This window comes from Streptomyces sp. NPDC091209 (assembly GCF_044757755.1).
In the GTDB taxonomy this organism is placed as follows: Bacteria; Actinomycetota; Actinomycetes; order Streptomycetales; family Streptomycetaceae; genus Streptomyces.
In genome coordinates this window covers 145,649-191,032 of sequence record NZ_JBIVVR010000015.1, presented here as the reverse complement: position 1 = coordinate 191,032, position 45,384 = coordinate 145,649, and the positions used below count along the sequence as shown (strand labels likewise).

Annotated in this window: 39 protein-coding genes and 1 tRNA gene; 15 read left to right on the top strand and 25 right to left on the bottom strand. The window is 70.0% G+C overall.

The genetic code is table 11. The annotated features are described in order from the left end of the window. Positions 1-1,153: 1,153 nt before the first annotated feature. Positions 1,154-1,831, top strand: coding sequence for a CDP-alcohol phosphatidyltransferase family protein (locus ACIQRL_RS34600; protein WP_401339018.1), 678 nt, complete (start codon positions 1,154-1,156; stop codon positions 1,829-1,831). A gap of 941 nt (positions 1,832-2,772) precedes the next feature. On the opposite strand, the gene ACIQRL_RS34595 is transcribed toward ACIQRL_RS34600, so the two are convergent. The 3 genes from ACIQRL_RS34595 to ACIQRL_RS34585 all read right to left on the bottom strand — a co-directional run bounded on the left by ACIQRL_RS34595 (position 2,773) and on the right by ACIQRL_RS34585 (position 4,623). Beyond that, positions 2,773-3,498: a hypothetical protein gene (locus ACIQRL_RS34595; protein WP_401339016.1), complete on the bottom strand. Its 726-nt coding sequence runs from the start codon at positions 3,496-3,498 to the stop codon at positions 2,773-2,775. An 83-nt stretch (positions 3,499-3,581) separates the two neighbouring features. Beyond that, complete coding sequence (locus ACIQRL_RS34590; RefSeq protein ID WP_401339014.1) at positions 3,582-3,947, bottom strand: hypothetical protein; 366 nt, start codon at positions 3,945-3,947, stop codon at positions 3,582-3,584. A gap of 594 nt (positions 3,948-4,541) precedes the next feature. Beyond that, positions 4,542-4,623 (bottom strand) — tRNA-Tyr (locus ACIQRL_RS34585). Between the two features lie 202 nt (positions 4,624-4,825). On the opposite strand from ACIQRL_RS34585, the gene ACIQRL_RS34580 reads away from it, so the two are divergent. Continuing rightward, the gene (locus ACIQRL_RS34580) at positions 4,826-5,314 is read left to right on the top strand and encodes a YajQ family cyclic di-GMP-binding protein (protein ID WP_401339012.1); all 489 of its coding nucleotides are present in this window, start codon (positions 4,826-4,828) and stop codon (positions 5,312-5,314) included. A 300-nt stretch (positions 5,315-5,614) separates the two neighbouring features. On the opposite strand, the gene ACIQRL_RS34575 is transcribed toward ACIQRL_RS34580, so the two are convergent. Continuing rightward, on the bottom strand, positions 5,615-5,881 hold the full coding sequence (locus ACIQRL_RS34575; protein WP_401339010.1) for a GlsB/YeaQ/YmgE family stress response membrane protein: 267 nt from the start codon (positions 5,879-5,881) through the stop codon (positions 5,615-5,617). Positions 5,882-6,070: 189 nt separating this feature from the next. Here ACIQRL_RS34575 and ACIQRL_RS34570 point away from each other — a divergent pair, with 189 nt between their 5' ends. Beyond that, positions 6,071-7,315, top strand: coding sequence for an APC family permease (locus ACIQRL_RS34570; RefSeq protein ID WP_401339008.1), 1,245 nt, complete (start codon positions 6,071-6,073; stop codon positions 7,313-7,315). A 4-nt stretch (positions 7,316-7,319) separates the two neighbouring features. On the opposite strand, the gene ACIQRL_RS34565 is transcribed toward ACIQRL_RS34570, so the two are convergent. The 13 genes from ACIQRL_RS34565 to ACIQRL_RS34505 all read right to left on the bottom strand — a co-directional run bounded on the left by ACIQRL_RS34565 (position 7,320) and on the right by ACIQRL_RS34505 (position 20,194). Then, positions 7,320-7,886, bottom strand: coding sequence for an SMI1/KNR4 family protein (locus ACIQRL_RS34565; protein WP_401339006.1), 567 nt, complete (start codon positions 7,884-7,886; stop codon positions 7,320-7,322). A gap of 206 nt (positions 7,887-8,092) precedes the next feature. Beyond that, a complete protein-coding gene (locus ACIQRL_RS34560) occupies positions 8,093-8,485 on the bottom strand; it encodes a YccF domain-containing protein (protein WP_401339003.1) in 393 nt (130 codons plus the stop codon). Then, complete coding sequence (htpX, locus tag ACIQRL_RS34555) at positions 8,482-9,345, bottom strand: zinc metalloprotease HtpX (protein WP_401339000.1); 864 nt, start codon at positions 9,343-9,345, stop codon at positions 8,482-8,484. The genes ACIQRL_RS34560 and htpX overlap by 4 nt, the downstream gene beginning before the upstream one ends. Before the next feature lie 300 nt (positions 9,346-9,645). Continuing rightward, positions 9,646-11,145 (bottom strand): NADH-quinone oxidoreductase subunit N, encoded by a 1,500-nt coding sequence (locus tag ACIQRL_RS34550; RefSeq protein ID WP_401338998.1) that lies wholly within the window; start codon positions 11,143-11,145, stop codon positions 9,646-9,648. Beyond that, positions 11,142-12,716, bottom strand: a complete 1,575-nt coding sequence (locus tag ACIQRL_RS34545) for a NuoM family protein (RefSeq protein ID WP_401338996.1) — start codon at positions 12,714-12,716, stop codon at positions 11,142-11,144. The genes ACIQRL_RS34550 and ACIQRL_RS34545 overlap by 4 nt, the downstream gene beginning before the upstream one ends. A gap of 6 nt (positions 12,717-12,722) precedes the next feature. Continuing rightward, a complete protein-coding gene (locus ACIQRL_RS34540; RefSeq protein WP_401338994.1) occupies positions 12,723-14,714 on the bottom strand; it encodes an NADH-quinone oxidoreductase subunit L in 1,992 nt (663 codons plus the stop codon). Beyond that, positions 14,711-15,091 (bottom strand): NADH-quinone oxidoreductase subunit NuoK, encoded by a 381-nt coding sequence (gene nuoK / locus ACIQRL_RS34535; RefSeq protein WP_401338992.1) that lies wholly within the window; start codon positions 15,089-15,091, stop codon positions 14,711-14,713. The genes ACIQRL_RS34540 and nuoK overlap by 4 nt, the downstream gene beginning before the upstream one ends. Further along, positions 15,091-15,768 (bottom strand): NADH-quinone oxidoreductase subunit J, encoded by a 678-nt coding sequence (locus ACIQRL_RS34530; RefSeq protein ID WP_401338990.1) that lies wholly within the window; start codon positions 15,766-15,768, stop codon positions 15,091-15,093. Before ACIQRL_RS34530 ends, nuoK begins: the two co-directional genes overlap by 1 nt. After that, positions 15,765-16,454, bottom strand: coding sequence for a NuoI/complex I 23 kDa subunit family protein (locus ACIQRL_RS34525; protein ID WP_401338988.1), 690 nt, complete (start codon positions 16,452-16,454; stop codon positions 15,765-15,767). The genes ACIQRL_RS34530 and ACIQRL_RS34525 overlap by 4 nt, the downstream gene beginning before the upstream one ends. Before the next feature lie 2 nt (positions 16,455-16,456). Further along, positions 16,457-17,425 (bottom strand): NADH-quinone oxidoreductase subunit H, encoded by a 969-nt coding sequence (locus ACIQRL_RS34520; protein ID WP_401338987.1) that lies wholly within the window; start codon positions 17,423-17,425, stop codon positions 16,457-16,459. After that, entirely contained in the window at positions 17,422-19,008 is a 1,587-nt protein-coding gene (locus ACIQRL_RS34515; RefSeq protein ID WP_401338984.1) for an NADH-quinone oxidoreductase subunit C, read from the bottom strand. The genes ACIQRL_RS34520 and ACIQRL_RS34515 overlap by 4 nt, the downstream gene beginning before the upstream one ends. Continuing rightward, on the bottom strand, positions 19,005-19,790 hold the full coding sequence (locus ACIQRL_RS34510) for an NADH-quinone oxidoreductase subunit B (RefSeq protein ID WP_401338981.1): 786 nt from the start codon (positions 19,788-19,790) through the stop codon (positions 19,005-19,007). Before ACIQRL_RS34510 ends, ACIQRL_RS34515 begins: the two co-directional genes overlap by 4 nt. After that, positions 19,781-20,194 carry an NADH-quinone oxidoreductase subunit A gene (locus tag ACIQRL_RS34505; protein WP_401338979.1) on the bottom strand — a complete coding sequence of 138 codons (414 nt, stop codon included), beginning with the start codon at positions 20,192-20,194 and terminating at the stop codon, positions 19,781-19,783. The genes ACIQRL_RS34510 and ACIQRL_RS34505 overlap by 10 nt, the downstream gene beginning before the upstream one ends. 327 nt (positions 20,195-20,521) lie before the next feature. On the opposite strand from ACIQRL_RS34505, the gene ACIQRL_RS34500 reads away from it, so the two are divergent. From ACIQRL_RS34500 to ACIQRL_RS34480, 5 genes are all read left to right on the top strand, one after another. Beyond that, the gene (locus ACIQRL_RS34500) at positions 20,522-21,721 is read left to right on the top strand and encodes a sensor histidine kinase (RefSeq protein ID WP_401338976.1); all 1,200 of its coding nucleotides are present in this window, start codon (positions 20,522-20,524) and stop codon (positions 21,719-21,721) included. Between the two features lie 327 nt (positions 21,722-22,048). Then, on the top strand, positions 22,049-23,404 hold the full coding sequence (locus tag ACIQRL_RS34495) for a sensor histidine kinase (protein WP_401338975.1): 1,356 nt from the start codon (positions 22,049-22,051) through the stop codon (positions 23,402-23,404). 328 nt (positions 23,405-23,732) lie between these two features. After that, complete coding sequence (locus tag ACIQRL_RS34490) at positions 23,733-24,392, top strand: LuxR C-terminal-related transcriptional regulator (RefSeq protein WP_401339043.1); 660 nt, start codon at positions 23,733-23,735, stop codon at positions 24,390-24,392. A 235-nt stretch (positions 24,393-24,627) separates the two neighbouring features. Further along, positions 24,628-26,571 (top strand): 2-oxoacid:acceptor oxidoreductase subunit alpha, encoded by a 1,944-nt coding sequence (locus ACIQRL_RS34485; protein WP_401338973.1) that lies wholly within the window; start codon positions 24,628-24,630, stop codon positions 26,569-26,571. Beyond that, positions 26,564-27,643, top strand: coding sequence for a 2-oxoacid:ferredoxin oxidoreductase subunit beta (locus tag ACIQRL_RS34480; protein WP_401338970.1), 1,080 nt, complete (start codon positions 26,564-26,566; stop codon positions 27,641-27,643). Before ACIQRL_RS34485 ends, ACIQRL_RS34480 begins: the two co-directional genes overlap by 8 nt. A 126-nt stretch (positions 27,644-27,769) precedes the next feature. Here ACIQRL_RS34480 and ACIQRL_RS34475 read toward each other — a convergent pair whose 3' ends face one another. After that, positions 27,770-28,186 carry a winged helix-turn-helix transcriptional regulator gene (locus tag ACIQRL_RS34475; protein WP_401338968.1) on the bottom strand — a complete coding sequence of 139 codons (417 nt, stop codon included), beginning with the start codon at positions 28,184-28,186 and terminating at the stop codon, positions 27,770-27,772. Positions 28,187-28,277: 91 nt separating this feature from the next. On the opposite strand from ACIQRL_RS34475, the gene ACIQRL_RS34470 reads away from it, so the two are divergent. From ACIQRL_RS34470 to ACIQRL_RS34460, 3 genes are all read left to right on the top strand, one after another. Further along, positions 28,278-29,132: an SDR family oxidoreductase gene (locus tag ACIQRL_RS34470; RefSeq protein ID WP_401338966.1), complete on the top strand. Its 855-nt coding sequence runs from the start codon at positions 28,278-28,280 to the stop codon at positions 29,130-29,132. Between the two features lie 308 nt (positions 29,133-29,440). After that, positions 29,441-30,532, top strand: a complete 1,092-nt coding sequence (gene rarD, locus ACIQRL_RS34465; protein WP_401339040.1) for an EamA family transporter RarD — start codon at positions 29,441-29,443, stop codon at positions 30,530-30,532. 113 nt (positions 30,533-30,645) lie between these two features. Beyond that, positions 30,646-31,131, top strand: coding sequence for a VOC family protein (locus ACIQRL_RS34460; RefSeq protein WP_401338963.1), 486 nt, complete (start codon positions 30,646-30,648; stop codon positions 31,129-31,131). Between the two features lie 103 nt (positions 31,132-31,234). Here ACIQRL_RS34460 and ACIQRL_RS34455 read toward each other — a convergent pair whose 3' ends face one another. Together ACIQRL_RS34455 and ACIQRL_RS34450 are read right to left on the bottom strand one after the other, a co-directional pair. Further along, on the bottom strand, positions 31,235-33,031 hold the full coding sequence (locus ACIQRL_RS34455; RefSeq protein WP_401338961.1) for a hypothetical protein: 1,797 nt from the start codon (positions 33,029-33,031) through the stop codon (positions 31,235-31,237). 8 nt (positions 33,032-33,039) lie between these two features. Further along, positions 33,040-33,405, bottom strand: coding sequence for a hypothetical protein (locus ACIQRL_RS34450; protein WP_401338960.1), 366 nt, complete (start codon positions 33,403-33,405; stop codon positions 33,040-33,042). 468 nt (positions 33,406-33,873) lie between these two features. Between ACIQRL_RS34450 and ACIQRL_RS34445 the strand changes: the two genes are divergently transcribed. Continuing rightward, the gene (locus ACIQRL_RS34445; RefSeq protein ID WP_401338958.1) at positions 33,874-34,503 is read left to right on the top strand and encodes a DUF6668 family protein; all 630 of its coding nucleotides are present in this window, start codon (positions 33,874-33,876) and stop codon (positions 34,501-34,503) included. A gap of 328 nt (positions 34,504-34,831) precedes the next feature. Continuing rightward, on the top strand, positions 34,832-35,416 hold the full coding sequence (locus tag ACIQRL_RS34440; protein WP_401338956.1) for a flavodoxin family protein: 585 nt from the start codon (positions 34,832-34,834) through the stop codon (positions 35,414-35,416). Between the two features lie 59 nt (positions 35,417-35,475). On the opposite strand, the gene ACIQRL_RS34435 is transcribed toward ACIQRL_RS34440, so the two are convergent. The 4 genes from ACIQRL_RS34435 to ACIQRL_RS34420 all read right to left on the bottom strand — a co-directional run bounded on the left by ACIQRL_RS34435 (position 35,476) and on the right by ACIQRL_RS34420 (position 40,310). After that, a complete protein-coding gene (locus tag ACIQRL_RS34435; RefSeq protein ID WP_401338953.1) occupies positions 35,476-36,537 on the bottom strand; it encodes an ABC transporter permease in 1,062 nt (353 codons plus the stop codon). Further along, a complete protein-coding gene (locus ACIQRL_RS34430; RefSeq protein WP_401338952.1) occupies positions 36,524-37,702 on the bottom strand; it encodes an ABC transporter ATP-binding protein in 1,179 nt (392 codons plus the stop codon). Before ACIQRL_RS34430 ends, ACIQRL_RS34435 begins: the two co-directional genes overlap by 14 nt. A 29-nt stretch (positions 37,703-37,731) precedes the next feature. Further along, positions 37,732-38,997 (bottom strand): outer membrane lipoprotein carrier protein LolA, encoded by a 1,266-nt coding sequence (locus ACIQRL_RS34425; protein ID WP_401338950.1) that lies wholly within the window; start codon positions 38,995-38,997, stop codon positions 37,732-37,734. Positions 38,998-39,266: 269 nt separating this feature from the next. Further along, a complete protein-coding gene (locus ACIQRL_RS34420) occupies positions 39,267-40,310 on the bottom strand; it encodes a CHRD domain-containing protein (RefSeq protein WP_401338947.1) in 1,044 nt (347 codons plus the stop codon). Positions 40,311-40,551: 241 nt separating this feature from the next. Here ACIQRL_RS34420 and ACIQRL_RS34415 point away from each other — a divergent pair, with 241 nt between their 5' ends. Then, the gene (locus ACIQRL_RS34415; protein ID WP_401338945.1) at positions 40,552-41,145 is read left to right on the top strand and encodes a hypothetical protein; all 594 of its coding nucleotides are present in this window, start codon (positions 40,552-40,554) and stop codon (positions 41,143-41,145) included. A gap of 448 nt (positions 41,146-41,593) precedes the next feature. Here ACIQRL_RS34415 and ACIQRL_RS34410 read toward each other — a convergent pair whose 3' ends face one another. Then, on the bottom strand, positions 41,594-42,604 hold the full coding sequence (locus ACIQRL_RS34410) for a polyprenyl synthetase family protein (RefSeq protein ID WP_401338942.1): 1,011 nt from the start codon (positions 42,602-42,604) through the stop codon (positions 41,594-41,596). A gap of 432 nt (positions 42,605-43,036) precedes the next feature. Here ACIQRL_RS34410 and ACIQRL_RS34405 point away from each other — a divergent pair, with 432 nt between their 5' ends. Further along, on the top strand, positions 43,037-45,034 hold the full coding sequence (locus ACIQRL_RS34405; RefSeq protein WP_401338941.1) for a CocE/NonD family hydrolase: 1,998 nt from the start codon (positions 43,037-43,039) through the stop codon (positions 45,032-45,034). Positions 45,035-45,384: the final 350 nt, after the last annotated feature.

Below are 45,384 nucleotides of genomic sequence, written 5' to 3'. Positions count from 1 at the left end.
AATACGCCCAGTATGAGGACGACCCTCCGCCTTGCGATGCACCGCATCTGACGCCGCGCGCTGATCCACCGGGGATTACGGGACAGCCCTTAGGCAGCAGCTTTACAGCGGGCGCCGTCCAGTTCCTGTGACCTGCGGATTCACCCGTTCTCGCCGTCCCTGGGGCACACCTGGGGGAAACAGGGTCCTGACCACCTTGCCTACAGGCTGCACCAGCGACCGGCCACCGCCGAGGCCAGTGGACAGCGGGAACGGAAGCATGGAGTAAGGCGGCTAAGCCCCCACCAGCACCGCGGCATCAGCAGCGGACGCGGCTTGGGCCGGTAGACGCTGCCACCAATCAAGCTTCGCAAGCAGCTCCTCACCCGGAGGAGGCCGACCCAACGCGGCGCCTAAAAACATGAACCGCCAACCATGGAGGCACTGCGTTCCCGATCTGCTACCCAATGCGGCGACAGGACCATGGCTAGTCAGCAGGCCTGAAGACGTCTGACCTCGGAGTAACTGAACAGATCCAGTTTAGAACCTTCGAGGGAAACGACAAGATTGCTGATTGGCCGCCAGCCAGAGCAAACGGCCAATCAAAAAAATAGAGCCTCAAAAACAAACCCCTAGGGGTTTAGCTCCAACGCTGATTCTTACCACCATTATCGGGCAGCGTATAGACAGATCCAGACGAATTGCTATCCAGAATACGCCCAGTCTCCTTATTCTTCAGCCGCCATCCGGTGGAAGTCTTCGTTTCGTACCACTTCTGATGGTCGTTGCTGTTGCAGGAAATCGCGTACACGGACCCCGTGGATTTACTGTCCAGGCAGTGAGATCCCGTACTGAATCCGGTCCATTCAAGAGTAAACGAACCGTCGGAGTTCTTGGTTTCGTCCCATCCGCCGACGTTTCGTTCATCCGTGGACACCCGCTTTACCGTATGGCACAAATTGACCCGTTCTGCGTAAGTTGTCTCTACGGCGCATAAAAAGTGTCTGCTCGCGTATCGTCATCCAGCAGCTCCCCATGCGGGTATTCGGCGCCCCCTCTACCCTCCGGTCGCTAGCCGCTCCCCAAACAACATCGAGCCTCTGGTAGGATCAAATAACGTCTATTTTAAGACTCGAAAAATCCGGGCATTAGGGCCCGAGCTGGAGGCGGGGAAATGGAAGAAAGCCACCTCGACAGGGTGCTGACAATTCCTAACGCGTTGAGCGCCCTACGTGTCGCCGGAGTTCCGATATTCCTGTGGCTCGTCCTTCAACCCTACTTTGGCAATACAAGTCTTGATGGTTGGGCTATCGCTCTTCTGGTAGTAAGTGGTGCCACCGATTACCTTGACGGAAAGCTGGCTCGTCGCTGGAATCAGGTAACCCGCCTTGGTCAAATCCTGGATCCGGCAGCCGACCGGCTTTATACGATCTCTACGCTGCTTGCGCTACTGCTGCGAGACATCATCCCTTGGTGGTTTCTGGTACTGCTTCTCGCGCGTGACGTATTCATGGCTCTCAATATCACATCTTTGCGCAAGATCGGGTATGGACCGCTCAAGGTCAACTTTATCGGGAAAGCCGCCACCTTTAACTTGATGTACGCATTTCCACTGCTTCTTTTGGCCGACGGTGGGGACTCGTTGGCCAACTTTGCGCGGATAGTTGGATGGGCGCTGGCGATTTGGGGGGCTGGACTGTACTGGTGGTCCGCGGGGCTTTACACGACTCAAGTACGCAGACTGAAGTCGACCGCGCTTGGCACAGGCGGAACCTCTAGTGCGGTTGGGGGCCCAGCAAAAGACCCCGTCTCTCTGCCCCTCCGCGGCAGTCGCGAATCGCGGGAGTCTTGAAGTCTCTATTACTCCCACTCCGGGCCTACGAAACAGCTGAAATCCACGAACTGATCCGTCGTGAGATCGTGCGTCGAATTACGTCTCCAGGCTCGCAGGCAATTCAACCAAATCCCGTCGAGCAGCACGATCGGGCTCTGAAGGCTGTCAACGATCTGGCGTCTTGGCTGGGAGTGACGCAGACCAAAGCAGCTGACTCGGCAGGGGGATATCGCCGCTCGTATTACAACTGACTCAAAGGGGCCATTCCGTACAGGGCGACGACACTGAACCTATTTGAAGCGCACGCTTTCGTGGCGTCTCTTGTCGACGCCATCAAGGGTAGAGGCGCGAGGGAATGGTTCCTCATGCCATACACCGATGGCACGAGGCTAGACCTCTTGGGCAGCTTTGAAGGCAGAGCCACTCTGAGTCGAATCGTCAGCTCGGTGACCTTTACGGCACCTGACACGGGCCCAGAGTGGAGCCCTGACGATGAGCTAACTCACACTCCGCCGCCTAGCGCCAACAAAGAACCCCTTAAGCCTCGTTTGGTGCAGCGGCCAAAGAGAGGCTACAAGCAGTGAAGGACCAGGCAGCGAAGGACGTTTCTCGGCATGTTGGAGGGCACTAGTTTTTATCAGGGTGCGTCTTCAGCCGAGCACTGGAACAACGCTCCCGAGCTGCGGTGCGGCAGATCTACGATCCGTACGAGCTTGAAGCCCGCAGCCGGGTAGTACCGGTGCAGCCCTGCGTTGCCCTTCCGCGCGTCCGGTCGGAGCCATTTCTTGCCCTGAGTCGCCGTGCGGTCTGCCGCTGGCCTGTAGGGGGTGTCTTGCTAGTTGTGGCGGCGACAGCCGATCATCAACCCATGAGACCCGAAGTGCAGGCAACGGAGGTCTCATCTCCGGAATCTGAGGGCCCCGGCTCGTAAGGCCAGGGCTTTTCTCTACAAGCGGCGATCACCAGTGACAAAAGGCGACGGACGCGTCGTCGCCCGACTTGTAGCGTGGCCACCGTCTCCCCGTGGGGTCCGTGGCCTCGGCCTTCCGGACGGTGTCGATCAGCTCCTGCGGCCCCCCAGACCGAAGCGTCGTGAAGACTTCGGACCACGTCGCAAGGGCGTACTCGGTGACGAGACGCGACACGCCGTCAGACAGGACCGCTGCGGCGCGTACGGCATCGGCGGGGGTGGTGCCCACAGTCGCGTGATCTGCCGCTTCCGGGCGCGCTGCCGCCACCCAGTAGCCAGTTGGCGTGTTGCGGGTTTGCCTCTGCGCGGTAATGAAACGCCGCAGAGCCTCTTTGTGCTCTGCCGTATGGGTCTCGTACTGCTCGACCTCGGCCCGCAGCTCGGGAAGGACTTCGTCCACCTGTAGGTCAGTGATCACGCTGAAGCCCTGGTGCCCTTCGAGCACGACAGGCGAGTCCGCCAAGACGAGGTGATCCAGAACCCCGCTGCGTTGCCGAAGGACTGCGACCGTTGCCGAGGGCGTCCCCGGGTGGCCCAAGTCGCATTCAGGGTGCAGCGCTGCCACCCGTTCGAGCGCACCCGCCAAGCCGGCCGCGAGCGAGGAACCCGGGTCCGCCAAAGCCGCGACGAGCTGACTGCCGAGGTGGGCCACGTACCACGGGACGCCGTGGCGGCATCCCGTGTCCAGGCCCGCCGTGCTGAGTCCGTCCAGCACGACGGCGAGACTTGGCGTAGCTGCCACCCAGTCCTCATTGGGAGCGGCTCCACCGGGTTGGGTGTCAATGGCGACGCGCATCCTCAGCCTTCGTGTCTGTACAGCGGGGTGACGCGTCGACTCTCCAGCACTTCGAGCGTCTTCGGGTCGTAACGGCACGAAATCAAGGTGGAGAAGCGGCGCGTGCGGACCTCTCGATATAGCTCTGCCAGGTTGTTTTCCAGGAAGTGAACGACTCCACTCGCCCCGATGGCATGGACGCCGGCGATGTAGAGGAACGTCCCCTTACCGTCCAGGCGAGGGAGTCGCCCCAGGTAGCCAACGTCGCCGTCCGACCCGTCCACGTCGAAGGCTGACCGGTACGTCTTCCCGTCCACCTGGTCGACCACGTGCCACGCTCTGTCCTTCTCAAACCGAAGGCTGTCATCCCCTTCGAGTACCTGGGCCACGATCGGGGAGCGGCGCGGACCGCAGATGACGACGTGGTTGTCCTGGTTGAGATTGACGATTCCCGTTGGGGGATCACCTCGTACTGCGCGTCAAGCTTCATGCCGATGACCAGCTTGCGCAGGAGTTCGAAGTTGTTCAGGTCCTCCCGGGTGACTACCTCGCTGGGGTGCTGATCGGGCCCCTTGCCCCCTTCGTACATGCCGGCGACCGACACGGTGACCAGGTCTGTGCCGAAGCTTCGATCGCTTCCCGGCGGATGCGCGACAGCTCGTTCACGTGGCTCTGATACCGCGCCATCAGGTCGATTGCAGCTTTGGCGCGGTCAGCGGGGTCCGTGACCCCAGAGACCTTCTCCATGTCGTCCTGAACGAACAGCCGGATCGACGCGGCCCTTCGGGAGTGGAACGAGCCGGAGTGATCAAGCTCTCCCCCGGGGGACACCTGGGGGACACGCACTGATCAGAGGTGGGATACGGGCCGGTACGAGGTGAGGCACGTCCACTCCCCGTCCACACCGAATCGAACGGAAGCAGGAACGAAGAAACCCCCTCCGACCAGCCATTGAGGCTGGTCGGAGGGGGTTTTCCCTACTGTGGCGGCGCCAGGGTTCGAACCTGGGTAGGCTAAGCCGGCAGATTTACAGTCTGCTCCCTTTGGCCACTCGGGCACACCGCCGGGGTTGCTGCCCCTGAGCCCCACTCTTCGGCGGTGCTCCTTGGCAACGACGTAAACGATACCTGATGCCCAGGGATGCTTCGCCACCCAATTGATCGACGTTTGGAGGGAGGGGGGTGGCTAGGCTTATGCGGATGCGGCCGGAGGCCTACGCCGGGCTCGACCGCCGCCCCTACGCACCCGATACAAGGAGCCACAGGACATGGCCGACTCCAGTTTCGACATCGTCTCGAAGGTCGAGCGGCAGGAGGTCGACAACGCCCTCAACCAGACCGCCAAGGAGATCTCGCAGCGCTACGACTTCAAGAACGTCGGCGCTTCCATCTCCTGGTCCGGCGAGAAGATCCTCATGGAGGCGAACTCCGAGGAGCGGGTGAAGGCCATCCTCGACGTGTTCGAGACCAAGCTGATCAAGCGGGGCATCTCGCTGAAGTCGCTGGACGCCGGTGAGCCCCAGCTCTCCGGCAAGGAGTACAAGATCTTCGCGACGATCGAGGAGGGCATCTCCCAGGACAACGCGAAGAAGGTGGCGAAGATCATTCGCGACGAGGGCCCCAAGGGCGTGAAGCCCCAGGTGCAGGGCGACGAGCTGCGCGTCAGCTCGAAGAGCCGTGACGACCTCCAGGCCGTCCAGGCTCTCCTCAAGGGCAAGGACTTCGACTTCGCCCTGCAGTTCGTGAACTACCGGTAGAACGCCGGGCACGCCGGGGACGCCCCGGTACGCCTGGCATGCCCTGGTACGCCGGCTGCGACGAGCGCACACCGGCACCGGGGTGACAGCGGCCGCGGCCGCGCTTCGCCAACCTCACTTCAGAGGCGGGTCGTTGCGGCCGTTCCGTCGCGTGACGGGTCTTGTTCTGGCCGCTTCGTGCGCGTACCCGAGACGTGGCCGAAGCGGTGGTTGAAGCAGTGGCCGAAGCTTCGAGGAAGGGTGGGCACCCACGCGTGCCCGCCCTTCTCGGCTGTGGACCGACGTCTCTGGGACGGGTGCTCAGCGGCGCGAGTCGCCGAACAGGACGCGGTAGAGGATGAGCAGCACGAGCGAGCCGCCGATGGCCGCGGCCCAGGTGGCGCCGTCGTAGAAGTGCTTGGTGATGGGATGGTCCAGCCAACGGGCCGATATCCAGCCGCCGATGAACGCGCCCACGACACCGATGACGGTCGTTCCGATGAAGCCTCCCGGGTCGCGCCCCGGGAGCAGGAACTTGGCTATGGCGCCTGCCAGCAACCCCAGAATGATCCAGCTGATGATGCCCATGTCCTGAGCCTGCCCCTCCGTGCTCTCTCCACGCTGTCCCGGCCCTGTGAGTTCGGTCCGGGCGGGCCGTGCCCGGGCTGTCCGTGTCCGGTGCGGTCACGCGTGTACCGATGTTGAGTTGATGCCCTGTTGATGAACAGGACGTCGCCGCGGCTCCCGCCGGTTGCAGTGATCAGTAGGGTGCGGCCCATGACTCAGTCCAGTCCCGAATTGCGCCGCACCCTGGGTGTCGGGGATGCCGTGCTCATCGGGCTCGGCTCGATGATCGGTGCCGGGATCTTCGCCGCGCTCGGCCCCGCCGCGCGTGCGGCCGGATCCGGGCTCCTGCTCGGACTCGCTGTCGCCGCCGTCGTCGCCTACTGCAACGCGATGTCCTCGGCACGGCTCGCCGCCCTGTACCCGGCTTCCGGCGGTACGTACGTCTACGGGCGTGAGCGGCTCGGCGTCTTCTGGGGATATCTGGCGGGCTGGTCGTTCGTCGTCGGCAAGACAGCCTCCTGCGCGGCGATGGCGCTCACCGTGGGCGCGTACGTCTGGCCGGCGCACGCCCACGCAGTGGCGGTCGCCGCCGTGGTCGCGCTGACCGCCGTGAACTACGGCGGCATGCGGAAGTCGGCCTGGCTGACGCGGGCGATCGTGGCAGTGGTCCTAGCGGTCCTCGCTTCCGTGGTCGTCGGGTGTCTCGGCTCGGACGTCTCCGACGCCGGGCGGCTGGGCGTCGGACTGTCGTCCGGAGTGAGCGGAGTGCTTCAGGCGGCGGGGCTGTTGTTCTTCGCGTTCGCCGGGTACGCGAGGATCGCGACGCTCGGTGAGGAGGTGCGGGATCCGGCGCGCACCATCCCGCGCGCGATCCCGTTGGCTCTGGGCATCGCGCTCGTGGTGTACGCGGCGGTCGCCGTCGCTGTCCTTTCGGTGCTCGGATCGGCCGGGTTGGGGCTCGCCCCGGCGCCGTTGGCGGACGCCGTCCGGGCGGCCGGGCTGCCAGGGCTCGTGCCGGTGGTACGGGTGGGGGCCGCCGTGGCCGCGCTCGGTTCTCTCCTCGCCCTGATCCTGGGTGTCTCGCGGACCACGCTGGCCATGGCCCGCGACCGTCATCTGCCGGGCGCCCTGGCCGCCGTGCACCCGCGCTTCCAGGTGCCGCACCGGGCGGAACTGGCCGTGGGCGCGGTGGTTGCGGTGCTGGCCGCGACAGTGGATGTGCGTGGCGCGATCGGCTTCTCCTCCTTCGGTGTGCTGGCGTACTACGCGATCGCCAACGTCTCCGCCTGGAACTTGAGTTCGGCTCCGGCGTCTCGGGTCGTGCCGGCGCTCGGACTGCTCGGATGCGTGACGCTGGCGTTCGCCCTGCCCGGGGTTTCGGTGGTCTTGGGCGCGGCCGTCCTCGCGGTTGGGGCGGCGGCATACGGCGCACGGCGGTGGGCGGGTCCGCGCTAGCGGGTCAGGAAGCCTGCGTCACCGTCGTACGTATGTGGAGGTCGGGCCACAGAGGGAGGTCGGCTCCGTCGCTGGACTCCTCGTACCAGCCCGTTCCCTCGATCCAGGCGAGCAGCCAGGTCGCGAGACTCGGTGCGTCCACATACCAGGCGTGGTCGGGCTCGTCGGCGTTCGGCTCGTAGAGCAGGACCGTGCCGTCGGGGCTCTGGCAGTCCACGCACGCGTACATTCCACAGCCCCAGTGGGATATCGGCAGAACCCCCGCGGGCCACGGCCACTCGGGGTCCTTGCGGCCGCTCTCGCGGCTGGCCAGATACTGCTGAACGACCGCGGGCTCGCCGGAGGGCGGGCCGTCGAGCAGGGGCAACAGACCGTATTCCGGACCGAATCCGCCGTCCCCTATCCGCAGGTAGAGCGCGGCGAGCAGAGCGGGCAGCGGGAAGCCGAGGACGGCCTCGGCGCGGGCGACCTCAGCCGGGCCCACGGGCGCGGGGAGCGAAGGCCAGCCCCACGGGCGGGTGTTACGGGCCTCCACAGCGACCCGTTCCAGCAATTGCTCGATTTCGGTCATGGGTTCATCATGCAGCGCGCCACTGACAATCGGGGAGCCTATGGACAACCCTCACGCGAGACGGACGTCCCCGGCGTTTTCGGCACCGCGAGCGAGGAGGGCGGGGAAGCCGAGAGAGTCCGGGAAGGCCCTCCGGGTCGGCGGTGGCGCCGACCGGACGTGGGCCCGCCGGGGGACCTGGCCCGTGCCCCGGCGGGCCCGTACGGCTAGCGCGACGCGAACGGCTGGTCCGTGCGCACGATTTCGCGCCCCAGCGGGAACAGCGAGACCGGGATGAGCTTGAAGTTGGCGATACCGAACGGGATGCCGATGATCGTCAGGCACATCGCGATGCCCGTGACGATATGGGCCAGGGCGAGCCACCAGCCCGCGAGGACCAGCCACAGGACGTTGCCGATGCAGGACGGCGCACCGGCGTCGTGGCGCTCCACCGTCGTATAGCCGAACGGCCACAGCGCGTAGACGCCGATGCGGAACGCGGCGATGCCGAACGGGATTCCGATAATGGTGATGCAGAGGATGACGCCTGCGGCCAGGTATCCGAGGAACAGCCAGAAGCCGCTCAGGATGAGCCAAATGACGTTCAGAATTGTCTTCACGGCTGACGACCTGCCATCTGCTCGAGCCGGGAGATGCGCTCCGCCATCGGCGGATGCGTAGAGAACATCTTCGACATTCCCTGTCCCGGGCGGAAGGGGTTCGCGATCATCATGTGGCTCGCGGTCTCGATGCGCGGCTCGGGGGGCAGCGGCAGCTGCTTCGTGCCGGCGTCGAGCTTGCGCAGTGCGCTCGCGAGGGCGAGGGGGTCACCGGTGAGCTGGGCACCGGACGCGTCCGCCTCGTACTCCCTGGAGCGGCTGATGGCGAGCTGGATGAGGGAAGCGGCGAGCGGGCCCAGGATCATGACCAGGAGCATCCCGAGAATGCCGGGACCGTCGTCGTCGTTGGAGCGGCCGACCGGGATCAGCCAGGCGAAATTGACCAGGAACATGATCACGGAGGCGAGGGCGCCGGCCACGGACGAGATCAGGATGTCGCGGTTGTAGACGTGACTGAGCTCGTGGCCGATGACACCGCGCAACTCGCGCTCGTCCAGGATGCGCAGGATCCCCTCGGTGCAGCACACGGCCGCGTTGCGCGGGTTGCGGCCCGTCGCGAACGCGTTGGGCGCCTCCGTCGGTGAGATGTACAGGCGCGGCATGGGCTGGCGGGCCTGGGTCGAGAGATCGCGGACCATGCGGTACAGGGCCGGGGCCTCGAACTCACTCACCGGGCGGGCGCGCATCGCGCGTAGAGCCAGTTTGTCGCTGTTCCAGTACGCGTACGCGTTCGTCCCTATCGCGATGAACAGCGCGACGATCAGGCCAGTACGCCCGAAGAAGCTGCCGATGACGATGATGAGTGCGGACAGTCCCCCGAGGAGTACGGCTGTCCTGAGCCCATTGTGCCGGCGGTGCACGGTACGCCCTCCAAGTCGTGCGGCAGGGGAACCCATTGCCTGCTGATGCTCTGCTTCCACTCTTCAGTGGACCCTCCCGTACTGGTCAACGCCAGACGGAGAGCACTAGTTCCCTTGTGCGCACTGCCTGGCGCGTGGGCCGTCCGGGTGATTCGAAGGGCGGTGCGCACGCGCGCGTGCCACTTGAACGGGGCGGGGAAACCGGTTGGATCCGGCGGCCGAACTCCGTTGGGACCGGGACGGGAACCGGTCATGGCTTCGGGAAAGAGCCATCCGCGGAGGCGCTTCAGAAGAGCCGCTTCAGAAGAGAACGGTCTCCGAGAAGCGCAGGATCAGCTGGGGCGCCCCGGACAGGACGACACCCAGGACGGCCGTCACGGCGATGGCCGCGGTCAGCGGAACCGGTGCGCGGCGTGTGCCCGGCTCGCCCTCGGGAGCACGGAAGAGCAGCGTCGTCCACTGGAGGTAGTAGAAGAGCGCGATCACCACGTTGACGGCCATGACGACGGCCAGCCAGCCGAGCCCCGCGTCGACGGCCGCCGAGAAGACGGTCACCTTGGCGAACAGGCCGATGATGCCCGGCGGCAGACCGGCGAGGCAGAGCAGGAAGAAGCCGAGGACCAGTGCGGAGAGGGGGCTCTGGGCGTACAGGCCCCGGTAGTCGCTGACGCGGTTCAGGGGGCTTTGGCGGGCCACCAGGGCGGCCACGGCGAAGGCGCCGAGGTTGACGGCCGCGTACATGAGGGCGTACGCGACGGTGGAGCCGATGGCCTTCTGGGCGTCCTTGGAGTAGGCGGCGGCCGCGATCGGGACCAGGAGGTAGCCGGCCTGTCCGACGGAGGACCAGGCGAGCAGTCGTACAGCGCTGTACGCGCGCGTGGACTGCTGTCGCAGGGCGCCGACGTTGCCGACCGTCATGGTGAGGGCTGCCAGCGCCGCCAGCGCCGGGCCCCAGACGTCCGCGTACGAGGGGAAGGCGATGACGGTGACGAGGATCAGCCCGGAGAACCCGACGGCCTTGCCGATGACCGACAAGTAGGCGGCGATCGGCAGGGGCGCCCCTACGTAGGTGTCGGGCACCCAGAAGTGGAAGGGCACGGCGGCCGTCTTGAACGCGAAGCCGACGAGGGTGAGGACGACGCCGGTCTGGGCGAGAGTCTGGAACTGGCCGTCGACGTGCTGGATCCGGTCCGCGACCTGAGTGAGGTAGAGGGTGCCGGTCGTCGCGTAGACGAAGCTGACGCCCATCAGGCTCACCGCGGTCGCGGTGACGGAGGACAGGAAGAACTTCAGGGCCGCTTCCGAGGACTTCTTGTCGCCGCGCTTGATGCCGACGAGCGCGAAAGCGGGCAGCGAGGCGACTTCCAGGGCGACGATGAGGGTCGCGAGGTCGCGGGAGGCGGGCAGCAGGGCGGCACCCGCGGCCGAGGAGAGGAGCAGGAACCAGTACTCCCCTTCAGGGAGTTCCCGGTCGGCGTCCTTCAGCGCGGTGACCGACAGCAGGGCGACGAGGAGCGCGCCGCCGAGAACCAGGAGCTGGATGGCCAGGGTGAAGCGGTCCGCCACGTAGCTGCAGGTGTCCGCGTCGCCCGTCAGGCAGAACGTGGCCCGGTCGCCGTCCCGGAGGGGCAGCAGCAACAGCGCGGAGGCGGCGAGGCCGGCCACGGACATCCAGCCGAGTACGGCCTTCCTCGCGTCGCCGATGAAGAGATCGGTGACGAGCACGACGATTCCGACGACCGCCGCGAGGGTGGGCGGCGCGATGGCGAGCCAGTCGACGGACTGGACCAGGGAACTCATCGGGTGCCTCCTGCGAGGAGCTGCTGTACGGCCGGGTCGGTCAGGCCGAGCAGGGCCCGGGGCCACAGACCGGCGACGACCGTGAGGACGACGAGCGGCGTCCAGGCCGCGAACTCGTAGTTCTGGACGTCGGCGAGTTTCGGCGACCCCTTCGGCGTCGCGCCCATGCAGACGCGGCGTACCACGATGAGCATGTACGCGGCGGTGAGCAGGGTGCCGAACGCGGCGATCGCCATGAACGTCAGATAAGCGGGACGGCTGAGGCCGGCGGCGGGCTCGAACGCGCCGAACATCGCCAGCATCTCGCCCCAGAACCCTGCGAGGCCGGGCAGCCCGAGCGAGGCGACCGCGGCGAAGGCCAGCAGGCCGCCGAGGCGCGGGGCCTTGCCGTACAGCGCGGCGCCCGTCTCCTCGGCGAGGGTGTCGAGGCCGGTGGTGCCCGTGCGGTCCTTCAGCGCTCCGACGAGGAAGAAGAGGAGGCCGGTGATGAGGCCGTGGGCGATGTTGGCGAACAGCGCGCCGTTGACGCCGGTCGGGGTCATCGTCGAGATGCCGAGCAGGACGAAGCCCATGTGGCCGACGGAGGAGTAGGCGATGAGCCGCTTGAGGTCGCCCTTCGCGCCCTGTTTGGCGAGGGCCAGGCAGGCCAGGGAGCCGTAGATGATCCCGACCACGGCGAAGGCGGCGAGGTAGGGGGCGAAGGTCCGGAAGCCGTCCGGCGCGATGGGCAGCAGGATCCGGACGAACCCGTACGTGCCCATCTTCAGCATGACGCCGGCCAGCAGGACGGAGCCGACGGTCGGAGCGGCGGTGTGGGCGTCGGGCAGCCAGCTGTGCAGCGGCCACATCGGCGTCTTGACCGCGAGCCCGATTCCGATCGCCAGAACGGCGGTGACCTGCACGGATGTACTCAGCGACCGGCCGTTGTCAGTGGCGAGTGCCACCATGTCGAATGTGCCCGCTTTGATTCCGATCAAGAGCAGGCCTAGCAGCATGACGACCGAACCGAGCAGGGTGTAGAGGATGAACTTCCAGGCCGCGGCCTGGCGCTGGGCACCGCCCCAGCGGGCGATGAGGAAGTACATCGGGATGAGGACGGTCTCGAACGCGAGGAAGAACAGCAGCAGATCGAGGACGGCGAAGGTCGCGAGCGTGCCGGACTCGAGGACGAGCACCAGTACGACGAATGCCTTCGGGGTCGGGCCCGCGGGCATCTTGAAGTAGGAGTACAGCGCGCAGAGGAAGGTCAGCAGCGCGGTCAGGACCAGAAGGGGGAGGGAAATGCCGTCGACGCCGATGTGGATCCGCACGTGGAGTGCGGGGATCCAGCTGATGTCCGTCGTGGCCTGCATCTTCGACGGATGGTCGTGGTCGAAGCCGAGTGCGAGGACGATCGCGGCGATGAGGACCACGCCCGTGACGGTCACGCCGTGCCGCAGCACCGCCTGCTCGGGCGACTTCCCCTTCAGTCCGGGCGGGGCCGGCAGAAGGGTCGCGGCGGCCCCGATGAGCGGGCCGACGACGATCAACGCGAGAAGAATCTGCATCACGGATTCACTGATATCGATCACGCCTGCTCACGCTCCCGTGGCGACGAGGAGGGCGGCGACCACCAGGACGACGGTGCCGGCGAGCAGCGCGCTCACATAGGTCTGCACATTGCCGGTCTGCGCACGCCGTACGGCCGTGCCGAGCCAGCGGGGTAGGGCGCCCGCACCGCGTACATAGGTGTCGACGACCTCTCGGTCGAGGAACCGGACGAGCGATGCTCCAGCCTGGACCGGGCGGACGAACAGCACGGTGTACACGGCGTCGAGGTGGAAGCCGACGGCCGCGTGGCGGTGCAGCGGGCCGAGCAGCAGTCGGCCCGGGTCCGCCGGGTCGGGGGCGTAGGCCACATCCCCGAAGGCGGGTGCGTGGGCGGCGATGGCCTCGGCCTCGACCTGTCCGCCATCGGCGCCGGGGTGGGCCGCGACCGAACCCAGGGGAACGCTGGCCGCCAGGGCGGTGGTGTGCCGCCAGGCTCCGTAGGTGACGATCCCGCCGACCAGGGCGAGTCCCGTGCCGAGCACGGAGGTGGTGAGGACCGGCGTCAGGTCGAGGCCGTCGAACCAGTCGGGCAGCGGGCCGAAAGCCAGACCGAACGCGAGCGAGGGGATGGCGAGCACCCACAGCACGGCCGTCATGGTGATCGGCTGTCTGCCGTGGTCCGGGGCCTCGGCTCCGTGTCCGCGGAAGGCCAGTAGCCACAGCCGGGTCGCGTACGCGGCGGTGAGGACGGCGGTGACCAGGCCGGTGACCAGGACGATCCAGCCGGAAGCGCCGGGCGCCTGCTCGGTGTGACCGGTGGCGACGTGTTCGGCGGCGCCGAGGACAGCCTCCTTGGAGAAGAAGCCGCTGAAGGGAGGGATCGCGGCGAGCGCGAGCAGCGCGACGGTCATCGTCCAGTAGGCGTCGGGGACGCGGGTACGCAGGTCCTTCATCCGGGACATGACGGCCAGCGAGTTGGTGCCGGAGGCGTGGATGATCACGCCGGCGGCGAGGAACAGCAGCGCCTTGAAGGCGCCGTGCGCGAGGAGGTGGAAGACGGCGGCACCGCGGTCGCCGACGGCGAGGGCGCCGGCCATGTAGCCGAGCTGACCGATCGTCGAGTAGGCGAGGACCCGCTTGATGTCGTCCTGGGCGAGCGCCGCGAGCCCCGAACCGACCATCGTGACACCGGCCATGACGGCGAGCACGACCATCGCGGCCGCGGAGGCCTGGAAGACGGGGAGGAGACGGGCGACGAAGTAGATACCGGCGGCGACCATCGTCGCGGCGTGGATCAGCGCGGAGACGGGTGTGGGGCCCGCCATCGCGTCGGGCAGCCAGGTGTGCAGCGGGAACAGCGCCGACTTGCCCGCCACGCCCGCGAGGAGCAGCAGGGCGACCACGGTGGCGTGGTGCAGTCCGCCGCTCGCGACGGTGCCGAGGACTGCGGTGATCTGGAAAGAGCCGGCGTCGGTGGCCAGCGCGAACAGGCCGATGAGGAAGGGGACGTCGCCGAGTTTGGTGACCAGGAAGGCCTTGAGGGAGGCGGCGCGGGCTTCGGGTGTCTCCCAGTAGTGGCCGACCAGGAAGTACGAGCAGATGCCCATGACCTCCCAGCCGACGAGGAGAACCATCAGGTCGCCCGAATAGACGACGAGCAGCATCGCGGAGGTGAACAGGGAGACGAGAGCGGCGTACGAGGGGTAGCGCGGGTCGTCGCGCAGGTAGCCACTCGAGTAGATCTGCACGCAGGTGGCGACGACGCCGACGAGTACGGCGACGAGGGCCGCGAAGCCGTCGATGTACAGGCCCAGTTCGATGGGGACCGAGCCGGTCGGGGTGAGTTCGGTGTGCGTCTCGATGGCCTGGCCGCCGCCCTGGTGCACCGCGACCAGCACGGCGAGGACGAGCGAGGCGAGGGTCGGCAGGACGGCGAGCGGGCGGACGAAGCCCGGGGCCGTGCGGCCGAGGAGGAGTCCGGCCGCGGCGGCCAGGAACGGAAGGAGGGGGACGAGGACGGCGAGGGTGGTCGTGGTCACGCGGTGGCCTCAGCCTTCTCGGCCGCGGGGGCGTCGCTGTCGGGGTCGTCGGGGCCGTGGCCCTCGGCGGTGGCGCGGAGCTTGTCGATGTCCGAGGTGCCGCCGTTGCGGTACACGGCGAGGACGATCGCCAGGCCGATGCCGATCTCGGCGGCGGCGATGGCGATGGTGAACAGGGTCAGTGCCTGGCCGGAGTGCAGCGTGTCGCGGGCGGCCTTGGAGAGCCAGACGTCGAAGGCGACGAGGTTCAGGTTGACGGCGTTGAGCATCAGCTCGACCGACATCAGGACCAGGATCGCGTTGCGTCGCGCGAGGACTCCGTACAGGCCCGTGCAGAACAGGAGGGCGGCGAGCACGGCGGGATAGGCGAGGTGCATCAGCGGGCACCTTCCGTGTCTTGCGTGGCTCGCTTGCCGTCACGGGTTCCGGGGACGCGCGGCGTGGTCGTCGCACTCGTCGCGGCGGCGTCCGCCTTCGCCTTGCGGGAGAGAACGATCGCGCCGACCAGGGCGGCGAGGAGGAGGACGGAGAGCGCTTCGAAGGGGAGGACCCAGTTCTGGAAGAGGCTCGCTCCGGTCACCTCGGTGGAACCGGCGGCGGCGCCGTTGAGATCGACCCAGGTCGTACGGAAGGCGTCGACGACGACCCAGACGAGGGCGCCTGCCGAGGCGACGGCGACGGTCAGGGCTGCCCAGCGGTTGCCGGAGTCGGCGTCCGGGGAGCGGCCGATCGGGGCCCTGGTGAGCATCAGACCGAACAGAAGGAGGACGACGACGGAACCGACGTAGATGAGGACCTGCACCCAGGCGATGAACTCGGCTGTCAGCAGCAGGTATTCGACGGCGAGGCCGCCGAGGGCGACCACCAGCCACAGTGCGGCGTGCACCAGTTGCTTGGTGGTGACGGTGACGATCGCGGCGCCGAAGGTGAGCAGGCCCACGAGGAGGAAGGCGATCTCGACGCCGGTCGGGGAGAGGAAGCCGCGGTGTTCGGCGGCGAACGTGGTGCTCGCGTGGGCCGCCGTGGCCGTGGCTGCTGCTGCTGCGAGGGTCACGACTGTTCCTCCTGCGGACCGGAGGGGGGCGTGGCCGGGGGCTCGGCCGGAGCGGAGGCCGAGGGATCGGCCTGTGCTGCCTGCTCGGCCTCCGCTGCCCGGGCAGCGCGGGCTGTCTCCTCGGCTTGCCCTGCCTGTGCTGCTTGCTGGGCCTGTGCTGCCTGCTCGGTGGCGAGTTTGTCGGCGGTCTTGCGGGCGGCGGCGATTTCCTTGGGTTCTTCGGCGCCGGGGTCGAGGGCGGGCGGGGCCGGGACGGTCCACATCCACTCGCGGAGCTTGTCGCGTTCGTGGGTGAGTTCGTGGATGTCGGTCTCCGCGTACTCGAACTCCGGGGTCCAGAACAGCGCGTCGAAAGGACAGACCTCGATGCAGATACCGCAGTACATGCACAGGGCGAAGTCGATGGCGAAGCGGTCGAGGACGTTGCGGCTGCGCTCGCGGCCACCCGGGGCGGCGGGCGGGACCGTCTCCTTGTGGGAGTCGATGTAGATGCACCAGTCCGGGCACTCGCGGGCGCACAGCATGCAGACCGTGCAGTTCTCCTCGAAGAGGGCGATGACGCCGCGGGTGCGGGGCGGGAGTTCGGGCTGGGCGTCCGGGTACTGCGCGGTGACGGTCTTCTTCGTCATCGTGCGGAGGGTGACGGCCAGGCCCTTGGCGAGGCCGGAGCCAGGAATGGGGGCCATGGTTACGCGATCACCACCTTGACGATGCCGGTGAGGGCGATCTGGGCGAGGGACAGAGGGACGAGGAGGGTCCAGGAGAGTTTCTGGAGCTGGTCCTCGCGCAGGCGGGGATAGGTGACGCGGAGCCAGATGACGACGAAGGCGAGGATCGCGCTCTTCAGGAGGGTCCAGACCCAGCCGAGGCCGTCGGCTCCCCAGGGGCCGTGCCAGCCGCCCAGGAAGAGGACGGTGGTCAGGCCGCACAGGACGACGATTCCGGCGTATTCGGCGAGCAGGAACAGGGCGAAACGCAGGCCCGTGTACTCGGTGTACGCGCCGAAGATGATCTCGGAGTCGGCGACGGGCATGTCGAAGGGGGGCCGTTGGAGTTCGGCGAGACCGGCGGTGAAGAACACGATCGCGCCGACGATCTGCCAGGGCAGCCACCACCACTGGAAGGCGTCCACGATGCCGGGGAGCGAGACCGTGCCGGCCGCCATCGCGACCGAGGCCGCGGTCAGGAGCATCGGGAGCTCGTACGCGAGGAGCTGGGCGGCGGTGCGGAGGCCGCCGAGGAGGGAGAACTTGTTGGCTGAAGCCCAGCCCGCCATGAGCGAGCCGAGGACGCCCACGCCCATGACGGCGAGGACGAAGAAGATGCCCGCGTCGACGACCTCGCCCACCGCGCCCTCACCCGGGCCGATCGGGATGACGAGGAGGACCAGGAGGTACGGGAGGAGGGCCACGGCGGGGGCGAGCTGGAAGATACGCCGGTCCGCGCCCGCCGGGACGATGTCTTCCTTCTGCGCGAACTTCACGCCGTCCGCGACGAGTTGGGCCCAGCCGTGGAAGCCGCCCGCGTACATCGGGCCGAGCCGGCCCTGCATGTGGGCCATCACCTTGTGCTCGGTCTGGCCGACGATCAGGGGGAACGTCAGGAACACGACGAAGATGACGAGGAGGCGTAGGGCGACGTCGAGAGCGTCGTTCACTGCGTACCTCCGGTGGTGTCGTCGGGGGCGGGGGCGGGGTTCGAGTCGGGAGCGGGGGGCGACTCCGGGTCGGTGGAATTCGAGCCCGCGGAGTTCGAGTCGGGGGATTTCCGGTCGGCGGATTTCGGGTCGGGGCCGGGCTTCGCCTTCGGCTCCTGCCCTGGCTCCGGCCCGGACTCCGGCCCGGGCATCGCCTCTGACCGGGGCTCGGATTCCTGCCCGGAATCCGGCTCGGGCCCAGACTTCGCCGCAGGGGTCGTCGCAGGCCCGGAATCCGGCTCGGGCTTGGACTCCGGTTCGGGCTTGGGCTCCGGTTCGGGCTCGGGTCCAGAATCGTGCTCGCCGTTCGCCTCAGGGGTCGGCGCGGGGCCGACCACGGGCTTCGGGTCCGGCGTCCCCTCCGGCGTCTTCGGTCCCCGGTCCGTCTTGGGTTCCGAGTCGTCGAACGCGGGCTTCGCCTGGTGCCAGGGAGCATCGGAGCTGCGCGGCGCGGCGGGCCTTCTGACGGGCGTCGTCGCCGAGCCAGGCTCGGCTGCCGGGGAGACACTCGCCGGAGCGGTCGGTTCGGAGGGAACCGTCGGTTCGGTGGGGGCCGTCGGCGCGGAGGAAGCCGCCGGATCCGTCGCAGCCGTCGGTTGGGAGGCCGGCGTCGGGTCCTTCGCAGCGGTCGGTTGCGAGGCAACCGTCGGGTCCGACGCAGGCGTCGGTTGCGACGCAGGCGTCCGGTCCGAAGAGGCTGTCGGGTCCGCAGGGGCTGTCTGTTGGGCCCGTTGGGTGGCGGAGCCCTGGCTTGCGCTGCGGGCTCGGCGGGCGGGCCGCGTGACCTCCGTGCCGGAGACGGCCCCCGCCCCGGCGGTAGCCGCGTCTGCGCCCGTAGCGCCCGCTGTCGCGCCGGCCTCGGCCGGGGCGGCGGGCGTCTGACTGGCCGAGCCCTCCCCCGCCGTACGGGCCCTGCGCACCGGGCGGTCGCCGGCGGGGCGGCCCGCGCCACGGGCCGGACGGGAGGGAGCCGGGGGGAGTTGACCCTTGAGGGGGCCCCACTCGTTGGGGTCAGGGACGCCGGGCGGCAGCATCTGGCGGCGCTTCGGGCCGCCGTGCTCGGACTCGCCGGGTTCCTTCGCGCCGGGCCAGGCCTTGGCGACGCGGGCGGCCAGGACGAAGTCCTTGCGGAGGGGGTGGCCTTCGAAGCCTTCCGGCAGGAGCAGGGGGTCGAGGCCGGGGTGGCCCTCGAAGGTCACGCCGAACATCTCGTGGGTCTCGCGCTCGTGCCAGGCGGCGCCCGCGTACACGGCAACCGCCGACGGGAGGACCGGAGCCGTGTGCGGGACGGTCGTACGGACGAGGAGGCGGCGTACCGGGGACAGGGCCACGACGTGGGCCGAGACGCGAAAGCCCGTGCCGGGTTCGTCGACGGCGCTCAGCCAGTCGAAGTAGGTGCAGCCGAGTGAGTCGCGGGCCGTCTCCAGGACCGCGATCCAGGAGGTCGGCGGTACGTCGACCGTCAGGACCTCGTACGACTCCTCGGCCGTGGAGTCGGGGCCGAAGAGTTCCTCGGCGGGGCCGGGGAGCCAGCCGACGGTCATCGGTCCTCCTCGCCGGGGGTGGTGCGATCGACCCCGGGGGCGGTCGAAGCCGCCCCGGGAGCGGTCGGATCCGTCGGAGCGCCGGTCGATTCGTTCCCGGAGGCGGCCGGACCGTTCCCGGATGCGGCGCGATCCCCCTGGGACACGGCCGGACCGTCCTCGGATGCGGCCGGCTTCTCCGTGGGCGACGCCGGTGGCTTCAGCAGACCGCTCTGGAGTGCGGCGGCCGACGGGCGCGGCGCGTCGGACCCGTAGCGCTCCCCCAGGGATTCCCGGGCGATCTTCTCCTGGAGCTTGAGGATGCCCTGGAGCAGTGCCTCGGGTCGGGGCGGGCACCCCGGAACGTAGACGTCGACGGGGATGATCTGGTCGACGCCCTTGGTGACGGAGTAGGAGTCCCAGTACGGGCCGCCGCAGTTGGAGCAGGCGCCGAAGGAGATGACGTACTTGGGCTCGGGCATCTGCTCGTACAGGCGCTTGACGGCGGGCGCCATCTTGTCCGTGACCGTGCCCGACACCACCATCAGGTCGGCCTGGCGGGGGCCCGGCGCGAACGGGATCACACCGAGGCGGATGAAGTCGTGGCGGGCCATCGACGCGGCGATGAACTCGATCGCGCAGCAGGCGAGGCCGAAGTTGAAGACCCAGAGCGAATAGCGGCGGCCCCAGTTCAGGACCACCTTCATGGGCTCGGGTGCGAGCCGGGCGAGCGCGCCGAGCCGCTTCGGCTCGGGCAGCGGCACCGGCGCCGACTGCTCCTGGGCGGAGGGGGTCACGTCCATGTCAGGACGCCCTTCTTGTATGCGTACAGCAGGCCCACGGCCAGGAAGCCGAGGAAGATGAACATCTCGACGAGCGTCGCGGCGCCGTAGCCGGGAGCGGCGAAGACCGTGGCCCAGGGGAAGAGGAAGATCGAGTCGACGGCGAAGATGACATAGAGGAAGGCGTACACGTAGTAGCGGACCTGGGTGTGGGCCCAGCCCTCGCCGACGGGGTCGACGCCGCACTCGTACGTCAGGAGTTTCTCGGGGGTGGGGATCACGGGCCGCAGCAGGCGGCCGGCCCCGAAGGCGACGGCGACGAACAGCACGCCCACGACGGCGATCAGCCCGACGACCGAGTAGGACTGGAAGTAGTCCGCCGCGACGACGGCCCCGGTCGCCGTGACAACGGTCGGTTCCGGCACGTCAGCCCCTCACTCCCTGACCTCGTTGCGCCCCGTCGTGCGCCGTCGCGCACTCTGTGATGCGCCATGTTCGACGATCTGTACGGACGGGAGTCTAGGGCCTGCTAAAGAGAGCGTAAGCAGCCCGTCACGCCTCGACCATCCCTCGACCACCGGTGACGCGTTCCCGTCTCACGGTGTGAACGGCTCCCGGCGGCACCCCGCCGTCACATCCCGTGCCGACTCGTCGGCACGTCGGTCCTCACCTCTGGGGGTGGGGTTTTCCCCAGTGCATCGCGGCGGCCCACCTCATGGCGCGGCGGCGCGCCGCCGGGCAGGCTAGCGGATATGACCGAACGCATCACGCCCACCAGTCCGCCGGACGAGCCGTCCGACCGTGACCGACTGCCCTCCGCGAGACTCGCCCTCGGCCGGCGGACCTGGCTGGAGATCGCCCACCTGCTGGCGAACCTGCCGGCCTCGATCATCGGATTCGTGTACGTGGTGACGATGCTCGCCACGGGCGCGGGGCTCGCGGTGACGGTCGTAGGACTGCCGCTGCTCGCGGCGGGGCTGCGGGGTTCGCGGCAGCTCGGCAAGGCGGAGCGGGCGCGGGCGCGGCGGTTGTTGGGGCTGCGGATCGACGAGCCGAGCCCGTTGCCGGTGCGACGGACGGGCTTCTTCGGCTGGCTGTGGTCGAGCCTGAAGGACCCGGTGGGCTGGCGGGCGGTGCTGTACGACCTCATCCGGCTGCCCTGGGGCATCGCCACCTTCGTGGTGACGCTCGTGTCGCTGTTCGTGCTGTGGCCGGTGCTGCCGTTCATAGCGCGGGGGCTGACGAACGTGGACCGGGCGATGGTGCGCGGACTGCTGTCGCCCTCCGACGAGTTGGAGCGGCGCATCGCCGAACTGGAGTCGGACCGCGGGGTCGTGGTCGACACGGCCGCCGCCGATCTGCGCCGTATCGAGCGCGATCTGCACGACGGGGCGCAGGCCCGGCTCGTCAATCTCGCGATGGGGCTCGGTCTGGCGAAGGAGAAGCTGCTGGAGGACCCCGACGCCGCGGCGTCGATGGTCGACGAGGCGCACGGCGAGGTGAAGCTAGCCCTTCAGGAACTGCGTGATCTGGCCCGCGGTATCCACCCGGCGGTCCTGACCGACCGGGGTCTGGACGCCGCCCTGTCCGCGATCGCCTCGCGGTGCACCGTGCCCGTGAAGGTGACCGCCGAACTGGACCAACGGCCGGCCGCCGCCATCGAGGGCATCGCCTACTTCACCGTCTCCGAGCTGCTCCAGAACGTCAGCAAGCACAGCGGGGCGAGGTCCGCGTCGGTCGACGTCTGGCGGACGGACGAGCGCCTGCTCATCCAGGTCCGGGACGACGGCCGCGGCGGGGCCGGGCTCGACGGCGGTACGGGTATGGCGGGGCTCGCGGACCGGCTGGGCGCGGTGGACGGGCTGTTCGTCGTGGACTCGCCGGTCGGCGGCCCGACGGTCATCACGGCCGAACTCCCGTGGCGGGAACGCCAGAACGAGCCCGCACAGTGAACGGGACCCCTGAGGACAGAGGGCCGGACAAGGCTGACCCCGCCCGGTTCACTCGATGGAGACCTCAGCCGGGAGACCTCCGCCGGGATCACGCGCGGAGGACCCTGGAGGAAGGGCCCGCGGCGGAGGCGCGCCCGGGTTCACGGAGGTAGGGAAAACCCCCCGCTCAAGACGCCGATCCGCTCCATGTCCGACCGGCGTCCCGAGCGGCACGCTTGAGGAAGCAGCCGACGCGCGGGACGAGACGGTCGCAGCGCGGGACGAGACGGTCGGGGCGCGGAGCTGGACGGTCGGGGCGCAGGGCGGGACGAGAGAACGGACGAATCGATGGCCACGGAGTACGGACACGGATACGGGCACCGGAGCGGGCCCGGATTCGACGAGGCCGGTGCCGGTGGGCGGCGGCACCGTCTCCCGGCCCCGCTGCGGGCCCCGATCGAGGCCCGGAGCTGGCGCGAGTTCGGCTACGTGATGCTGGGCCTGCCGCTCGGCATCATCATGTTCACGTTCGCCGTCACGATGGTCTCGCTCGGCGCGGGCCTGCTGATCACCTTCCTGGGCATCCCGGTGCTCGCCGCCGCGCTGGCCGGCTGCCGCGGCTTCGGCTCGCTGGAGCGGGACCGGGCGCGCGGGCTGCTCGGTGTCGAGGTGGCCGAGCCCGAGCCGCTGAGGATGAAGAAGCACGGGGCGATGGCGTGGATGGGCGCCGTGCTCAAGAGCGGCACGTCGTGGCGGCACCTGCTGTACGCGGTGGTCCAGTTCCCGTGGTCGGTGTTCTCCTTCGTCGTGGCCCTGACGTTCTGGACGTACGGGTGGGCGCTGCTGACGTATCCGCTGTGGTTCTGGGTCTTCCCGGTGTACGTCGGTCAGGGCGGACTCCAGTTGTACGGCGACGGGTCGCACTCGGTATATCTGGACAACCCGTTCGAGATCACGGTGACCGCGCTGGTGGGGCTGCTCTTCACGATGGCGACCCCGTGGATCGTGCGGGCGCTGACGAGCGTGGACCGGCTGATGGTGCACGGGCTGCTCGGCCCCTCGCGGCTGGCCACGCGCGTGGTGGAGCTGGAGTCCGACCGGGGTGTCGTGGTCGACACGGCCGCCGCCGATCTGCGCCGTATCGAGCGCGATCTGCACGACGGGGCGCAGGCCCGGCTCGTCGCCCTGGCGATGGACCTGGGGCTCGCCAAGGAGAAGCTGGCCGAGGACCCCGAGGCCGCGGCGCGGATGGTGGACGAGGCGCACGGCGAGGTCAAGACGGCGCTGCAGGAGCTGCGGGACCTCGCGCGCGGTATCCATCCGGCGGTGCTGACCGACCGCGGGCTCGACGCCGCGCTGTCCGCGGTGGCCTCGCGGTGCACGGTGCCGGTGCGGGTGGAGGTCGATCTGCCGGCGCGGCCGGCGCCCGCGATCGAGGGCATCGCCTACTTCACCGTCTCCGAGCTGCTGCAGAACATCAGCAAGCACTCCCGTGCGACGCGGGCGACCGTGGACGTGTGGCGGGTCGAGAACCGGCTGTTGATCCAGGTCGGCGACAACGGGGTCGGCGGGGCCGACGTCTCCGGGGGATCGGGCCTGGCCGGGCTCGCCGAGCGGCTCGACGCGGTGGACGGAATCCTGGTGGTGGACTCGCCGGCCGCCGGCCCCACCCGGATCACGGCGGAACTGCCCTGGCGGGGCTGAGACACGTCGCCGCGGGTACCCCGGTGCACCCCACCGGGGTACCCGCATGCGCTGGGTGACCAGGGGACCCGCGTGCGGTGACGCCGAGCGGCGCGTACCCCGGTGGGGTGACAAGGCCCCAGGACAGGGCCCAGGACAGGGCCTCGGAGCAGGCCCCCCGGACCCCATCCGGGACGACCCCTGTTCACGTCGCTCTTCACGTCGCTCGGGCGCGTCCCGGTCCGAATGCTGGAATGCTGGGGTCTGTCGTACGAGCGGGCATGAAACCGGCGGAGCCGGGGGCGGCCCGGGGTGGGCTCTGGGGGGCCGAGGAATCGTGGAGGACAGGGTGCGGGTCGTCATCGCCGAGGATTCAGTGCTGCTCAGGGAGGGCCTGACCCGGTTGCTGACCGATCGCGGGCACGATGTCGTGGCGGGGGTCGGGGACGGCGAGGCGCTGATCAAGACCATCACCGAGTTCGCGGCGCAGGACGCGCTGCCGGACGTCGTGGTCGCGGACGTACGGATGCCGCCGACGCACACCGACGAAGGCGTGCGGGCGGCCGTGCAGCTGCGCAAGGCATATCCGGGACTCGGTGTGCTCGTGCTGTCGCAGTACGTGGAGGAGCGCTACGCCACCGAACTGCTGGCCGGTTCGAGTCATGGCGTCGGCTATCTGCTCAAGGACCGGGTCGCCGAGGTGCGCGAGTTCGTGGACGCGGTGGTGCGGGTGGCCCAGGGGGGTACCGCGCTGGACCCGGAGGTCGTGGCCCAGCTTCTCGGCCGCAGCCGCAAGCAGGACGTACTGGCCGGGCTGACGCCGAGGGAGCGGGAGGTTCTCGGGCTCATGGCCGAGGGCCGGACGAACTCCGCCATCGCCCGTCAGCTCGTGGTCAGCGACGGAGCCGTCGAGAAGCACGTCAGCAACATCTTCCAGAAACTCGGCCTGTCACAAAGCGACGGGGATCACCGGCGTGTTCTGGCCGTCCTCACGTACCTGAACTCATGACGAGCTGACAGTCTGTCAGTTGTCGAGCCGAACCAAAGCGCGAGCGGGGAGCGTCATTCGAGGAAAGGACCGAGGGCGGGAAAAATCGTGACAAGTCGGGGTGTCAGGCGTCTCAAAACAGCGTCCATCATGCGAATGGCCTAAGGAAGGCGACCCTTACCGACGTAGGGTTGAAAAAGGAAGGGTCTGCGGGAAGGCCACTCCCGGACAGCCGCCTCAAAGGAGGTCCAGTTCAGTGACGAGCAAGGTCAGCAGCCCAACGGAACAGGCCGACGAAGCCGTCGTAGGCGAGCAGCGCAAACCGCCGGGGGCGAAGGACGTCCGCCGGCTCGACCGGGTCATCATCCGGTTCGCGGGGGACTCCGGTGACGGTATGCAACTCACCGGCGACCGCTTCACATCGGAAACCGCCTCCTTCGGCAACGACCTCTCGACCCTGCCGAACTTCCCTGCCGAGATCCGCGCGCCCGCAGGCACCCTGCCGGGCGTTTCGTCCTTCCAACTGCACTTCGCCGACCACGACATCCTCACGCCGGGCGACGCGCCCAACGTCCTCGTGGCCATGAACCCGGCCGCCCTGAAGGCGAACATCGCCGATGTGCCGCGCGGCGCCGACATCATCGTCAACACGGACGAGTTCACCAAACGGGCGATGCAGAAGGTCGGCTACGCGACCAACCCGCTGGAGGACGGCTCGCTGGACGGCTACAACGTCCATCCCGTCCCGCTCACGACGATGACCGTCGAGGCGCTCAAGGAGTTCGAGCTCTCCCGCAAGGAGGCCGAACGCTCCAAGAACATGTTCGCGCTGGGCCTGTTGTCGTGGATGTACCACCGGCCGACCGAGGGCACCGAGAAGTTCCTGCGGACCAAGTTCGCCAAGAAGCCCGAGATCGCGGCCGCCAACCTCGCGGCGTTCCGGGCCGGTTGGAACTTCGGCGAGACGACCGAGGACTTCGCCGTCTCCTACGAGGTCGCGCCGGCCTCGAAGACGTTCCCGACCGGCACCTACCGCAACATCTCCGGGAATCTCGCCCTGTCGTACGGCCTGATCGCCGCGTCCCGGCAGGCCGATCTGCCGCTGTACCTGGGCTCGTACCCCATCACCCCGGCCTCCGACATCCTGCACGAGCTGAGCAAGCACAAGAACTTCGGCGTGCGCACGTTCCAGGCCGAGGACGAGATCGCGGGCATCGGCGCCGCACTGGGCGCGGCCTTCGGCGGCTCGCTCGCGGTGACGACGACCTCCGGTCCCGGTGTGGCGCTGAAGTCGGAGACGATCGGGCTCGCCGTCTCCCTCGAACTGCCCCTGCTCGTCATCGACATCCAGCGCGGCGGACCCTCGACCGGCCTGCCGACCAAGACCGAGCAGGCCGACCTGCTCCAGGCGATGTACGGGCGCAACGGCGAGGCCCCGGTGCCGATCGTCGCGCCGAGGACTCCGGCCGACTGTTTCGACGCGGCGATGGAGGCGGCCCGGATCGCGCTGGCGTACCGGACACCCGTACTGCTGCTCTCCGACGGCTACCTGGCCAACGGCTCCGAGCCGTGGCGCGTCCCGGACACCGACGAACTCCCCGATCTGCGCGTGCAGTTCGCCCAGGGCCCCAACCACACCCTGGACGACGGCACCGAGGTCTTCTGGCCGTACAAGCGCGACCCGCAGACGCTCGCCCGCCCCTGGGCCATCCCGGGAACTCCCGGCCTGGAACACCGGATCGGCGGCATCGAGAAGCAGGACGGCAGCGGCAACATCTCCTACGACCCCGCCAACCACGACTTCATGGTCCGCACCCGCCAGGCCAAGATCGACGGTATCGACGTCCCCGACCTCGACGTCGACGACCCCACGGCGGGCACCGAGACGGCGGCCAACACCCTTGTCCTGGGCTGGGGTTCGACCTACGGGCCGATCACCGCGGCGGTCCGCCGGCTGCGCACCGCCGGGGAGCACATCGCGCAGGCCCATCTGCGTCATCTCAACCCCTTCCCGCGGAATCTGGGCGCGGTGCTGAAGCGTTACGACAAGGTGGTGATCCCCGAGATGAACCTCGGTCAGCTCGCCACCCTCGTCCGGGCGAGGTATCTGGTGGACGCTCACTCGTACAACCAGGTCAACGGCATGCCGTTCAAGGCTGAGCAGCTCGCCACGGCTCTCAAGGAGGCCATCGATGGCTGACACGTCAACGGAAGGCTCGGGCACGATCGAGGCGCTTTCTCTCGTCCCCAAGGCCGAGGCCAGGCAGTCCATGAAGGACTTCAAGTCCGATCAGGAAGTGCGCTGGTGCCCCGGCTGCGGTGACTACGCGATCCTGGCCGCCGTCCAGGGCTTCATGCCCGAACTCGGCCTGGCGAAGGAGAACGTCGTCTTCGTCTCGGGCATCGGCTGCTCGTCCCGGTTCCCGTACTACATGAACACGTACGGGATGCACTCCATCCACGGCCGCGCCCCCGCCATCGCGACCGGGCTCGCCTCCTCGCGGCGCGACCTGTCCGTGTGGGTCGTCACCGGTGACGGCGACGCCCTGTCCATCGGCGGCAACCACCTGATCCACGCCCTTCGCCGCAATGTGAACCTGAAGATCCTGCTCTTCAACAACCGTATCTACGGCCTGACGAAGGGCCAGTACTCCCCGACGTCCGAGATCGGCAAGATCACCAAGTCGACGCCGATGGGGTCCCTGGACGCGCCCTTCAACCCGGTGTCGCTGGCGATCGGCGCCGAGGCGTCCTTCGTGGCCCGGACCGTGGACTCGGACCGCAAGCACCTCACCGACGTGCTGCGGCAAGCGGCCGCCCACCCCGGAACAGCCCTGGTGGAGATCTACCAGAACTGCAACATCTTCAACGACGGCGCCTTCGAAGTCCTCAAGGACAGGCAGCAGGCCGAGGAAGCCGTCATCCGCCTCGAACACGGGCAGCCCATCCGCTTCGGCACCGACGGCGCCCGCGGGGTGGTCCGCGACCAGCGCACCGGTGACCTCGAGGTCGTCACGGTGACCCCCGACAACGCCTCGCAGATCCTGGTCCACGACGCGCACACCGCGTCCCCGACCACCGCGTTCGCGCTGTCCCGGCTCGCCGACCCCGACACCCTGCACCACACGCCGATCGGGGTGTTCCGCTCGGTCGACCGGCCGGTCTACGACACGCAGATGGCCGACCAGCTCGACGCGGCCATCGAGCAGAACGGCAAGGGCGACCTCGCCGCGCTCCTCGCCGGCGGCGACACCTGGACGGTCGTCGGCTGAGTCGGCCCGCACGTGGTTTCGGCCCGCGGACGGTCTCTGTCCGCGGACCGAACCCGTTCGCGAACGTCCCGGTCCGCGGGCGGTTCCTGTCCGTGGGCGGAGGCGGTTCCTGTGCGCGGGCGGTTCCTAGGAGGCCCGGGTCTTGAGCGCCCGGGCCTCGTCGTACGCGCCGCGGGCCCGCTCGACGTCGGCCATGCGCTCATTGGTCCACAGCGCCAGCGACCGCACCTGCTCGGCAGCCTCCCGGCCCAGGTCGGTGAGGGAGTAGTCGACGCGCGGCGGAATGACCGGCTTGGCGTCGCGATGGACGAGTCCGTCACGCTCCAGCGTCTGCAGAGTCTGGGTGAGCATCTTCTCGCTGACCCCCTTCCCGACCCTGCCGATCGCCCGGCGCAGCTCGCTGAAGCGGTACGAACGCTCCAGGAGCTCGATCAGGACGAGGACGCCCCAGCGGCTGGTGACATGTTCCAGGACCAGGCGGTAGGGGCACATCGCCTCGCCGGCGTCGTACCCGTCCGCTGCCTTGATGCTACTTACGGCCATGCCAGTACCTTACTTCAAGGTGGGTACTTTCCAACAGTTAGTGCAGCTCCTAGGGTGAGTGACATCCGCACCCCACAAGGAGATGTACGTCATGAGCATCGTCGTCACCGGAGCCACCGGACACCTCGGCCGCCACGTGGTCGAGCAGTTGCTGGAGAAGGTCCCCGCCGAGCGGATCACCGCGGTCGTGCGGGACGAGTCCAAGGCCGCCGATCTCGCGGCCCGCGGCGTTCGACTCGCTGTCGCCGACTACAACACGCCGGAGACCTTCGACGGCCTGTTCTCGGCCGGTGACAAGGTGCTGCTGATCTCGGGCAACGAGTTCGACAAGGGCCGCGTCGAACAGCACCGGGTCGTCATCGACGCGGCCAAGGCGGCCGGAGTCTCCCTGCTCGCCTACACCAGCGCCCCCGGCAGCCTGACGGCCGCGCTGGCCGACGACCACCGCGCCACCGAGGACGTCCTGCTCGCCTCCGGACTGCCCTACACGCTGCTGCGCAACGGCTGGTACCACGAGAACTACACCGAGAACCTCGCCCCCGTACTGGCGCACAACGCCGTCGTCCAGGCCGCCGGCGACGGCCGGATCGCCTCCGCCTCGCGCGCCGACTACGCCGCCGCCGCGGTCGCGGTGCTGACCGGCGAGGGCCACGAGAACAAGACGTACGAGCTGAGCGGCGACGTGGCCTGGGGCTTCGCCGAGTACGCGGCCGAGCTGAGCCGGCAGACCGGCCAGGAGATCGTCTACAACCCCGTCTCCCCCGAGGCCTTCGCCGGCATCCTGACCGACGCCGGGCTGCCCGAGGTCTTCGCCGGGATCCTCGCGGGCGTCGACACCTCCATCGAGAAGGGCGAGCTCGCCGCCACCCCCGGCGACCTGTCGCGCCTGGCGGGCCGTCCGACCACGCCGATCGCCGAGGCCGTCGCGGCGGCACTGAAGGGCTGACGTCCCGGCGGCGCGGGAGGACTGACGTCCCGGCGGCGCGGAAGGGATGGCGGCGCGGGAGGACTGGTGTCCCGGCGGCACGCAAGGGCCGGTGTCCCGGCGGCACGCAAGGGCCGGGGTTCCGGGGTTCGACGGACGCGCTGTCCCACCCGCCCCGCCTGTCATGACCGTATAGCGATACGGGCATGACAGGCGGGGGTGTCCGGCGCTACCTTCTTTCATGCTGCACGGAAGTTCCCCGACCGCACGGGAGCTCCGGAGCGCGGGGGGCGCGCCAGGCGTCCGCGATCGTGGAAGAGGAGACGCCGGTGGCCGGGGAGTCGAGGGGCGAGCAGCGCACAGGTCTGCTGAACGGCTTCGCGGCGTACGGGATGTGGGGGCTCGTCCCCCTGTTCTGGCCGCTGCTGAAGCCCGCCGGAGCGGTCGAGATCCTCGCCCACCGGATGGTGTGGTCGCTGGCGGTGGTCGGCGTGGTGCTCCTCGTGATGCGGCGCTGGGCCTGGGCGGGCGAACTGCTGCGGCAGCCGCGCAAGCTGGCTCTGATCACGGTCGCGGCGGCGGTCATCACCGTCAACTGGGGCGTCTACATCTGGGCGGTCAACTCCGAGCACGTGGTCGAGGCCTCGCTCGGCTACTTCATCAACCCCCTGGTCACCATCGCGATGGGCGTGCTGCTGCTCAAGGAGCGGCTGCGGCCGGTGCAGTGGACCGCCGTGGGCGTCGGCCTCGCGGCCGTCCTCGTCCTGACGATCGGCTCCGGCCGCCCGCCGTGGATCTCCCTCTGCCTCGCCTTCTCCTTCGCCACGTACGGCCTGGTGAAGAAGAAGGTCAACCTCGGCGGCCTGGAGTCGCTCGCCGCCGAGACCGCGATCCAGTTCCTGCCGGCGCTGGCCTATCTGCTGTGGCTGGGATCGCGCGGTGACGCGACGTTCGCCGCGCAGGGGCCGGGGCACGCCGCGCTGCTCGCGGCGACCGGCGTGGTGACGGCGATCCCGCTGATCTGCTTCGGCGCCGCCGCGATCCGCGTGCCGCTGTCCACCCTGGGCCTCCTCCAGTACATGGCCCCGGTGTTCCAGTTCCTCCTCGGCATCTTCTACTTCCACGAGGCCATGCCCGTCGAACGGTGGGCCGGGTTCGCGCTGGTGTGGCTCGCGCTGTCGCTGCTGACATTCGACGCGCTGCGCGCCGCGCGGCGGGGTGCGCGGGCCCTGCGGGAGTCGGCCCGCGCGACCGGGTCGGCGCCCGCCGCCGATGCCGTGAGCACCGACACCGGTGCCGTGGTCACCCCCGCCGGTCCCGTGGCTCCCGCCACCGCGGTCGCGGGAGTCGCCGCCCTCGCCGCGGGGACCGTCGAGCCGGCCGGTCCGGCGGGTTCGGCGGGTTCGCGCAGCACCTCGTGACAAGAGGGCGGCCTCGCCCGGATCGAAGCGGTAGGGCCCGCTCTCGTACGGCATGAAGGCCGGCCCGGCGATTCCGTTGCCCGTCCGGTCGCGGAACCACTATGAGTGGCTCCATGACGCCGACTCCCGCCTCCGCACCCATCCCAGTGGTCCCGGTCCACTGGAAACTCGTCATCGACGCCGCCGATCCGCACGCGCAGGCCGACTTCTGGTCCGCCGCGCTCGGTTACGCGGTCGAGGACAACAGCGCCTTCATCGAGCAGCTCCTGAGCCTCGGCGCTCTGCCGGCCGAGGCCACCGTCGACTTCCACGGCCGCCCGGCCTTCCGGGACCTGATCGCGGTACGGCATCCCGACGACCCGTACGACAAGGAACGCGGCACCGGCCTCGGGCGGCGCCTGCTCTTCCAGCGGGTTCCCGAGCCCAAGACCGGCAAGAACCGGCTCCACCTCGACCTGCACCCCGGCGAGGGCCGGCGCGCCGAGGAGGTCGGGCGTCTGACGTCACTCGGGGCGAGCGTGCTGCGGGACATGAACGAACCGGCGGGCGCATGGGTGGTCATGGCGGACCCCGAGGGGAACGAGTTCTGCGTCCACTGAGGCCGCGCGCCAGGACAGGTCCCGGTCCGTTCGCCTTCCGGCTCCCGGGCGCTCCCCCGCCGCCGCTCGCCGCCCCGTGGACCTGCTCCTGGCGTTCCCCTCGTCACTCGCCGTGCGCGCGAGGCGTCCAGGTGTACGGGTTGTCCACCGTGACGTGGGCGCGTTCGGCGAGGCGGCCCATACGGGTGCGGGCCGATGCGAGCTGTTCGAGGTCGTCGGCGGCGGGACCGTCGTCGGCCGTGAGCTCGGTCCACACGCCGATCAGGTCGCGCCCGAGGTGCAGACCCTGGAGCGGGTCGCGGACGGCACGCCACGCGGTGGCCGCGCTCTGGACGTTGCCATAGGCGGCCCGCGCGTCCCGGTGGCGCCGGCGGACCCTCGCGAGATCCAGGGACAGGTGGAACGACCTGAGGGCGTCACCGGCCAGGTAGGCGATGTACGCGGTCAGTTCGCGCAGTTTCAGTACCTCGGGGTGTTCCTGGCCCAGCGACCGCGCCGCCTCCGCGACGGCCTGCTCGGCCATCCCCGCGGCGGCCTCGATACGGCCCATCTTCACGGCCTCGTTGATCCGGGCGACGGGCTCCGCGAGGAACGCCGCCGCGGCGTCGCGTTCCGAGGCCGGCTCCTGCGGACTCGGCGCGAGGACCGCCTCGGCGACGGCGTCGAAGCCGCGCACGGGAGCGGGCTTCGGTTCCGGATCCGGAGCCAGCAGTGCCAGGGCCTCCATCGCGGAAGAGGGCTTCCGCTCGGGAGCGGCTGCCCTGGGCTCGGGGGCAGGAGTCCGGTCGGGGGCGGGCATCGGGTCGGGTGCGGGCATCCGGCCAGGGGTGGCGGGTACGGGCTGCGACTCGCGGGCGGGCCGGGACTCCGGGGCGGGGACGGTCGTCGGAGGCGGGCCGAACTCCCCCTTCGGGGCGGACGTCACCGGGGCCGCCGACTCCGGCACGGCCCGCAGCACATGCGTCGACGCGGCCCCGGGCAACGGCTTCGGTTCCGACACTTCCGGCACTTCCGGTACGGCCCGCAGGACGTGCGTCGCCTTGTCCCGGCGCGGAGCGGCCGCTGCCTCCGGGGCCGGCGCCGATCGCTCGGCGGACACGGGGGCGGGCGGAAGCGGCGGAGCCGGCGGCTCCGGACGCCGCTGGGCCGGCGGCCGCGGCGCCTGGACCGGCGAGTCCGGCACCCCGTGGACCGGCGGTCGTGAAACGTCCCGAACCTGACGCTCCGGGCGCTCCTCGGTCCCGGAGTGGGGGTATCCCTGGTCAGACGCCTGCGGGACCTCCCGGGCCGGCGGCTGCGGGCGCCGCTCGTGAGCCGGGGACTCGGAGTAGGTGTGGGCCGGGGGCTGAGGACGGACCTCGGCCGGGGGGTGCCGGTGTTCCTGGGCCGGAAGGTGCGGGCGCCGGTCGAGCCGCTGCTCGTGCGACTGCACAGGCGGCTGCATGGGCAGCCGCGTGGGCGGCGCGGGGGGCGCGGGCGGCTGCGCGGGGGGCCCTACGCGTGCCGGCTCCGCCGCATAAGGGGGCGCTAGGCGTGCCGGCTCCGCCGTATAGCGGCTGGAGCCGTCGACCTGCACCTGGAGCGATACGACGAAGCCGATGCGTTCGTCGTGGATGCTGGCGAGGACCGGGCGGCCGGTGGCGAGGGCGATGCGGTGGAGGTGGTTCAGGATCGCGCCCTGGACCGTCTCACCGGGCGCGGCCACGACCGGCCTCCCGCCGACCGTGGCACAGCTCGGAGCCCCCGCGGCACCAAGGACCGCGGCCCCGGCCGCCGCGTCCGCCGACGCCGGTACGTGGACCTCGATCGGTGTCGTCCCGGTGGCCGGTTGCCCCCCGGCCTCGGCCGCCGAGCGCTGCCGCTTGAGTTCCCGCTTCTGTTCGCGGCTGAGTCGAGACATCGGTTCCCTCACGAAGGGGTGATCGAGGACGAGGACGAGGAGGAGGGCGGGGACGAGGAGGAGGGCGGGGACAGGGTTGAAGGCCCGGGCGAGGCCGTGGACTCGGAGGGTGTCGACAGCGAGGGCGGGGGCGCCGCCTCCACGGTCGGCACGCCCACGACATCACGATGGTCCCGCAGGCCACAGCCCGTCAACGCCGGTACGTCGGTCACGGACACGACCGCCGGTGCGGCGAACGTCTTCTCGCGCATCCCCGCACGGACTCCCGTGCGCGTGCCCGTACAGACGCTCGCCCGCATCGCCGTACGCGACTTCGCGCCCGTTCCCTTACGCGCCTCCGTGCCCATGCTCGTACCCGCCGGTGTCGCGCCCATGCCCGACCCACCAGGTCCGTGCCCATGCCCGTACCCACCAGGTCCGTGCCCATTCCCGTACCCGCCCCCGTACCCGCCGGTGTCGTCCTCATCCTTGCCTCCCTCCGCGCTTCGGTCTCGGCCAGGATGCCGGATCCCCGTACCTGCCTCCTGCCGGACCTCGAAGTGCGTGCGCGGGAGGCCCACGCGGTCGCCGTAACCCGTTGGACCAGCCGGCGACGCTGACCGTGCCGTCCCGCGCCGCCTGGAACGGCGTACTCTCCGCGTGCCGAAGTCGATGCGGTGTGCGGCTCGCCGTCATACGGGATCGGGTGGGTGCGCCTACCGAACGATGGGGCCAGTCTCTCGGCTCCCACGCGATTCCCGCGTCACCACGGCGTCACAGACTCGTCCCAGGAACCCACGCCCCGTTACCCGACTCGCCCGGGCGCCGGGAGGATCGGTGCGCCGACAGGGAGAGGGCACCCGATGCAGGGGATCGAGGGGGTGGCGATGCGAGCGAACGAGGGGCTGGCCGTGCGCGCGAGCGAAGCAGTGCCGACACGCGGGAGCGAGAGCGCGGTGCCGCACGGGGACGGGCCGCGGGGGCCGGGCGGCCCCGAGATATGGCTGCGCGGGGCAGTCGACGAACCGGAACAACCGAGGCAGCGGTACGAGGAGAACCGTCAACGCGTTGTGAGCGCACGTCAGTTCTCCTGGGTCGCCACCCATGGCGGAGCCGGCGCCTCCACACTCGCCACGGTCTTCGGCGGGCATGACGCGGGCCGCGACTGGCCCCGCCAAGACCGGGGCGAGCCGGCCTCGGTCCTGCTCGTCGGGCGCACGCACGCGACGGGTCTGGACGCCGTCGCGCACGCCCTGGACATCTTCCGGCGCGGCGACGCGCCGCCGGGGCTCGACCTCGACGCCATCGTTCTGGTCGCGGACGCGCCCGGCCGCCTGCCGCGTCAGCTCGCCCAGCACATCAAGGTGATCAACTCGGTCATAGACGTCTACCGGGTGCCCTGGATACCCGCATGGCGCACCGGAGACCTCGTCGCACCGCTGCCGCGCGAGACCGCGCCATTGACCCGCCTCACCGGGAGAACCGCCCCCTGACCACCCGCCCACGGTCGCCCGCTCGCCGTCAGCACGCCTGCCGATGGCTAGCCTGCCGATGGCTCGCCGGCCGCGCGGATCGGGGGCCGCGCGGATCGGGGGGCCGCGCGGATCGGGGGACCGTGAGCGGGTCCGGGCCGTGCGAGGGTCCGGGCCGCGCGAGGGTCCGGGCCGCGCGCGGACGGCCGCGGGCGCATGGGGCTCGGAAATCACACCTCGGCCAGAGTCGGATTCGGGGCGGCGCGCCGCTGGGCTAATTCATGCGTGTGCATATATTGTGCACGCATGTAATCGACGCCGTTCTCGGCGCGCATCCCTGGGAGAACCCATGACCCGCAGATTCCTGTTCGTGCTCGGCAGCAGCCGCACCGGGGGCAACACCGAGTCGCTGGCCCGCGCGGCCGCCGAGCAGTTGCCCGCCGATGTCGAGCAGCGCTGGCTGTCCCTGGCCGAGCATCCGCTCCCCGACTTCACGGACCTGCGCCGGGACGCCGACCATGTACGCCCTCCCGCCGAGGGCACTCCGGCCCTGCTGCTCGATGCCACGCTCGCGGCCACCGACATCGTGATCGCGTCGCCGCTGTACTGGTACTCGGTGTCCGGACTGACCAAGCGATACCTGGACTACTGGTCGGGCTGGCTGCGCACGCCCGGCGTGGACTTCAAGGCCACCCTGGCCGGTCGCACCCTCTGGGGCGTCACCGCGCTCGCGCACGCGGAGCCGGAGGTCGCCGACCCGCTGATCGGCACGCTGAACCACACGGCGGCGTACATGAGGATGCGCTTCGGCGGGGTCCTGCTCGGAAACGGCAGCGGGCGCGGCGACGTACTGAACGACACCGACGCACTGGCGCGCGCGAAGACCTTCTTCGCGCAGGAGCCACCGCTCGCCCGCTTCCCGCACGAGGTGTGAGGCGTCCCTCGTACGGGCGGACGGTGACGTCCCCGCGCGGGCGGACGCCTGGGCGGCGCCTAGGCGGTGATGTCCTTCGCCGTGAACCGCGCCCACGCCGCCGACCCGAACACGGCGGCGTACAGCCCCTGGAGGCCGAGATTGCGGACCAGGTCGTCCCAGTAGACGGGCTCGCGCATGAGGTCGGCGAAGGACAGCCAGTAGTGGGAGAAGAAGTACGGCTGGAGCGTGTGCAACTGGGGGATCTGGTCGAGGATCTGGACGGTGATGACGAGGCCGACCGTCGTCGCCATGGCCGCGATGCCGCTGTTGGTGAGGGTGGAGACGAAGAGGCCGAGCGCGGCGACACCGGTCAGTGACGCGGCGACGACAAGGGCGATGAGCAACGCCCGGCCCAGCCCCTCGGTGAAGCTGATGCGGGTCCCCGAGATCGTCGTCAGCTCGCCCAGCGGGAACAGCAGGGCGCCCACCGCGAACGCCGAGACCGCCACCACCAGGGTCGCCACCAGGCAGAACGTCATCGTGGCCGCGTACTTCGTGAGCAGCAGTCGGGTGCGGCCGGCGGGCGCGACGAGGAGATACCGGAGGGTGCCGGCGTTGGCCTCGCCGGCGATCGCGTCGCCCGCGATGACGCCGATCGCCATCGGCAGGAAGAAGGGGAGGGTCACGGCCAGCGCGGTGAACACCAGGAACAGGCCGTTGTTGGTGATCTGCGCGATGAACGCGGGCCCCTCACCGCCGCCACCGCCCCCGGGCGAGCCGCCTCTCGTCTCGACCCTGATGGCGATGCCGATGAGGATCGGCACGGCCGCGAGCACGCCGAGCAGCGCGATCGTCCGCCAGCGCCGGAACGTGGTGACGAGTTCGTCGCGGAAGAGGCCGAGTGTCCACAGCGGGCTCGGTGCCCGTCCGGCCCTCGGCTCCGCCGTCGCTCCAGCGCGCGCCGTCGTCCGGCCCGCTCCACTGTCCCCCGGCCCCGACCCCGATCCCGATCCCGACGCCGGATCCGCGCCTGCCCCTGCCCCTGCCCGTGCCCCCGTCTCAGACTCCGTCTGCGTCTCGGTGCCCGTGCCCGTACCTGTGCCTGTGTCCGACTTCGGCAGACTCTCAGCCCGCGACATCGAAACCCTCCCCGGTCAGCGCCACGAACGCGTCCTCCAGCGATGCCCGTTCGACTCCGAAGCCGCGGACCCGGACGCCCGCCGTGACCAACGCGGCGTTCAGTTCGGCGAGTTCACGGTCGGGTGGCTCCGCCGTCACTCCCGTCTCGGTCACGACGAGGTCGGTGACGCCCTGCTCCTTGAGGATCCGGGCCGCGTCCCCCGCGTCCGGCGTGGTCACCACCAGCCGGCCCCGCGCACCCGCCGCGAGGTCGGCCACCGGACCCTGCGTGATGAGCCGCCCCTGGGCCATCACGGCCGCGTGGGTGCAGACCTGCTCGATCTCGTCGAGGAGGTGCGAGGAGAGGAAGACGGTCGTGCCGTCGGAGGCCAACTCCCTGACCAGCGAGCGGATTTCGCGCATGCCCTGGGGATCGAGGCCATTGGTCGGCTCGTCAAGGACGAGCAGCCGACGGGGCTGGAGCAGCGCCGCCGCGAGTCCGAGCCGCTGCTTCATGCCCAGGGAGTACGCCTTCGCCTTCTTGCCCGCGGCGGCGGTCAGTCCGACCCGGTCGAGCGCGGTCGCGACGCGTGTCCGCCGGGTACGGGGGTCGGCGGCCGGGTCGGCGGCGTCGTACCGGATGAGGTTGTCCCGCCCGGAGAGGAAGCCGTACAGGGCGGGGCCCTCGATCAGTGCCCCGACGTGCGGGAGCACGGCCCGCGTGGACCGGGGCATGGGCTGCCCCAGCACGCGTGCCGTGCCCGAGGTCGGCTCGATCAGGCCCATCAACATGCGGATGGTGGTGGTCTTGCCCGAGCCGTTCGGCCCGAGGAAGCCGAAGACGCTGCCCGCCGGGACGGTCAGGTCCAGGCCGTCGACGGCGAGCTGTCCGCCGCGGTACCGCTTGCTCAGCGCGCGGGTGGAGATCACCGCGTCCTCGGCGGACACCGCGCCCGCGTCCTCGGCGGAGACGGCACGCACGTCCCCCGCCGCGCGCACGGACACGGCACCGATGCCTCCGCGCGCGGGCACGACGCCGACGCCTCCCGCTCCGCGCGCGGGCACGGCGCCGGTGCCTCCCGGCTCCCGGGCAGGTACCGTGCGGGCGCTCCCCGCCTGCCCGGCGGGGACGGCGGCGCCCTCGGCCTGCGCCGGATCGGGCTCGGCGGCGGACAGCTCGTCCATGGGCTCCCTCGGTTCGGTTCGCCTGGGACCTACTGGGCCGCGTTGGCCGCCTTCACCAGCGCGGCCTTGGTGACGGCACCGGCGTACACCTTGCCGTCGTCGGTGATCAGCGCGTTGACCAGGCGGGTCGAGAAGACCGTGCCCGAGCCGAACGTGCCCTTGACGTGGTCGCCGAGGGAGTTCAGGAACCCGTCGACGTTGCTGTTGCCGGTCTTGCCGGACGCTCCGGACGGCATCCCCTTGCCACCGGTGTTGAACACGGCGATGGAGTTCCAGCCCTTGCCGATGGTCTTCAGACCGTCAGGGCCCTTCGCCGTTCCCTCGTGGCCCTTCGGCAGGGCCTTCTCCACGCCATTCGGGGCGCCGCCCTTGGCGTCCTTGGACTCGCCGCCCTTCGACGCGTCGCCCTCGGTGACCTTGGCGCCCTTGGGCGGGGTGAAGGCGAACGTCGACGCGGCCGGACGGGAGAAGTCCACCTGGGTGAAGCCCGCGTCCACGACGGCCGCGCCGCCGCTGGCCGGGGTCAGCGTGAACTTCAGCGGCAGCCCCGTCTTCGCGTCCACCGCGATGCTGATCGCGCCGACGGTGGTGCCGGACTGCCTGGGCTTGATGACCAGCTTGTAGGCGTCGCGGCCGGCGACGTGCGCGGTGCCGTCGACGGTCACGGAGGTCGTGTCGTCCACGGACTTGAGAGCCTCGTCGGCGAAGTCCTTGGGCGTGGCCGGGACATCGCTCGGCGCCTTCCCCTTGGTGCCCTCGTCGGCGCGCCCGGACTCGGCGGACGTCGCGTGGTAGACCTCGTTCGACTTGCTGTCGTACCCCCACACGTCCTTGCCGTTGTGGATGACGCTGTACTCGGCGGCCTTGTCCAGCAGGGAGACCTTGGCCTTGTCCGGGCCGTCGGCTGCGACGCGCAGCGTGTGCGTGCCCGAGGCCAGTTCGAGGATCTTGGACTGCGGGTCGGCGGAGGAGCCTCCGTGGGACCCGGCCGCGCCGGACATGAGGCCGCTCTCCAGACCACCCAGGTCGGGCAGTCCGAGATCGGTGCTGATCTTGACCGTGCCGGACAGCTGCTGGACGTCCGACTTGGCGATCTTCTCGATGAGTTGCTGCGCGGTGATCTTCGGCAGGTTGGGGTCTCCGGAGTCGGCGAGCGCCGGGACGAGCCCGATCGTCGCCGCCGCCACCCCCACCACCGCGACCGGAACGACGTACCGCGCGGCCTTGCGTCGCCCGGCGAGCATGTCGTCGGCCTCTGCGGCCCTCGCGCTGTCGTCGGATTCGTACGGTGCCATGTGTGCCTTACCTCCGTCGTCGGCGGCGGCCCTGCCCTCGTTCCGTGCTCCACCCCTAAGCCGCCATTCTCACCCGAACCGGTGAGGAGTGGTGTTGTCCATCTGACCAAACACACCGAATGAATGCGTCAACCCCCGGGCTCAACTCCGCGTAGTCCTGCGGTATGACGCGAGAGGGCGGCGCCTCCCCCGACCCGTAGGGGTCGTTCCGGGAAGGCACCGCCCCGGCCGCGCGCCCGGCCGGATTCCGGCCGAACCGGGCGCTCGTCTCAGCGCTGCACGAACACGTAGTCCGCCCTGTAGGGGACGCCCACGATCGTGCCCGGCGAGCAGGAGCCGGACGGGGCGACGCCGCCCACGGTGTTCAGGCGCAGGATCTCCTGGGTGTCGGCCAGCAGGCCGTGACGCCTGCCGGACCGCGTGGCCCTGAGGTCGAGCTCGGGAATGTTCGTCGCGCCGTTCGGGGTCTTGGCGATCAGTGTGCCGGTGACCGCGCTGCGGTCGGGCGCGATCCACTGCGGGGTACCGGAGTTGGGCTTCACGAACGAGTGAACGATGTGACCGCCGAGCAGTGCGGCGACATCGCGCTGGGCGAAGGCGTAGCCGCCGCCGTCGGCCGGCTTGCACTCGTAGATCTGCTCGCCCTTGACCACGGACGCCTGGAAGTTGTGCGGCGCGTCCCGGAAGTCGAAGGCGCCCGTGACCGGGTGGAGCTGGCCACGGACGGCGCCGCCCGGGAACTCGGTGGTGTGCAGGTTGGCGTAGAACGAACCGGGGTCGGTCTTCAGCGTGTCGAGCAGGGCGCGGTCCTCGACCTTGACGGTACCGACGACGGTGTGGCCCTTGATCCGGTCGAGCAGCCCGCCGAAGTCGATCTTGACGCCGCCATTGGTGCCCTTGGCGCCCTGGTGGATGTGGAGCGAGGTGGGCCTGCCGGTACCGCGCCAGGTCACGGCGACGGACACCTTGTTCCCCTTGACCTTGATGAACTCCAGCGCCGCGCCGTCCTTGTCGCCGACGGCCGGGCCGCCCTGGACGGGCACTTCATTGGCTCCGCGCAGGCTGGCGACGAGGACGGCGCCCCCGCTGCCACCCATCACTCCGTGCTGCGTGACGACGCTCCCGTCGCCGTGCCCGGAGTGGACCATGCCGCCGACCCCGCTCCGGTTCGTACCGACGCTCCCGCCGTGAGCGCCGTGGTCGGCGGCGACCGCCGGGACGACGGCTGCGGCGACACCGGCCGCGGCGGCCACCGCGACACCGGTCAGGATCAGGCTCTTGCGACGCGTCGTGAACGTGGCGTTCGATCCCATGATTCTGTTTTCTCCCCGTAACTCGGCCGACGCCCCCTGCGTCAGCTTCTGTGCAGGAGTACGGACCCGATCCGATCCTGGACTCATTCCAAGCATGTGACGCCAGTCACATCGCGTCACATCGCCAGAACCCATCAAATCCGGCGGCGATTCGAGTGAAAACCGACGCGAATCCGTACTTACGGGTGGCAGCGATCGGGATCGCCCAAAACTCCAGGGATCACAGGATCGAGGGATCACCATGCTCGCCATCAGGCACGTCACGGGATACGCCGCCGTGGGGGCCGCCGTTCTGGCACTCACGCTCGCCGGATGCGGAGGGGGAGGCGGCGGAAGCGGTGGCGGGACCAGCTCCACACCGAGCGGCGGCTCCACGCAGAGCAGCGGCTCGGCGCAGAGCGGTACGACGGGATCGGCGACGTCGATGCTGACCACCGCCAACGTCGCGAAACTGGGCACGGTCGTGACCGACGGCAAGGGATACGTCCTGTACCGCTTCGACGCGGACTCGGCGAATCCGACGAAGGTCAGCTGTTACAACACCTGCGCCACGGTCTGGCCGGCGGCCACGACCCAGGGGAACGTGACCACGAAGGGCATCGACAAGAGCCTGGTCTCCACGGTGAAACGCACCGACGGCGGCACCCAGATCACCCTCGCCGGCTGGCCCCTCTACCGCTACTCCAAGGACGACGCGCCGAAGGAGCCCTACGGCCAGGGAGTCGACGGAACGTGGTTCGCCGTGACGCCCAGCGGAGCGAAGATCACCACGCCCGCGTCGACGGCTCCGACGCCGACATCGTCCTCCACGAGCACGGGAGGCGGCGGCTACTGACAGCCGTCGCGGCCGACGCGGTACATCACTCGGCCGGCCCGGTGCGTCACTCGGCCGTACGGCACTCGGCCTTCTCGGCCGACCTGGCGCACCACCCGGCGCGCCACCCGGTGAGCCTCGGCCGACGTGGCGCGCCAACCCGGTCGCCTCGGCCGGCCCGGTGCACCGCCCCGGCCAGTCTCAGTCGACCCGGTCCGGCGTCCGGCCGTCCGAGCCGACACCACGGGCGACCCGGTGACCACGCGGTCGCCCCGACCGCATCGGCACTCCACCAGGTCGCCTCGGCCGCGTCGGGGCACCGCCTGGGTCGCTCTGCCTACTCGGGGCACCCCCGGCCGACTCGGCCGGGCCCGTATGCCCAAAGACCGTCCCAGGAAGACCGTCCCAGCGACCCCGTGCACCGATGGGACCAGTCCCGGTCCCGGCCCCGTACGCCCGTGGGCCGGTCTCAGCCGGCCCGGTGCACCACGGCGTCGACCAGTTCGACCAGCGCGGCCTTCGCGTCGCACTCGCGCAACGGGACCAGCGCGGCGCGCGCTTCCTCGGCGTAGCGCACGGTGTCGCGGCGCGCCTGTTCGAGCGCGGGGTGTTCCCGCAGCCGGGCCAGCGCCTCCGCGTGCCGCGCGTCGTCCGTGAGGTCGGAGTTCAGCAGTTCGCACAGCGCGATGTCCTCGGCGAGCCCCAGCCGCTCCGCGCGCTCACGCAGCCGCAGCACCGGCAGCGTGGCGATGCCCTCGCGCAGATCGGTCCCCGGCGTCTTGCCGGACTCGTGCGAGTCCGACGCGATGTCGAGGACGTCGTCCGCGAGCTGGAAGGCGACACCCAGCCGCTCGCCGTACTGGGTCAGCACGTCCACGACCGTCTCGTCGGCGCCCGACATCATCGCGCCGAACCGGCACGCGACGGCGACCAGCGACCCGGTCTTGCCGCCGAGCACATCGAGGTAGTGATCGACCGGATCGCGACCGTCGCGCGGCCCCGCGGTCTCCAGGATCTGTCCGGTCACGAGCCGCTCGAACGCCTCGGCCTGGATCCGGACGGCCTCGGGCCCGAGGTCGGCCAGGATGTACGAGGCGCGGGCGAAGAGGAAGTCACCGGTGAGGACGGCCACCGAGTTGCCCCAGCGGGCGTTGGCGCTGTCCACCCCGCGCCGGACCTCCGCCTCGTCCATCACGTCGTCGTGGTACAGCGTGGCGAGATGGGTCAGCTCGACGACGACGGCCGAGGGCACGACACCCGGCGCGTAGGGGTCACCGAACTGTGCGGCGAGCATCACGAGCAGCGGCCTGAACCGCTTCCCGCCGGCCCGCACGAGGTGCTGGGCGGCTTCCGTGATGAAGGGGACCTCGCTCTTGGTGGCTTCGAGCAAGCCCTCCTCGACAGCCGCCAATCCGGCCTGGACATCGGCTTCGAGAGCCTGGTCCCGCACGCTCAGCCCGAACGGCCCGACGACGGTCACGAGAGGTTCTCCTGTCTGCTGACGATCACATGGCGAACTCGGTCGATCATTCGGTCGATGACACGGTTTGTCGATGTGTCGCTGCCATCACTCAAGTCAGCGTATCCGGTCACGTTTCGATCACCACGAGCGCCCACCGTCCCCCGGCCGACTTCGCTCCGCCAGCAGGTATGCGGGAGTACACCCGGAAGGCACACGGGAAGCACCTGCGTGCCCCAACGGCGGGTACCCCGACTCACGGGCGCCACCCGATCACCGGCGGTATGTTCATGATCAGATGATACGAACCGATATGCGATGACATGCGACGAAGTACCTGGAAGCGGTGCCGGTGCCCCATAGCTCCGCCCAACCCGCGTCCGGCCCGGACACGACGGTCCCCCGGCTCTCGGCCGCGCCGCGCGACACACACGGTCCTCTGAGGTGAAGCTCATGCACATCCGTACGTCCTTCCCCTACGAGACCACTCATGAGGACGTCCTCGTCCCCCTCTCGGACGGCACCCGTCTGTACGCCCGCGTCTGGCGTCCGCTGACCGAGGAGCCCGTACCGGCGCTCCTGGAGTACCTCCCGTTCCGCCTGACCGACTGGACGGCTCCGCGCGACTGGCAGCGCCATCCCTGGTACGCCGGGCACGGGTACGCCTCCGTCCGCGTGGATGTGCGCGGCCACGGCAACTCGGAGGGCCTGCCGAGGGACGAGGACTCCGGGACCGAGCCCGACGACGGGGTGGAGGTGGTCTCCTGGCTGGCCGCCCAGCCCTGGTGCACCGGCCGGGTCGGCATGTTCGGGATCTCGTGGGGCGGTTTCAACTCCCTCCGGATCGCGGCCCGCGCGCCCGAGCCGCTCAAGGCGGTCGTCACGGTCTGCGCGACCGACGACCGCTATGACAACGACGTGCACTACGCGGGAGGTTCCGTTCTCGCCGCCGGACTGCACGCCTGGGCGGCCACCCAGTTCGCCTTCGCCGCCCGTCCGCCGGACCCGGCGCACGTGGGCGGGGTGATGTGGCGCGACATGTGGGTGAAGCGCCTGGAGGCGGTCGAACCCTGTGTGCACACCTGGCTGGCCCACCAGACCCGGGACGCGTACTGGCGCGACGGCAGCGTCCGCGAGGACTACGGCGCCGTCCGCGCGGCGGTCCTCGCGGTCGGCGGCTGGCACGACCCGTACCGCGACACGGTGCTGCGCCTGGTGGAGAACCTGCCGCCGGATCGCGTACGAGGTCTCATCGGTCCCTGGTCGCACCAGTACCCGGACCGTGGCCTGCCGCCCGGACCGGCGATCGGTTTCCTCCAGGAGACGCTGCGCTGGTGGGACCACTGGCTCCGGGACGAGGAGACGGACGCGCTCTCCGTCCCTCTTCTGCGCTCCTACGTCATGGACGCGCACCCTCCGGCGACCGTGTACGGGGAGATCCCCGGCCGGTGGGTGGGCGACCCGGCCTGGCCCTCGCCCTCGGTGACCCCGGTCGCGTACGCGCTCCAGGGCGCCCCGGTCCTGGTGCGCTCCCCGCAGCACACGGGGGTGGACGCGGGCCGCTTCTTCCCCTTCGGCAACGACGCCGACCTGCCGCCGGACCAGCGGGAGGAGGACGGCCGGTCGGCCTGCTTCGAGTTCGAGGTGGCCGAGGAGACCTGGGTACTGGGCCGCCCCCGGGTCAATCTGCGGCTGACGTCCGCGTCGCCCGGGGGCCAGGCGATCGCCCGACTGTGCGACGTGGCCCCGGACGGATCGTCCACGCTCGTCACCCGAGGTGTCCTGAACCTGTCCGCGCGCCAGGGCCGCGACCAGGCGGTTCCCTGGAAAGCGGGTACTACGGAGAACGTGGTGTTCGACCTGAACGCCATCGGCTACGCGTTCCCGGCGGGCCACCGCATCCGCCTGGGCGTCTCCTCCGCGTACTGGCCCTGGATCTGGCCCCGGCCGGGCTCGGAGGCGGGCTTCACCCTGGAAGCGATCGGCAGCACCCTGGAACTTCCCGTACGGACAAGGGAGTCGGACCCCTCGATCACCTTCGGGGAGCCCGAGGAGTCCGAACCCCTCGGCGTGACCGTCTCGGAGACGCTGGACGAGCCCCGCCCGGAACGCCTGGTCCTGCGCGACGTGGCCGCGGGCACCTGGCGCGTGGAGGTGGACCCGGGGCACGGCGGCACCCGAGTGTTCCCGGACGGCCTCGAATGCACGGAGGACGCGCGGGAGACGTACACGATCGACGAGTCGGACCCGCTGTCCGCCCGCGCCCGCTCGACCTGGTCGATCCGGCTGCACCGCCCGGACCTGCCGTGGGACGCCCGCGTCGAGACGGTCTCCGCCATCACCTGCGACGCGGGGAGCTTCCTCACCACCGACGAGGTCGTCTGCAAGGACGGCGACGAGGTCGTCTTCCACCGGACCTGGGAAAAGAGAATCCCGCGCACGGCCGGCTGACGGGGCCGGCCCGATCTAGCCCAGCCTGGCCACGCCGGGCCAGGCTCGGCTAGGCCGGGCCGAGTCGAGTCGAGTCGAGTCGAGTCGAGCTGAGCCGGGCCGAACCAGACCGAACCGAACCGGACCGGGCCGCACCGGACCGAACCGGACCGAACCGGACCGGACCGAGCCGATCCGGGCCGGGCCGGGCCGATCCGGGCCGATCCGGGCCCGACGGAGTCGAGCCGGGCCGAGTCGAGCCGGGCCGGGCCGAGCCGGGCAGTGCCGGACCTCGCCGCGCGCCTCGCCTTGTCGCGCCTGACAGACCGTGCCTCGCCTCTCAGACAGGGCTCGCCTGGTCGACAGGGCCT

What these genes read in the sequence shown, in the direction of transcription:
- ACIQRL_RS34500 (WP_401338976.1), top strand. Translation starts at nt 20,522, where the DNA reads ATGACCGAACGCATCACGCCCACCAGTCCGCCGGACGAGCCGTCCGAC.
- ACIQRL_RS34430 (WP_401338952.1), bottom strand. Translation starts at nt 37,702, where the DNA reads ATGGACGAGCTGTCCGCCGCCGAGCCCGATCCGGCGCAGGCCGAGGGC.
- ACIQRL_RS34495 (WP_401338975.1), top strand. Translation starts at nt 22,049, where the DNA reads ATGGCCACGGAGTACGGACACGGATACGGGCACCGGAGCGGGCCCGGA.
- ACIQRL_RS34425 (WP_401338950.1), bottom strand. Translation starts at nt 38,997, where the DNA reads ATGGCACCGTACGAATCCGACGACAGCGCGAGGGCCGCAGAGGCCGAC.
- ACIQRL_RS34475 (WP_401338968.1), bottom strand. Translation starts at nt 28,186, where the DNA reads ATGGCCGTAAGTAGCATCAAGGCAGCGGACGGGTACGACGCCGGCGAG.
- ACIQRL_RS34510 (WP_401338981.1), bottom strand. Translation starts at nt 19,790, where the DNA reads ATGGACGTGACCCCCTCCGCCCAGGAGCAGTCGGCGCCGGTGCCGCTG.
- ACIQRL_RS34470 (WP_401338966.1), top strand. Translation starts at nt 28,278, where the DNA reads ATGAGCATCGTCGTCACCGGAGCCACCGGACACCTCGGCCGCCACGTG.
- ACIQRL_RS34515 (WP_401338984.1), bottom strand. Translation starts at nt 19,008, where the DNA reads ATGACCGTCGGCTGGCTCCCCGGCCCCGCCGAGGAACTCTTCGGCCCC.
- ACIQRL_RS34565 (WP_401339006.1), bottom strand. Translation starts at nt 7,886, where the DNA reads ATGACCGAAATCGAGCAATTGCTGGAACGGGTCGCTGTGGAGGCCCGT.
- ACIQRL_RS34480 (WP_401338970.1), top strand. Translation starts at nt 26,564, where the DNA reads ATGGCTGACACGTCAACGGAAGGCTCGGGCACGATCGAGGCGCTTTCT.
- ACIQRL_RS34450 (WP_401338960.1), bottom strand. Translation starts at nt 33,405, where the DNA reads ATGGGCGCGACACCGGCGGGTACGAGCATGGGCACGGAGGCGCGTAAG.
- ACIQRL_RS34455 (WP_401338961.1), bottom strand. Translation starts at nt 33,031, where the DNA reads ATGTCTCGACTCAGCCGCGAACAGAAGCGGGAACTCAAGCGGCAGCGC.
- ACIQRL_RS34445 (WP_401338958.1), top strand. Translation starts at nt 33,874, where the DNA reads ATGCAGGGGATCGAGGGGGTGGCGATGCGAGCGAACGAGGGGCTGGCC.
- ACIQRL_RS34435 (WP_401338953.1), bottom strand. Translation starts at nt 36,537, where the DNA reads ATGTCGCGGGCTGAGAGTCTGCCGAAGTCGGACACAGGCACAGGTACG.
- nuoK (WP_401338992.1), bottom strand. Translation starts at nt 15,091, where the DNA reads ATGCACCTCGCCTATCCCGCCGTGCTCGCCGCCCTCCTGTTCTGCACG.
- ACIQRL_RS34420 (WP_401338947.1), bottom strand. Translation starts at nt 40,310, where the DNA reads ATGGGATCGAACGCCACGTTCACGACGCGTCGCAAGAGCCTGATCCTG.
- ACIQRL_RS34415 (WP_401338945.1), top strand. Translation starts at nt 40,552, where the DNA reads ATGCTCGCCATCAGGCACGTCACGGGATACGCCGCCGTGGGGGCCGCC.
- ACIQRL_RS34600 (WP_401339018.1), top strand. Translation starts at nt 1,154, where the DNA reads ATGGAAGAAAGCCACCTCGACAGGGTGCTGACAATTCCTAACGCGTTG.
- ACIQRL_RS34550 (WP_401338998.1), bottom strand. Translation starts at nt 11,145, where the DNA reads ATGAGTTCCCTGGTCCAGTCCGTCGACTGGCTCGCCATCGCGCCGCCC.
- ACIQRL_RS34570 (WP_401339008.1), top strand. Translation starts at nt 6,071, where the DNA reads ATGACTCAGTCCAGTCCCGAATTGCGCCGCACCCTGGGTGTCGGGGAT.
- ACIQRL_RS34405 (WP_401338941.1), top strand. Translation starts at nt 43,037, where the DNA reads ATGCACATCCGTACGTCCTTCCCCTACGAGACCACTCATGAGGACGTC.
- ACIQRL_RS34575 (WP_401339010.1), bottom strand. Translation starts at nt 5,881, where the DNA reads ATGGGCATCATCAGCTGGATCATTCTGGGGTTGCTGGCAGGCGCCATA.
- ACIQRL_RS34460 (WP_401338963.1), top strand. Translation starts at nt 30,646, where the DNA reads ATGACGCCGACTCCCGCCTCCGCACCCATCCCAGTGGTCCCGGTCCAC.
- ACIQRL_RS34440 (WP_401338956.1), top strand. Translation starts at nt 34,832, where the DNA reads ATGACCCGCAGATTCCTGTTCGTGCTCGGCAGCAGCCGCACCGGGGGC.
- ACIQRL_RS34580 (WP_401339012.1), top strand. Translation starts at nt 4,826, where the DNA reads ATGGCCGACTCCAGTTTCGACATCGTCTCGAAGGTCGAGCGGCAGGAG.
- ACIQRL_RS34525 (WP_401338988.1), bottom strand. Translation starts at nt 16,454, where the DNA reads ATGGCCCCCATTCCTGGCTCCGGCCTCGCCAAGGGCCTGGCCGTCACC.